We start from the raw sequence: 52,625 nt of genomic DNA, 5'->3' as shown, positions 1-52,625 counted from the left end.
AAATACTTTCCTTTCTTATTTTTATATTTACCCGCGGTTCGTTCAGCGCAAAACGCCTGGAGATCTATTTATAAGGAAACGCTGGTTGGAAATTGACCTGAAGGCTTGCTTTCTCTAGAATCCCCGGTCTCTTAAAACGGGGGCCATTCCGGCCCGTTGTGGACGAACCAGGTAACACGACAATGAAACGTACTTTCCAACCAAGCACTATCAAACGCGCTCGTACCCACGGTTTCCGTGCTCGCATGGCTACCAAGAACGGTCGTGCCGTACTGTCGCGTCGTCGCGCCAAAGGTCGTGCGCGTCTGGCAGTTTGATAAGCCGGCACTGGAGGTGAGTCAGGACTTCAGTCGGGAAAAGCGTCTGCTTACTCCCCGGCATTTCAAGGCAGTCTTTGACTCCCCTACCGGCAAGGTTCCGGGGAAAAATCTCCTGCTCCTTGCGCGCAACAACGATCTTGATCACCCCCGTCTCGGGTTGGTTATCGGGAAAAAGAGCGTAAAGCTCTCCGTCGAGCGCAATCGCCTCAAACGTCTGATGCGCGAATCGTTTCGTCTGAACCAGGATTCACTGGTCGGCTGGGACATTGTTATCGTCGCGCGCAAAGGTTTGGGTGACGTAGAAAACCCCGAATTGATTCAGCATTTCGGAAAACTCTGGAAACGCCTGGCTCGCAGTTCGCCGGTACCAGCAGTCAAAACCGAAACTGTAGGGGTAGACAGTCCAGATGCGTAAACTGGCACTCGTTCCGATCCAGTTTTATCGCTATGCCATTAGTCCCCTGATGGCCAGTCACTGTCGTTTCTACCCCAGTTGTTCCTGCTACGCGTTAGAAGCCATCGAAAATCATGGCCTTCTTCGCGGTGGCTGGCTGACCTTTCGTCGTTTAGGTCGCTGTCATCCGTGGAATCCCGGTGGTTATGACCCGGTTCCACCTATCCCTACCTCCCGTTCTTCTTCGATGGCCGAGTAATCATGGATATCAAACGCACGATCCTGATCGTCGCCCTGGCAATCGTGTCCTACGTTATGGTTCTTAAATGGAACCAGGACTATGGCCAGGCTGCCCTGCCGACTCAGAATGTTGCCACCAATACGACTGCATCGGGCCTGCCGGATACGGCATCTGGCTCCAACGCTTCCGCCAGTGACGACATTCCACGTGCTGCTAGCGACACCAGCGCACCTGCCGAAACACCGGTGGCTGTGAGCAAGGACCTCATCCAGATCAAAACGGATGTACTGGACCTGGCTATCGACCCACAAGGTGGTGATGTTGCCCAGTTGACCCTGCCGCTGTATCCGCGTCGTCAGGATCACCCGGAAATTCCGTTCCAGCTGTTCGATAACGGCGGCGAACGTACTTATCTGGCACAAAGCGGTCTGATCGGCACCAACGGTCCGGATGCAAATCCGGCCGGTCGTCCGGTTTATTCCTCGGAGAAGAAGGTTTATCAGCTGGCTGACGGTCAGGACCAATTGGTCGTGGACCTGAAGTTCAGCAAGGACGGCGTCAACTACATCAAGCGTTTCACCCTGAAACGCGGCCTGTATGACGTAACCGTTTCCTACCTGATCGACAACCAGAGCGCCCAGCCCTGGACCGGTGCGATGTTCGCCCAGTTGAAGCGTGACGCCAGCGCCGATCCTTCGTCGACCACGGCGACCGGCACCGCGACTTACCTGGGCGCCGCCCTGTGGACAAGTTCGGAGCCGTACAAGAAAGTGTCCATGAAGGACATGGACAAGGCGCCGGTGAAAGAAACCGTCACTGGCGGTTGGGTTGCCTGGTTGCAGCACTACTTCGTGACCGCATGGATTCCGGCCAAGGGCGAAAACAACGTCGTCCAGACCCGAAAAGACAGCAAAGGCAACTACATCATCGGCTACACCGGCCCATCGATGAGTGTTGCCCCGGGCGCCAAGGCCGAGACCAGCGCTGTTCTGTACGCCGGCCCGAAAAGCCAGGCCGTGCTGAAAGAGTTGTCCCCAGGTCTGGAACTGACCGTCGACTACGGCATTCTGTGGTTCATTGCCCAGCCAATCTTCTGGTTGCTGCAACATATCCACGCGCTGGTCGGTAACTGGGGCTGGTCGATCATCTTTCTGACCATGCTGATCAAGGGGATTTTCTTCCCGCTCTCGGCCGCCAGCTACAAATCCATGGCGCGCATGCGTGCAGTGGCACCGAAACTGGCCGCGCTGAAAGAGCAACATGGCGATGACCGGCAGAAAATGTCGCAAGCCATGATGGAGCTGTACAAGAAAGAAAAGATCAATCCGCTGGGTGGTTGCTTGCCAATCCTCGTGCAGATGCCGGTTTTCCTCTCGCTGTACTGGGTTCTGCTGGAAAGCGTTGAAATGCGCCAGGCGCCGTTCATGCTGTGGATTACTGACCTGTCGATCAAGGATCCGTTCTTCATTCTGCCGATCATCATGGGTGCAACCATGTTCATCCAGCAGCAGTTGAACCCGACTCCTCCGGATCCGATGCAGGCGAAGGTCATGAAAATGATGCCAATCATCTTCACCTTCTTCTTCCTGTGGTTCCCGGCGGGTCTGGTGCTGTACTGGGTAGTGAACAACGTATTGTCGATCGCCCAACAGTGGTACATCACTCGTAAGATCGAAGCGGCTGCCAAAGCAGCTGCCTGATTTACACTGTGGATAACCACTCAAGACGCCCCCTAGTGGGGCGTTTTGCTATCTGTCACTTTTGTCTGGATACCGGTTTATGAGCGTTCCTCGTGAAACCATCGCCGCCGTCGCCACCGCTCAAGGTCGTGGCGGTGTAGGCATCGTGCGTATCTCCGGGCCGTTGGCCAGCGTTGCGGCCAAGGCTTTCAGTGGTCGTGATCTCAAACCGCGATTTGCCCACTACGGTCCCTTTTTCGGTGAACACGACGAGGTACTGGACCAGGGCATCGCGCTGTATTTTCCGGGGCCAAACTCGTTTACCGGGGAAGATGTGCTGGAACTCCAGGGACATGGTGGCCCGATTGTTCTGGATATGTTGCTCAAGCGCTGCCTGGAACTGGGTTGCCGGCTTGCCCGGCCGGGGGAATTCAGCGAGCGTGCGTTCCTCAACGACAAGCTTGACCTGGCCCAGGCCGAGGCCATTGCCGACCTGATTGAAGCCAGTTCTGCCCAGGCTGCGCGAAATGCGTTGCGCTCCCTGCAAGGTGCTTTCTCGTCACGTGTGCATAACCTCACCGAGCAACTGATCGGCCTGCGCATCTACGTCGAAGCGGCCATCGATTTCCCGGAAGAGGAAATCGACTTCCTCGCCGATGGCCATGTCCTGAGCATGCTCGACAAAGTGCGCGACGAGTTATCCACTGTCATGCGTGAAGCCGGGCAGGGTGCCTTGCTGCGAGACGGCATGACAGTGGTCATTGCCGGTCGTCCGAATGCCGGTAAATCCAGCCTGCTCAATGCACTGGCCGGGCGCGAAGCAGCGATCGTGACTGAAATTGCCGGCACCACCCGGGACGTACTTCGTGAACATATCCACATCGATGGCATGCCGCTGCATGTGGTGGATACCGCCGGTCTGCGCGATACCGATGACCATGTGGAAAAAATCGGCGTGGAACGTGCCTTGAAAGCCATCGGTGAAGCGGATCGGGTACTGCTGGTGGTCGATGCCACCGCGCCGGAAGCCATCGATCCGTTCGCACTGTGGCCGGAATTTCTCGAAACCCGTCCCGATCCCGCGAAAGTTACCCTGATCCGCAACAAGGCCGACCTTACGGGCGAAGCCATTGCCATGGAGATCAGCGACGACGGCCACGTCACCATCAGCCTGAGCGCCAGGTCCGGAGGTGTCGGTCTGGAGCTGCTGCGTGATCACCTCAAGGCCTGCATGGGCTACGAGCAAACGTCCGAAAGCAGCTTCAGTGCTCGCCGGCGACACCTGGAAGCGCTACGTCATGCCAGTGCTGCCCTTGAGCATGGTCGTGCCCAGTTGACCCTGGCCGGTGCTGGCGAGTTGTTGGCCGAAGATCTGCGCCAGGCTCAGCAGTCGCTGGGAGAAATCACCGGCGCCTTCAGCTCTGACGATCTGTTGGGGCGAATTTTCTCCAGCTTCTGTATCGGCAAGTAGCCCTCCTGGTATTCACAGACAGGCCGTTCGTGCCTGTCTGCTCTCTCTTTTTCTGAATAAACCCTCCAGTGCCGAGCGGACTTTGCCTGCTTGAGCGGAATTCTCGTGCCTGAATTTCGGGCAAACGACACTTTTCTGTGGATTAAGCCCTGTGAATAACCGCCGCTAAGGTCAGTTGATAACAGGGCCTGAAAACTGAACATAACCGCCTCTGTGGATAACCACCCCTTTCATCCACAGGCTTACACCGGTTATCCAAGGGCCTCATTGGCACATGAACACAGGGTTTTGAATCGCTGTACATATTGAAAATAAAGGCCTGTAGAGATCTATCCACAGAAAGGCAGGTGCATAGAAATAAACATAAAAACAAAGATTTAATAAATTTCTCTCTTTTTAATTTCTATAACTCCGACTTTTCCACAGCTGGTTAAATTTTGTGCAAAGGGTTCTTTAGGAAGGGCGAAGTCCCTATACTTGTCGACCAGGTCCGAAAACCTGAGCTCAAACTATTCCTGAATTACCTACTTAAGCAGGCACGAGGTGCGTGGTGGATTTCCCTTCCCGTTTTGAAGTGATCGTCATCGGCGGCGGTCATGCCGGTACCGAGGCAGCACTGGCCTCAGCACGTATGGGGGTGAAAACCCTTTTGCTGACGCATAACGTGGAAACCCTCGGTGCCATGAGTTGCAACCCGGCCATTGGCGGGATCGGCAAAAGCCACCTGGTCAAGGAAATCGACGCCCTCGGCGGCGCGATGGCCATGGCTACCGATAAAGGCGGCATCCAGTTTCGTGTGTTGAACAGCCGCAAAGGCCCGGCCGTGCGTGCAACCCGTGCACAGGCCGACCGGGTTCTGTACAAGGCCGCTGTCCGCGAAATCCTGGAAAACCAGCCGAACCTGTGGATATTTCAACAGGCCGCTGATGACCTGATCGTCGAGCAGGAACAAGTGCGCGGCGTAGTGACCCAGATGGGCCTGCGTTTCCTCGCCGACTCGGTGGTTTTGACCACAGGCACCTTCCTCGGTGGACTTATCCACATTGGTTTGCAGAATTTCTCCGGCGGCCGTGCCGGTGATCCTCCGTCGATTGCCCTGGCTCACCGTCTACGTGAATTGCCTTTGCGGGTCGGTCGCCTGAAGACAGGTACGCCGCCGCGTATCGACGCCCGTTCTGTGGATTTCTCGGTGATGACCGAGCAGGCCGGCGATACGCCGATCCCGGTGATGTCGTTCATGGGTTCCAAAGAGCAGCATCCACGGCAGATCAGTTGCTGGATTACTCATACCAACGCCCGTACCCACGAGATCATTGCGGCGAACCTCGACCGTTCGCCGATGTATTCCGATGCAGGCGAGATCGAAGGCATCGGTCCGCGTTACTGCCCGTCGATCGAAGACAAGATTCATCGCTTTGCCGACAAGGAAAGCCACCAGGTCTTCATCGAACCGGAAGGTTTGACCACGAACGAGCTGTACCCGAACGGGATATCCACATCCTTGCCGTTCGATGTGCAATTGCAGATCGTGCAATCGATCCGCGGCATGGAAAACGCACACATCGTGCGCCCGGGCTACGCCATCGAGTACGACTACTTCGATCCGCGCGACCTGAAGTACAGCCTGGAAACCAAAGTGATCGGCGGCCTGTTCTTCGCCGGGCAAATCAACGGCACGACCGGTTACGAAGAAGCCGGCGCCCAGGGTTTGCTCGCCGGAACCAACGCGGCACTGCGCGCGCAGGGCAAAGATGCCTGGTGCCCGCGTCGCGACGAGGCCTATATCGGCGTGTTGGTCGACGACCTGATTACCCTCGGCACCCAAGAGCCGTACCGGATGTTCACCTCCCGCGCCGAATACCGTTTGATCCTGCGCGAAGACAACGCCGACCTGCGCTTGACCGAAAAAGGTCGCGAACTGGGCCTGGTGGATGACGTGCGTTGGGCGGCTTTCTGCAAAAAACGCGAAAGCATCGAACTGGAAGAGCAGCGTCTGAAAAGCACCTGGGTTCGCCCGGGCACCGAACAGGGCGATGCGATTGCCGAAAAATTCGGCACGCCGCTGACCCACGAATACAACCTGCTGAATCTCTTGAGCCGTCCGGAAATCGACTACGCTGGTCTGATCGCCGTGACCGGAGGTGGCGCAGAAGATCCACAAGTCGCCGAACAGGTCGAAATCAAGACCAAGTACGCCGGCTACATCGATCGTCAACAGGATGAAATCGCCCGCCTGCGCGCCAGCGAAGACACCAAATTACCTGTGGATATCGATTACACGAATATTTCCGGTCTCTCCAAAGAGATCCAGAGCAAGCTCGGTGCGATCCGCCCTGAAACCTTGGGCCAGGCCTCGCGTATCCCGGGCGTAACGCCGGCAGCCATTTCGCTGTTGATGATTCATTTGAAAAAACGCGGCGCGGGCCGTCAGTTGGAGCAAAGCGCTTGAGTTCGTTGGTCACTTCGCAACATGCAGAAGAGTTATCCACAGGTGCCCGCCAGCTTGGCGTCACGCTGACAGAAACCCAGCACGCGCAACTGCTGGATTATCTGGCCCTGTTGATCAAATGGAACAAGGCTTACAACCTCACCGCCGTGCGTGATCCGGACGAAATGGTCTCCCGTCATCTGCTCGACAGTCTGAGCGTGATGTCATTCATCGAAAACGGACGCTGGCTCGACGTTGGCAGTGGCGGCGGCATGCCCGGCATTCCGCTGGCTATCCTGTTTCCCGAGTCCCAGGTGACGTGCCTGGACAGCAACGGCAAGAAAACCCGCTTCCTGACCCAGGTCAAACTCGAACTCAAACTGGATAACCTGCAAGTTATCCACAGTCGCGTCGAAGCGTTCCAGCCTGCCCAGCCCTTCAACGGGATCATTTCCCGGGCGTTCAGCAGCATGGAAAACTTCAGCAACTGGACTCGCCACCTCGGCGATAGCGAAACACGCTGGCTGGCAATGAAGGGCGTTCATCCGGCCGATGAGCTGGTAGCATTGCCGGCAGACTTCCACCTCGATAGCGAACACGCCCTGGCCGTACCTGGTTGCCAAGGCCAACGCCATCTGCTGATACTGCGCCGCACGGCATGATTGGGAACACAAGCAAGAATGGCTAAGGTATTCGCGATAGCGAACCAAAAAGGTGGCGTGGGCAAAACCACCACCTGCATCAACCTCGCAGCATCCCTGGTCGCGACCAAGCGCCGGGTGCTGTTGATCGACCTCGATCCACAGGGCAACGCCACCATGGGTAGCGGTGTGGATAAACATGGCCTGGAAAACTCGGTCTACGACCTGTTGATCGGTGAGTGCGACCTGGCCCAGGCCATGCACTTCTCCGAACACGGTGGTTACCAGTTGTTGCCGGCCAACCGCGACCTGACCGCGGCCGAAGTGGTGCTGCTGGAAATGCAGATGAAGGAAAGCCGTCTGCGCAGCGCGCTGGCGCCGATCCGGGAAAACTACGATTACATCCTGATCGACTGCCCGCCGTCGCTGTCGATGCTGACCTTGAACGCACTGGTTGCCGCCGATGGGGTCATTATCCCCATGCAGTGCGAGTACTTTGCACTCGAAGGCTTGAGCGACCTTGTGGATAACATCAAGCGTATCGCTGAACTGCTCAATCCGAACCTCAAGGTCGAAGGCCTGCTGCGGACGATGTACGACCCGCGCCTGAGTCTGATGAACGATGTCTCGGCGCAGCTCAAGGAACACTTCGGCGAACAGCTCTACGACACCGTCATTCCGCGCAACATCCGTCTGGCCGAAGCGCCAAGCTACGGCATGCCGGCGCTGGCGTACGACAAAGCGTCGCGAGGTGCCGTTGCCTATCTGGCATTGGCGGGCGAAATGGTTCGTCGTCAACGCAAAAACTCACGCATCGCCGCCGCTCAGGCAACTTAAGGAATCCCCATGGCCGTCAAGAAACGAGGTCTCGGACGTGGACTGGATGCTCTGTTGAGTGGTCCGACTGTCAGCTCGCTGGAAGAACAAGCGGCGCAAGCCGATCAGCGTGAGCTGCAACACCTTCCCCTGGATCTGCTCCAGCGCGGCAAATACCAGCCGCGTCGTGACATGGACCCGCAGGCGCTGGAAGAACTGGCGCAGTCGATCAGGGCCCAGGGCGTCATGCAGCCCATCGTGGTTCGCCCGATCGGCAGCGGTCGTTTTGAAATCATTGCTGGCGAACGTCGCTGGCGTGCCAGCCAGCAGGCCGGGCAGGAAACCATCCCGGCGATGGTTCGCGATGTACCCGATGAAACCGCGATCGCCATCGCCCTGATCGAGAACATCCAGCGCGAAGACCTGAACCCGATTGAAGAGGCGGTGGCCCTGCAGCGTTTGCAGCAGGAGTTCCAGCTGACCCAGCAACAGGTGGCCGAGGCCGTGGGCAAGTCCCGGGTGACCGTGGCTAACCTGCTGCGCCTGATTTCCTTGCCGGAAGTCATCAAGACCATGCTGTCCCACGGCGACCTGGAAATGGGTCATGCTCGTGCTTTGCTCGGTTTACCGGAAAATCAACAGGTTGAAGGGGCGCGACATGTTGTCGCACGCGGGCTGACCGTGCGCCAGACTGAGGCACTGGTTCGCCAGTGGTTGAGTGGCAAACCGGAGCCTGTGGAACCCCAAAAACCGGACCCGGATATCGCCCGCCTCGAACAGCGCCTGGCCGAGCGCCTAGGCTCTGCGGTGCAGATCCGCCACGGCAAGAAGGGTAAGGGGCAGTTGGTGATTGGCTACAACTCCCTGGATGAGCTTCAAGGCGTACTTGCACATATACGCTGAAACATTTCCTCATGTAGCGCGCAGTCGGAAATCACTACCTGACAGTTGAATAGGGGCAGAAGCGCCCCTATACTCTGCGCGCATTTTGTCGGCACAAATTATGCCAAGTTATTGAATTCTGGCAGCCGACCATTGGAGAGTAAAAGTGATGGAAACCCGCACGCCAAACCGCTTGCCCTTCCATCGCCTGGCAGTTTTTCCGGTGTTAATGGCTCAATTTGTCGTTTTGCTCATTGCTGCTTTGGCGCTCTGGCAATGGCGGGGAGTCGTTGCCGGGTACTCGGGACTTTGCGGAGGCCTGATAGCCTTGCTGCCCAATGTTTATTTCGCTCACAGGGCATTTCGGTTTTCCGGCGCCCGAGCAGCCCAGTCCATCGTCCGGTCTTTTTATGCCGGCGAGGCAGGCAAACTGATTTTGACGGCAGTGCTGTTTGCACTGGTGTTTGCAGGTGTGAAGCCATTGGCGCCGATTGCAGTATTCGGCGTCTTCGTGCTGACTCAGTCAGTCAGCTGGTTCGCTCCCCTGCTGATGAGAACAAGACTTTCGAGACCTTAGGGCGTTTGAGGCAACCATGGCAGAAACAACCGCTTCGGGCTATATCCAGCACCACTTGCAGAACCTGACCTTCGGTCAGCACCCTACCGGCGGCTGGGGCTTTGCCCACACCGCAGCAGAAGCCAAGGAAATGGGCTTCTGGGCTTTCCACGTCGATACACTCGGCTGGTCGGTCGCATTGGGTCTGATCTTCGTTCTTCTTTTCCGCATGGCGGCAAAGAAAGCGACCTCGGGTCAGCCTGGTGCTTTGCAGAACTTCGTTGAAGTACTGGTCGAATTCGTCGATGGCAGCGTGAAAGACAGCTTCCATGGCCGTAGCCCGGTGATTGCACCGCTGGCACTGACCATCTTCGTCTGGGTGTTCCTGATGAACGCCGTCGACCTGGTACCGGTCGACTGGATTCCTCAACTGGCCATCCTGATCTCCGGCGATGCGCATATCCCGTTCCGTGCCGTGTCGACTACCGACCCGAACGCGACCCTGGGCATGGCGTTCTCGGTTTTCGCACTGATCATCTTCTACAGCATCAAGGTCAAGGGCCTCGGCGGTTTCATCGGCGAGCTGACCCTGCACCCTTTCGGCAGCAAGAACATCTTCGTTCAGGCCCTGCTGATCCCGGTGAACTTCCTGCTGGAATTCGTGACCCTGATCGCCAAGCCGATCTCTCTGGCTCTGCGTCTGTTCGGCAACATGTATGCCGGCGAACTGGTCTTCATTCTGATTGCTGTGATGTTCGGCAGCGGTCTGCTCTGGCTCAGCGGCCTGGGCGTCGTTCTGCAGTGGGCGTGGGCTGTGTTCCACATCCTGATCATCACCCTGCAGGCGTTCATCTTCATGATGTTGACCATCGTCTACCTGTCGATGGCGCACGAAGAAAACCATTAAGACCAGTCTCGACTAGTCTGATGTCCTTCCCCGTCAAACGGGAAGGGGCTCTTCACGGGGCCTCTGAAACGATTTGTTTTACCGCTTTAAATTAAAAAACCTAAACCATACGACGTAAAAGTCGGGAGGAAAGATGGAAACTGTAGTTGGTCTAACCGCTATCGCTGTTGCACTGTTGATCGGCCTGGGCGCACTGGGTACCGCAATTGGTTTCGGCCTGCTGGGCGGCAAGTTTCTGGAAGGCGCAGCGCGTCAGCCAGAAATGGTTCCAATGCTGCAAGTTAAAATGTTCATCGTTGCCGGTCTGCTCGACGCCGTAACCATGATCGGTGTTGGTATCGCTCTGTTCTTCACCTTTGCGAACCCGTTCGTTGGTCAGATCGCTGGCTAATTACTCGGATCTTCCGGGTAATTTGGTGTGATGGACAACGTAACTGCGAGGTGTTGGCGTGAACATTAATGCGACCCTGATTGGCCAGTCCGTTGCGTTCCTGATTTTTGTACTGTTCTGCATGAAGTTCGTATGGCCTCCGGTCATCACGGCTCTGCACGAACGTCAAAAGAAGATCGCTGATGGTCTGGACGCTGCCAGCCGAGCAGCTCGCGACCTGGAGTTGGCCCAAGAAAAAGCGGGTCAGCAACTGCGCGAAGCGAAAGCTCAGGCAGCTGAAATCATCGAGCAAGCCAAGAAACGCGGTACCCAGATTGTCGACGAAGCCCGTGAACAGGCTCGCGTCGAAGCTGACCGTGTGAAGGCTCAGGCTCAGGCCGAGATCGAACAGGAACTGAACAGCGTCAAAGACGCGCTGCGCGCCCAAGTGGGTAGCCTGGCCGTTGGCGGTGCTTCGAAGATCCTGGGCAAAGCAATCGATCAAAACGCGCACGCAGAGCTGGTTAACCAACTGGCTGCTGAAATCTAAGCGAGGGCGATCATGGCAGAACTGACCACGTTGGCCCGACCTTACGCTAAGGCGGCCTTCGAGCACGCTCAGGCCCACCAGCAACTGGCCAATTGGTCAGCCATGCTCGGCCTGGCAGCAGCGGTGTCGCAAGACGACACCATGCAGCGCGTGCTCAAGGCCCCGCGACTGACGAGCGCAGAAAAGGCCGCCACGTTCATTGACGTGTGCGGCGACAAGTTTGATGTAAAGGCACAGAACTTCATTCACGTCGTTGCCGAAAACGACCGTCTCCCGCTGTTGCCGGAGATCGCCGCTCTGTTCGACCTGTACAAGGCCGAACAAGAGAAATCGGTAGACGTTGAAGTGACCAGTGCCTTCGCATTGAACCAAGAACAGCAAGACAAACTCGCCAAGGTTCTCAGTGCACGACTCAACCGGGAAGTGCGCCTGCAAGTCGAGGAAGATTCATCCCTTATTGGGGGTGTTGTCATCCGCGCCGGCGACCTGGTTATCGATGGCTCGATTCGCGGAAAAATCGCGAAACTTGCCGAAGCATTGAAATCTTGAGTTTGAAGGGGCAGCAGAGCAATGCAGCAACTCAATCCTTCCGAAATAAGTGAAATTATCAAGGGCCGCATCGACAAGCTCGATGTGACCTCCCAAGCCCGTAACGAAGGCACTGTCGTCAGCGTATCTGACGGCATCGTGCGGATTCACGGTCTGGCCGACGTAATGTACGGCGAGATGATCGAGTTTCCGGGCGGCGTCTTCGGCATGGCCCTCAACCTTGAGCAAGACTCTGTAGGTGCCGTTGTATTGGGCGCATACCAGACTCTGGCTGAAGGCATGAGCGCCAAGTGCACTGGCCGCATCCTGGAAGTTCCGGTTGGTAAGGAACTGCTGGGTCGCGTAGTCGACGCACTGGGTAACCCAGTTGACGGCAAAGGTCCGCTGAACAACACCGAGACCGACGCGGTCGAGAAAGTTGCTCCAGGCGTGATCTGGCGTAAGTCGGTAGACCAGCCTGTACAGACTGGCTACAAGGCTGTCGATGCCATGATCCCTGTCGGCCGTGGCCAGCGTGAGCTGATCATCGGTGACCGTCAGATCGGTAAAACCGCTCTGGCGATCGACGCGATCATCAACCAGAAAGACAGCGGCATTTTCTGCGTCTACGTAGCGATCGGTCAGAAACAATCGACCATCGCCAACGTTGTTCGCAAGCTGGAAGAAAACGGTGCACTGGCTAACACCATCATCGTAGCTGCGAGCGCTTCGGAATCTGCAGCACTGCAGTTCCTGGCTCCGTACTCCGGTTGCACCATGGGCGAATACTTCCGCGACCGCGGTGAAGACGCGCTGATCGTTTATGACGATCTGTCCAAGCAAGCAGTGGCTTACCGCCAGATTTCCCTGCTGCTGCGCCGTCCACCAGGCCGTGAAGCTTACCCAGGCGACGTGTTCTATCTCCACTCCCGTCTGCTGGAGCGCGCATCCCGCGTTTCGGAAGAGTACGTAGAGAAGTTCACCAACGGCGCAGTGACCGGCAAAACCGGTTCCCTGACCGCACTGCCGATCATCGAAACCCAGGCTGGCGACGTTTCCGCGTTCGTTCCGACCAACGTGATTTCCATCACCGACGGTCAGATCTTCCTGGAATCGGCCATGTTCAACTCGGGCATCCGCCCTGCAGTGAACGCCGGTGTTTCGGTATCCCGTGTAGGTGGTGCCGCTCAGACCAAGATCATCAAGAAGCTGTCCGGTGGTATCCGTACCGCTCTGGCTCAGTACCGTGAACTGGCGGCATTCGCCCAGTTCGCTTCTGACCTGGACGAAGCGACCCGTAAGCAACTTGAGCATGGTCAGCGCGTTACCGAGCTGATGAAGCAGAAGCAATACGCGCCAATGTCGATCGCCGACATGTCGCTGTCGCTGTATGCCGCTGAGCGTGGGTTCCTGACCGACGTTGAAATCGCCAAGATCGGCAGCTTCGAACAAGCGCTGATTGCTTACTTCAACCGCGATCACGCCGACTTGATGGCGAAGATCAACGTGAAGGGTGACTTCAATGACGAAATCGATGGCGGCCTGAAAGCCGGTATCGAGAAGTTCAAGGCCACCCAAACCTGGTAAGCCGCAGCGGGAGCCTAGCGGCTCCCGCTTGCTAACCTGATAGGTGTTACATGGCAGGCGCAAAAGAGATTCGCAGTAAGATTGCGAGCATCAAAAGCACGCAAAAGATTACCAGCGCCATGGAAAAAGTGGCGGTCAGCAAAATGCGCAAGGCACAAATGCGCATGGCTGCTAGCCGTCCTTATGCGGAGCGCATCCGCCAGGTTATTGGCCATCTGGCCAACGCTAACCCGGAATATCGCCACCCGTTCATGATCGACCGTGAAGTAAAGCGTGTCGGTTATGTCGTAGTGAGCAGTGACCGTGGTCTGTGTGGTGGCTTGAACACCAACCTGTTCAAGGCTTTGGTCAAGGACATGGCGGTAAACCGCGAAAACGGCGTCGAGATCGATCTGTGTGTAGTTGGTAGCAAGGGTGCGGCTTTCTTCCGCAACTTCGGCGGTAACGTCGTTGCAGCTATCAGCCACCTGGGTGAAGAGCCGTCGATCAATGATCTGATCGGCAGCGTCAAGGTGATGCTGGATGCCTACCTGGACGGCCGTATTGACCGCCTGTCCGTGGTATCCAACAAGTTCATCAACACCATGACGCAACAGCCTACCGTGGAGCAGTTGATTCCACTGGTGGCAACCCCGGATCAAGAACTCAAGCACCACTGGGACTATCTCTACGAACCGGATGCCAAGGAGCTGCTCGACGGCTTGATGGTCCGTTACGTGGAGTCGCAGGTCTACCAGGCGGTGGTCGAGAACAACGCGGCTGAACAAGCTGCGCGGATGATCGCGATGAAGAACGCTACCGACAACGCCGGTGATTTGATCAGCGATTTGCAGCTGGTCTACAACAAGGCGCGTCAGGCTGCGATCACCCAAGAGATCTCGGAAATCGTCGGCGGCGCTGCCGCGGTTTAACGGTTCAAATATTCAGAGGATCCAGCTATGAGTAGCGGACGTATCGTTCAAATCATCGGCGCCGTTATCGACGTGGAATTCCCACGCGACAGCGTACCGAGCATCTACGACGCCTTGAAAGTTCAAGGCGCCGAAACCACTCTGGAAGTTCAGCAGCAGCTGGGCGACGGCGTGGTTCGTACCATTGCGATGGGCTCCACCGAAGGCTTGAAGCGCGGTCTGGACGTCAACAACACTGGCGCAGCCATCTCCGTACCGGTCGGTAAAGCGACCCTGGGCCGGATCATGGACGTACTGGGCAACCCGATCGACGAAGCTGGCCCGATCGGCGAAGAAGAGCGCTGGGGCATTCACCGTCCTGCGCCAACCTTCGCTGAACAAGCCGGTGGCAACGAGCTGCTGGAAACAGGCATCAAGGTTATCGACCTGGTTTGCCCGTTCGCCAAGGGCGGTAAAGTCGGTCTGTTCGGTGGTGCCGGTGTAGGCAAGACCGTAAACATGATGGAACTGATCCGTAACATCGCCATCGAGCACAGCGGTTATTCCGTGTTCGCCGGTGTGGGTGAGCGTACTCGTGAGGGTAACGACTTCTACCACGAGATGAAGGACTCCAACGTTCTGGACAAAGTGGCACTGGTTTACGGTCAGATGAACGAGCCGCCGGGAAACCGTCTGCGCGTAGCACTGACCGGCCTGACCATGGCCGAGAAGTTCCGTGACGAAGGTAACGACGTTCTGCTGTTCGTCGACAACATCTATCGTTACACCCTGGCCGGTACTGAAGTATCCGCACTGCTGGGCCGTATGCCTTCGGCAGTAGGTTACCAGCCGACCCTGGCTGAAGAGATGGGCGTGCTGCAAGAGCGCATCACTTCGACCAAGCAAGGTTCGATTACTTCGATCCAGGCGGTATACGTACCAGCGGACGACTTGACCGACCCGTCGCCAGCGACCACCTTCGCCCACTTGGACGCCACCGTCGTTCTGTCCCGTGACATCGCTTCCCTGGGTATCTACCCGGCGGTAGACCCACTGGACTCGACTTCGCGTCAGCTGGACCCGAACGTGATCGGCAACGACCACTACGAAACCGCTCGCGGTGTTCAGTACGTGCTGCAGCGTTACAAAGAACTGAAGGACATCATTGCGATCCTGGGTATGGACGAGCTGTCGGAAGCCGACAAGCAGTTGGTAAACCGTGCTCGTAAGATCCAGCGCTTCTTGTCGCAGCCGTTCTTCGTGGCTGAAGTCTTCACCGGTGCATCGGGTAAATACGTTTCCCTGAAAGACACCATTGCTGGCTTCAAAGGCATCCTCAACGGTGACTACGACCACCTGCCAGAACAAGCGTTCTACATGGTTGGCGGCATCGAAGAAGCGATCGAGAAAGCCAAGAAACTGTAATCCCGGCGCCCGGCAACGGGCGCTAATTTAGGTTGAGGCAATCAGATGGCTATGACAGTCCATTGCGATATCGTCAGCGCGGAAGGGGAAATCTTTTCCGGTCTGGTCGAGATGGTGATTGCGCACGGTGCACTGGGTGATCTTGGTATCGCCTTGGGTCACGCGCCGCTGATCACTAATCTGAAGCCAGGTCCGATCCGCCTGGTCAAGCAGGGCGGGGAAGAGGAGGTGTATTACATCTCCGGTGGTTTCCTCGAGGTTCAGCCGAACATGGTCAAGGTACTTGCCGACACCGTGCAACGTGCTGCCGATCTGGATGAAGCCTCCGCTCAGGAAGCCGTTAAGGCTGCCGAGAAGGCCTTGCATGAACGTGGCGCTGAATTCGATTACGGTTCTGCTGCCGCACGTCTGGCCGAGGCTGCAGCTCAGCTGCGCACCGTCCAGCAGATCCGCAAGAAGTTCGGCCACTAAGGTTGCGCTTGTTGTGCGATTGATTAAAAAGGGTAGCCTCGGCTACCCTTTTTTCTTTTCCGATTTTTACAACCTGGTCGCAGCCGCTGACCACCCAGGATTGGTAGCCAGTCATGTCACTTGAAATCGTTATTCTCGCTGCTGGCCAAGGCACGCGTATGCGTTCAGCTTTGCCGAAAGTTTTGCACCCGATTGCCGGCAACTCCATGCTCGGCCATGTTATCCACAGCGCCCGGCAACTTGATCCACAGCGCATCCACGTGGTGATCGGCCACGGTGCCGATGCCGTGCGCGAACGCCTGGCGGCTGATGATCTGAACTTCGTCCTGCAGGATAAGCAGCTGGGTACCGGTCACGCCGTTGCTCAAGCCGTGCCGTTCATTCAGTCCGACACCGTTCTGGTGCTTTATGGCGATGTGCCGTTGATCGAAGTCGATACCCTGCAACGTCTGCTCAAGCAGGTGGGGCCAGAGCAATTGGGCTTGCTGACTGTCGAGCTGGATGACCCGACCGGTTACGGCCGCATTGTTCGTGATGAGCAGCGCAAGGTCACGGCCATTGTCGAGCAGAAAGATGCCAATGAAGCCGAGCGCAAAATCACCGAAGGCAATACCGGCATTCTGGCGCTGCCTTTTGCCCGTCTTGGCGACTGGATGAGCCGTCTCTCCAATAACAACGCCCAGGGCGAGTACTACCTGACCGACATCATTGCCATGGCCGTGAGCGATGGTCTGGTAGTGGCCACCGAGCAACCGCACGACGCCATGGAAGTGCAGGGCGCCAACGATCGCAAGCAGCTTTCCGAACTGGAACGGCATTATCAATTGCGCGCCGGTCGTCGTTTGATGGCTCAAGGTGTGACGCTGCGCGACCCGGCGCGTTTCGATATCCGCGGTGAAATCACGGTCGGCCGCGATGTGCTGATCGACATCAACGTAATTCTCGAAGGCAAGGTGGTCATCGAAGACGATGTGGTGATCGGCCCGAACTGCGTGATCAAGGACAGCACCCTGCGCAAAGGCGTGGTCATCAAGGCCAACAGCCATATCGAAGGTGCCATCCTGGGTGAAGGCAGCGACGCCGGCCCGTTCGCTCGTCTGCGTCCAGGCACCGTGCTGGAAGCCCGCGCGCATGTGGGTAACTTCGTCGAATTGAAAAACGCGCACCTGGGCGAAGGCGCCAAGGCCGGTCACCTGACTTATCTGGGCGATGCCGAAGTGGGCGCGCGCACCAATATTGGTGCCGGCACCATTACCTGCAACTACGACGGCGTCAACAAGTGGAAAACCGTGTTGGGCGAAGACGTGTTCATTGGCTCCAACAACTCGTTGGTGGCGCCTGTGGAAATCCTCGACGGCGCGACCACAGCGGCTGGCTCGACCATTACTTCGACTGTGGATAAATCCCAGCTGGCCATCGGGCGTGCTCGCCAGAAGAACATCGATGGCTGGAAGCGGCCGGAGAAGGTCAAGAAGGGCTGAGTTATCCACAACCCTCCTTGTAGGAGCGAGCTTGCTCGCGATGATTTCAAGAGCGGCGCATTTTTCCAGAAAGAATGCTTTATCGTTCACGCCCATCGCGAGCAAGCTCGCTCCTACAAGTTATCCACAGGTCTTTTCATCACTCCGCGCTTGACGAAATTTCGCCGATAGGTTTTGATTGCTTCCGTTATCTTTCGAATCGAAACTTATCAACTCATGTCAAAGCGCAATACACCTCAGCGTCGCCACAACATCCTCGCCTTGCTCACTGAGCAGGGCGAAGTCAGTGTGGATGAGTTGGCCAAGCGCTTCGAAACGTCGGAAGTTACGATTCGCAAGGATCTGGCGGCACTTGAAAGCAATGGTCTGTTGCTGCGCCGTTACGGCGGGGCGATCACCATGCCTCAGGAACTGGTGGCCGACCTTGGTCAGCCGGTTTCCAAGTACAAACAAGCCATCGCCCGTGCCGCCGTAGCGCGGATTCGCGAGCATGCGCGCATCATTATCGACAGTGGCAGTACCACCGCCTCCATGATCCCGGAACTCGGCCAACAACCTGGCTTGGTGGTGATGACCAACTCGCTGCATGTTGCCAATGCCTTGAGCGAACTTGAGCACGAACCGGTGCTGTTGATGACCGGTGGCACCTGGGACCCGCACTCCGAGTCCTTCCAGGGGCAGGTTGCCGAGCAGGTACTACGCTCCTATGACTTCGACCAGCTGTTTATCGGTGCCGATGGCATCGATCTGGTTCGCGGTACAACCACCTTCAACGAACTGCTTGGACTGAGCCGGGTCATGGCCGAAGTCGCCCGTGAAGTCGTCGTGATGGTGGAGGCCGACAAGATCGGCCGCAAGATTCCCAACCTGGAGCTGCCCTGGAGCAGCGTCCATACCCTTATTACCGATGAACGCCTGCCGCTTGAGGCTCGCGATCAGATTCAGGCCCGCGGCATCAATTTGATATGCGCGGCTGTCAGTCAGGAGAAATAGCATGTGTGGAATTGTCGGCGCAGTCGCAGAACGTAACATCACCGCCATCCTCGTCGAAGGCCTGAAACGCCTCGAATACCGTGGGTATGACAGCGCTGGCGTGGCGGTCTACACCAACGATGAAAAACTCGAGCGTCTACGTCGTCCGGGCAAGGTCAGTGAGCTGGAGCAGGCATTGACCACCGAGCCGCTGGTCGGTCGCCTGGGCATCGCCCACACCCGCTGGGCTACCCACGGCGCACCGTGCGAGCGCAATGCCCACCCGCATTTCTCCGGTGACCTGGCGGTGGTGCACAACGGCATCATCGAAAACCACGAAGCCCTGCGCGAACAACTAAAGGCCCTGGGTTATGTGTTCACCTCGGACACCGATACCGAAGTCATCGCCCACCTGCTGAACCACAAACTCAAGGATCTGAGCGACCTGACCGTGGCCCTCAAGGCAACTGTCAAAGAACTGCACGGTGCTTACGGCCTGGCAGTGATCAGCGCCAAGCAACCTGATCGTCTGGTCGCGGCCCGCAGCGGCAGTCCGCTGGTGATCGGCCTGGGCCTTGGGGAAAACTTCCTGGCCTCCGACCAGTTGGCCCTGCGTCAGGTCACTGACCGCTTCATGTACCTGGAAGAAGGCGATATCGCCGAAATCCGCCGCGACAGCGTGCAGATCTGGGACGTTGACGGCAAGGCTGTCGAGCGCGAAGCCGTGCAATATCGCGACGGTGCCGAAGCCGCTGAAAAGGGCGAGTTCCGCCACTTCATGCTCAAGGAAATCCACGAGCAACCGTCCGTGGTGCAGCGCACCCTGGAAGGTCGCCTGAGCCAGAACCAGGTGCTGGTACAAGCATTCGGTCCGCAGGCGGCCGAGCTGTTTGCCAAAGTGCGCAATGTACAGATCGTCGCGTGCGGCACCAGTTACCACGCCGGCATGGTCGCGCGTTACTGGCTCGAAGAGCTGGCCGGCATTCCTTGCCAGGTCGAAGTCGCCAGCGAATTCCGCTACCGCAAGGTGGTGGTGCAGCCCGACACCTTGTTCGTGACCATTTCCCAGTCCGGCGAAACCGCCGACACCCTGGCCGCTCTGCGCAACGCCAAGGAACTGGGCTTCCTCGCCAGCCTGGCGATCTGCAACGTCGGCATCAGCTCGCTGGTGCGTGAGTCCGACCTGACCCTGTTGACCCAGGCCGGCCGCGAAATCGGCGTGGCCTCGACCAAAGCCTTCACCACGCAATTGGTCGGCCTGTTGTTGCTGACGCTTTCTCTGGGCCAGGTTCGTGGCACCTTGGCCAAAGACGTAGAAGCGACCTTGGTCGAAGAACTGCGTCGTTTGCCAACCCGCCTGGGCGAGGCGCTGGCCATGGACAGCACTGTGGAAAAAATCTCCGAGCTGTTCGCCGAGAAAAACCACACGCTGTTCCTCGGTCGCGGCGCGCAGTTCCCGGTAGCGATGGAAGGCGCACTCAAGCTCAAGGAAATCTCCTACATCCACGCCGAAGCCTACCCGGCCGGCGAGCTGAAACACGGCCCGTTGGCGCTTGTGGATAACGACATGCCCGTGGTGACCGTGGCGCCGAACAACGAGCTGCTGGAGAAGTTGAAGTCCAACCTCCAGGAAGTCCGCGCCCGCGGTGGCCAGTTGATCGTCTTCGCTGACGAGAAGGCCGGCATGACCAACGGTGAAGGCACCCACGTGGTGCACATGCCGCACATCCACGACATCCTGTCGCCGATCCTCTACACCATCCCGCTGCAGCTGCTGTCGTACTACGTCGCCGTGCTCAAAGGCACCGACGTCGACCAGCCGCGCAACCTGGCGAAGTCGGTTACTGTGGAATAAGTTATCCACAACGAAAAAACCCCTTTTCAGGGGTTTTTTCGTTTCTAGGAGAGCGTAATTCGCCGTTGCCGCCGCGTGTCGAGCAAATACACCATCAAACAGGCATACAAAGTCACCAGAATGAACAGCCCCATGCGGATGGCGAAGGCGGTGTAGACGTCCTTGCCCGCTGCGCTGTCCTGTACCGATTGGCCGAGCAGAATGATCAGGGTTGCCAGGCTGTTGAGCCAGAAACTTGGTGGTTGTCGGGTTTGGGCCAGGCCGTAGAGTTTTCTGGCCACCAGCAAACCGAACAGCAGCATCCACAGAAAAAACATCCACAGATTCACGAACAGGCTCAGCGCGCACCAGAAAAGGATCGCCATCAGGCCGCCGAGCAGGGTCGAGCCGAGCAGTTCCTGGCCGGCGTTGCGGGCGCTGGTTGCGCAGCTCTGTTGGCCAAGGCTGACGGCTTTCATGATGATCGGCAGATAGCTGGCCGGGTCGATCATGGCCAGCAGGAACGTCGGCAGCACCACCAGCGTGGCCCGTAGCGCCAGCCAGCTGCTTTCGGTGGGCGTAAGGTTCGGGCCGGGCTTGGCCGGTGGGGCGCTGGCGGGGTCGGGAAACAGCCAATGGCTGATGGTCAGCGTCGTGACGGCCAGGAACAGTCCCTTGACCAGAGCCACGATCACCTCGAGCGCCAGGGCGAATTCAGCGGTTCCGGCGGAACTGATCAAGGTCAGGCCCACCACCAGGAAAGTCGCCACCAGCGGGTTGCCACCACGCAGGCCGTAACCGAAAGCCATGAACAGGCACAGTCCGACCAGCAACACGCCACTGAACGGGTAGTAACGCAGCAGGGGGATCAGGAGCAGGCCGGTCCCGGTGGTCAACATCAGGATCAGGATCAGACCCAGGCTGGCCTTGAACGGCAACGGACGGTTCATCGCCGCCAGCATCATCAGAGCCAGCATCGGTGCGAGGAACGGAATGGGCAGGGCCAGACCGAAGCTCGCCGCCAGGCACAGCGCCGTACCGAAGCCCAGGCGCAATGCGCGCTGAACCCGGGCCGGGCGCTCAATACGCATAGGACATCCAGCTCATCAGGCGCAGAAACACGCGCCCTAGAATATTCAGCGGGTTGCCCTCGCTCGGGAAGGCCATGACTTCGGCCTGTCCGCCGGAGCGGATGCCTTGTGGACCGGTCAACTCACCGGGTTCGAACTCGATGATGACCGGGAAGCGCTGGGCCGGGCGGAGCCAGTCGCGACTGTTCTCCACCTTCGGCAGGCTGCCCGGCTGGGTGGTCTGGCCGATATCGACGCCGTAGCCGACGCTGCGCACATGGCCTTTGTAGATTTTCCCTGGCAGGGCATCGAGGACAATGGACACCGGCGTCCCGGGCTGGACACTGCCGAGGTTGTTTTCGGTCATGTCGGCGCTGATCCACACGTCGTGGATGGCGATCAGGGTCATCACCGGTGCACCGGCGGAGGCGAACTGGCCGACATCGGTGCGCAAATCGGTGATCAGGCCGGCCGAGCGCGCGTGGACTTTGGTATTGCTCAAGTCCAGCTCGGCTTTTTCGAGGTTGCTGGCGGCGCTGAGCAACTGGGCGTTTTCGTCTTCGTTACCGCCTTGTTGTTCCCGCGCCCGTTGCACTTCGGCCTTGGCCGCAGCGACCTGACTGATGGACTCTTCCAGGGTGGCGCGGGAGATCTCGAGGCGGCGCAGCGAGATGGTGCCCGGGTCTTCGCGATACAGGCGTTCAAGCCGCTGGCTATCCTGGCGAGCCTTGAGCTCATTGGCCTGGGATGCGCGCAGGGACGCTAACTTGGAGTCGACGCCAGCCGTGTTGGCGCCCACCTGGCGACGGGTCGACTCAAGGTCGGCGCGGGCGCGATCGACGGCAATCTGGTACTGCTCCGGATTGACTTCAAACAGCAATTCGCCAGCCTTGACGTCCTGGTTGTTGCGTACGTGCACCTTGGTCACCCGGCCGGATACCTCGGCCGCCACCGGCACAATGAAGGCCTGCACCCGTGCCTGTTGCGTGTAGGGCGTGTAACGGTCGGCCATCAGGTACCAGACCAGGCTCAGGATGATCAGCAGTACTACCCAGTTGATGGCTTTTCTGGCCGGGTCGGCGGCGGGTGCCGAGGTGTTCTCGGCGGCCGGTTGTGGGCTGTCAGTCATGGGCATTTTCCTTCGGTTCGTCGAGCAGGTCGCCCCAATCGGTCCGTTGTTGCATCTGTTGGCGGGTGGCCGGGTCGATCATCGGCTGGTCGCTGTACCAGCCACCGCCCAGCGCCTTGTACAAGGCGATCAGGCTGTTGACGGCAGTGCCACGGTTGACCAGGTAGATATCCTGCTGGGCAAACAAGGCGCGCTGTGCATCCAGCACACGCTGGAAATCCGAATAGCCTTCGCGGTACTGGGCATTGGCCAGGGTCACCGAACGTTCGGCGGCCACCGATGCATCGCTGAGGATCCGGTCACGCTCCAGCGCCTTGATCAAACCGGTCGCGGCATCGTCAGCCTCGCGTGCAGCCTGGCGTACGCTGTCCTGGTAGATAACGATCAACTGCTGCAAGCGCGCATCCTGCACGCGGACGTTGTTGGTGATCCGGCCATGGTCGAAGATGTCCCAGCGCAGGCTGGGGCCGGCCACCATGTCGAGGGTATTGGATGCACCGTTGAGCGAGCTGGCAGACCAGACGATGCTGCCCAGCAGGCTGATGGAGGGGTACAAGTCGGTCTCGGCCACACCGATCAACGCCGACTGCGCCGCCACTTGCAGTTCGGCCGCACGAACATCGGGACGCCGCACCAGCAGATTTGCAGGTACATCCTGCAGCACAGCCGTATCGAGCAATGGCACCACCCCGGTGTTGCGATCCAGGTCAGGGATGGAGCCGGGTGGCTGGCCGATCAGGGTGGACAATGCATTTCGCAAGCTCGCCACCTGGCTCTCGAAATCCGGGATGGTACTCAGGGTCCCCAGGTACTGGGTCTTGGCCTGTTGCAGGTCGAGTTCAGCCTCGGCCCCGCTTTTGAACAGGCGCTCGGTGATCTCGTAGCTGCGTTTTTGCAAGGCGGCGTTACTGCGGGCGATGGCCAGGCGTGCTTCGGCGGTGCGCAAGGCGTAGTAGTTTTGCGCAAGTTGCGCGTGCAAGAGCACCAGGGCATTTTCATAGTTGGCCTGGGCGGCAAACCAGGACGCGTCGGCCGACTCGATGGCACGGCTGAAACGCCCCCAGAAATCCAGCTCCCAGCCGATATCGAAGCCGACACTGTGTTGCCAGAAATGCGTGTCCTGTGGGTTGGCACCGCCCGATTGTCGACGCTTCAGGTACAGGCTATCGGCGCTGGCCTGCTGCAATTGCGGGTAGCGTCCACTCAGGGCGATGCCCAATTGCGCTCTCGACTCCATGACCCGCAGGCCAGCGACGTGCAGGTCGGGGTTGTGGGCATCGGCTTCGGCCATCAAGTGGTCCAGCACCGGGTCGTTAAACACGCGCCACCATTGGCGGCTGTCAGGTTGCGCGTGTTGTTGGCCGGCGAGCTCCAGGGCCGGGCTGTTCCAGTGATCGACCCAAGGCTGGGCCGGCGACTGGAAATCCGGGCCCAGTTGCACGCAGCCCCCCAGAAAGGCGGTCCCACAGAGCAGCAGCCGGCTGATGCGAGCAGGACGTGGCATCAAGCGCAAACTCCTCAGAGGGGACGCTGATCGTTCATGGTCCCGATTTGCGGTGTCTCGTTCAACGCCTCGATCTCTGGTGTTTCGTTCAGTAGTTCGGCAGACGGTTGGTCCTGGACCCATTGCCAGAAGAGCTGGTAGCCCACCGCCAGCGCAACCGGGCCGATGAACAAACCAATGAAACCACCACTGACCATGCCGCCCAGGGCGCCAATCAGAATCACCGGCATGGGGACATCGACGCCGCGGCCAAGCATCAAGGGTTTGAGGACGTTGTCGGCCATCCCGGCGATAAGGCTATAGATGCCAAACACAACAGTGGCCAGGCTCGTCCCTTCGGTGGCGAAGACATAAGCGATCACCGGAAGGGTCACCAGCAGCACCGGCAATTGCATGATCCCCATCAGCAGCGCAACCATCGCCAGCAGCCCGGCACCGGGAACGCCCATGAGCACGAAACCCACGCCGACCAGCAACATCTGAATGAACGCGATGCCTACCACGCCCTGGGCTACCGCACGGATGGTTGCGGTGCAGAGCTCGGTGATGCGTGGGCCACGCTCCGGTCCGGAAAGACGCGAGGCGATGGCCAGGGCGCTTCTTTCGCCGTTTTCGCCATAGGCCATGAACACGCCGGCAATGATCAGGGCGCCGATGAACAACAGAAAACCCACACCAACGTCGGCCATTTTGCCCAACAAGGTCAGGCCGATGGACTTGATGTAGGGCATCAGCTTCATGAACACGCTGCTCATGTTGGTGGCGGCCTGCATCCAGTAGTCGTAGAGCGGCTGGCCAATAAGCGGCAGGGACGCGATTTTTTCGCTGGGTAGCGGAATATGCAGCGTATCGGACTTGAGGATCGCCAGGGTGCCCTGGATCGATTCACTGATCGAGGTGCCCAGCAGGTAGATCGGCACCATCAGCAAGGCCAGGGCGACCACCACGATCAGAGTGGCGGCACGACCGTCCTTGTTGACCAGCTTGCGCTTGATCAGCGCATGCAGGGGGTACAGGGTGATCGCCAGAATCAGTGCCCAGAGCATGAGGTTGAGGAAGGGGTGGAAGATCTGGAAGCAGAACAGTACCAGCACCGTGATGAGCCCGGCGCGTATCAGTACATCGAGCAAACCACCGGACAGTGCTCTAGCGGAAATGTTAGTGCGCAACATTGTCGAACTCCTTGCGGTGTCACACAGGTTAGCCGGGCCGTTGAAGTTCAACTCTTCCCTACGGTGAATCTTGAAAGCAGGATCGATAAACCGTCATCCATGCGTTAACAACTAACGCCTTCTTTCATGTAGGGAAAATTCAACGAGGTACCTACTAAATCTCAATAGGTAACAGGGTGGCTTGTAGTATAGGAGCAGACGAATATTCCGCCTGATTACTCAGGCTGCAATTCTGCCGCTGTGGATATAGTCCGCTGACGAACCCATGCCGCAAGCGAGTGGGGCGTGGAGCCAAAGGCGCTTTTTCCCGGTCTGGCATTAGCCGCTTCAGCGGGCGGGGCCGGATCATTGCGGACAGTCGCACCCGTCGCAAGAAAATAACCCTCATTAATTATCAATAATCCCCGGTCCGCTCTTTGGGGGGCCACGCTTCGTTTTTACGGTGGAGGCGCTAGAGTGCAGTAGCCCGTTGATTTAGTTGTTGGGCAGCCGCGCTTAACATCCCGGCCTTCGGTTGCGATTTATCTATCTGAAATGAGGACATGCCCATGGACCGCTTCCAGGAAATGCAGGTCTTCGCTGCCGTCGCCCAGGAACAGGGTTTTTCGGCGGCGGCACGGCGTTTGGGTCTGTCGGCGGCCAGTGTCACCCGAGCAGTGGCGGCGCTGGAGCAACGTATTGGCACACAACTGCTCACGCGTACGACGCGCAGCGTGTATTTGAGTGAGGCCGGTCAGCGATATCTGGAGGACTGTCGGAGAATTCTCGCCGAGGTGCAGGAAGCGGAGGACTCGGCAGCGGGCAGCCATATCCATCCTCGTGGGCAACTGACCATCACCGCACCGGTCTTGTTTGGCGAACTGTTTGTCACGCCGCTGATGGTGAGCTACCTGACGCAGTTCCCCGAGGTCTGCATCAACGCGCTGCTGGTGGACCGGGTGGTGAGCGTGGTCGAGGAGGGCGTCGATGTGGCCATCCGTATCGGCGAGCTACCCGACAGCAATCAGCATGCAATCCGCGTGGGTGAGGTGCGGCGGGTGATCTGCGCCTCGCCTCAGTTTCTGGCCAGCCATGGTCGGCCCAGACATCCACAGGAACTGGCTCAGGCGCCGATCATTGCGACATCGGCCATTGGCCAGCTCAGGAGTTGGCCATTCATTGAAGACGGCGAAACCCTGAGTGTGCGGGCTGAACCGCGACTGGTGGTGACGGCGAATCAGGCGGCCATCACGGCAGCCAGTCTGGGGTTGGGATTCACGCGGGTGCTGTCTTATCAAGTGGCGAGCAAGGTGGCCGCCGGTGAGTTGGAGATTGTTCTGGCTGACTTCGAACTGCCGCCATTACCCATCCACGTGCTCTATCAAGGCGGGCGCAAAGCCCCGGCCCGGGTGCGCAGTTTTGTGGATTTCGCGGTCAAGATCCTGCGCGAGCATCCGGCGCTCGAGCGTTGATTTATTTCACCCAGTGAAATAATGGATTGCGTTTGCTGGTGATTCTGTTGTTTTGCTTGTGAGTGGAAGATACGACCCACCGGCGCTGATCTTCCTGAGCAGCACCACAGACCCGAGGTGTCGACCATGCAAGCGATCAAACTCTACAACTTCCCACGTTCCGGCCACGCGCATCGTGTCGAGTTGATGCTGTCCCTGCTGAAATTGCCGACCGAATTGATCTTCGTTGACCTTGCCAAGGGCGAACACAAGCAACCGGCGTTCCTGGCGCTCAATGCATTCGGTCAGGTGCCGGTGATTGATGACGAGGGTGTGGTATTGGCCGATTCCAACGCGATTCTGGTGTACCTGGCGCAAAAGTACGGCAACGGCCGTTGGTTGCCGGCTGATCCGGTGGGGGCGGCCAAAGTCCAGCGCTGGTTGTCGGTGGCTGCTGGCCCGATTGCCTTCGGTCCGGCCCGGGCCAGATTGATCACTGTATTTGGTGCGCCTTACAACGCTGAAGAAGTGATTGCCTACGCCCATACCGTGCTCAAAGTGATCGATCACGAACTGGCCGATACAGCGTATCTGGTCGGCACCGAACCGACGATTGCCGACGTCGCCGCCTACAGCTACATCGCCCATGCGCCGGAGGGCAATGTGTCGCTGGACGAGTACCCCAATATTCGCGCGTGGCTGGCCCGTATCGAAGCCTTGCCAGGTTTTGTCGGCATGCCGCGTACCGTCGCTGGCCTGCAAAAAACTGCCTGATGCTCGCGGCCCGGTGTTGCCGGGCCGCCCCGACCTGCGCCAGTGGCGCAAGGGAGAAGCCGTATGGACCGTTCACCCTGGCATTCCGGCGAGAAACAATTGCAGGCGCATGTAGGCGTTGCCGAACGAATGGAAGTTTTCGGTCGTAAGGTGATTCGCAGCGAGATGCCGGACCAGCACCGCACCTTCTATCAGCAATTGCCGTTCATGTTGTACGGAGCGGTAGATGCCGACGGTCATCCCTGGGCCAGCATCCTTGAAGGCCAGCCCGGATTCGCACACTCGCCAGCACCTGGCTTGTTGCAGTTCAGCAGCCTGCCTGCCTTTGATGATCCCGCTCAGTTGATTGATGGCGCGGCCATCGGCCTGTTGGGTATCGAGTTGCATACCCGTCGTCGCAACCGCATCAATGGACATGTGCGCGCCATGACGACCGGCGGTTTCGCGGTGACGGTGGATCAGTCCTTCGGCAATTGCCCGCAGTATATTCAGTTGCGCCAGTTTCGTTCGGTGCCGCTGGCCGACCCTTCGACGCGAGTCGCGCAACATTTCAACGAACTGGATGAAGCGGCCAAGGCCATGATCGCCGAGGCGGACACGTTCTTCGTTGCCAGTTATGTGGAGGTCGACGGCGAGCGCTCGGTGGATGTATCGCACCGTGGCGGTCAGACCGGTTTCGTACACGTGGAAGGCAATCGCCTGACCATTCCGGACTTCGCCGGCAATCTGCATTTCAACACCTTGGGTAACCTGCTGCTCAATCCCCGGGCCGGGTTGTTGTTCATCGATTTCAATACCGGTGATTTGCTGCAGCTCAGCGGGCGTACCGAAATCATCCTTGAGGGCCCGCAGGTCGAGGCGTTCCAGGGAGCCGAGCGCCTGTGGACAATCGATGTCGAACACGTCGTACGTCGCCCCGCCGCCCTGGCGTTACGCTGGCGCTTCGACGGCGTATCACCCACCAGTTTGCTCACCGGCAGCTGGGAGCAGGCTGCGGCGCGTTTGCAGGCCAAAGCCCTGGGCGATCAATGGCGGCCGTTGCGGGTGACGCGCATTGAAGAACAAAGCCACAGCATTCGCTCGATTTACCTGGAGCCCGCCGACGGAGCCGGATTACCGCTTTTCCAGGCCGGGCAGCATTTGCCCCTGCGCTTGAACATTGACGGTGAAGTGCACATCCGCACGTACAGTTTATCGAGCGCCCCGTCCGATGATTTTTTCCGCATCAGCGTAAAGCGCGACGGGCGGGTCTCTACCCATTTGCATGAGCGGATTCGGGTCGGCGACCTGTTGGAGGCGCGGGCGCCGCAAGGGCATTTCACCGTGGCGTCCCATGAGCGTCGGCCATTGGTGTTGCTGGCGGCCGGGGTAGGCATCACGCCGCTGTTGTCGATGCTGCGCGAGGTGGTTTACCAGGGATTGCGCACCCGCCGTATCCGCCCGACGTGGTTTATCCAGAGTTCGCGCACGCTGGCCGACCAGCCGTTTCGCCGCGAACTGGATCGCTTGCTCGAAGACGCCGGTGACGCGGTGCGGGTGGTGCGTCTGCTCAGCCAACCGGAAGCCGAGGCGGTGCAAGGCGCGGACTTCGACCTCAGTGGACGGATCGACGTCGCGCTGCTCAAGGAGCTGCTGACAGTCGAGGACTACGATCAGCCGGACTTTGTCGTCTGTGGCCCCGGAAGTTTTACCCAGGCGCTGTACGACGGCTTGCGCGAGCTGGACATCCGCGACTCGCGGATTCACGCCGAAACCTTTGGCCCGTCCACCTTGCGCCGACGTCCGGACCCCGACGCGGTGGTCATTGAGCAACCACCTGCCGCCACCACGTCGGTGCCCGTGGTGTTCCAGCGCTCGGCCAAGGAAGCGCGCTGGCAGCCGGAGGGCGGCAGTTTGCTGGAGTTGGCGGAAAGCCGTGGCCTGCGCCCGGAATTCAGTTGTCGCGGCGGCTCCTGTGGTACCTGCAAGACGCGCCTGGTCAGCGGTCAGGTGCATTACCCACTGCCGCCAGCGGAGGTTCCGGATGACGGACAGGTGTTGATTTGCTGTGCGATTCCGGCGCAGGGGGCGCAGCCGTTGGTGCTCGATATCTGAAGGAAGATTACCGCTGAACATTGCCCGCAGGTCGATGGCTGAGTAGGGTAGGGGCAGAACGAAAAAGGGCCGCAGAGGCTAAGGCCATTCGGTCAAGCCCCTGACCTTGTGGGAGCGGGCTTGCTCGCGAACGCGTCGTGTCAGTCAATATCAACATTGCTGACACACTGCCTTCGCGAGCAAGCCCGCTCCCACAAGGTTTGCGGCCCTTTCTGCATTTCAGGAACAGGCGTTTCAATGGTTTTTATCACTCGCTCGATCGCCTTGCTGCTGGCGCTGGTGCTGACCGCCGGATGCGAAAGGCACGACGCACCGCCGCTGGATCAGCAACTCTACGTCTGGCAGCGGCAGTGGACGCCGGCCCACGACGCTGCCCTCAGGGACAGCCGCGCTGACTTTTCAACGTTGCGGGTGTTGGCCTTGCAGGCTTTCCCCAATGCCGGTTGGAGCCGTGCCCGTATTGATCCGGTATTGCTCAGGCACGATGGCCGGCCGGTGATTGCGGTGGTGCGCCTGGACGGGCAGCTCAAGGCACTCGATCAGGAAGAGGTCGCCGCGCAGATCCGCCAGGTCATCAGCGATTGGCAGGGGCAAGGGTTGAACCTCGCCGGCGTAGAAATCGACCACGATGCCGGTAATGCCCGGCTACCGGCGTACCGCAAATTTCTCGCGCATTTGCGTGAAGCATTGCCGACTTCGCTGCCGCTGAGCATCACGGCGTTGCCGTCCTGGCTCGACAGTCGCGAACTGCCAGCGTTGTTATCCACAGTCGACAGCAGCGTGTTGCAGGTGCACGCGGTGAGCGATCCGCGTCGTGGCTTGTTTGATGCCGATCAGGCCCGGCAATGGGCGAAGGCCTGGAGCCGCGTCACGACAAAACCTTTCTATCTGGCGCTGCCGGCTTATGGCGTGGCGTTGCTGCCGTCGACGGACGGCGCACCGGTTGTGGAAAGCGAAGTGACGCTGGAGCGCGAAGGCCTGCGTCGGGAATTACTCGCCGATCCGCATTCGCTGCGCACCCTCGGCACCGAACTGCGTGCCGATCCACCCGAGCATCTGGCGGGCTTGATCTGGTTTCGCCTGCCACTGGCCAACGACCGCCGGGCCTGGAGCTTGACCACCTTGCGCGCCGTGGCGCGTGCCGATGTCCTCGACAGTCGGTTGACGCTGCAACTCTCGGCCGACAATGGCCTCTATGACATCGGCATCAGCAACCAGGGCAACCTCGACAGCGCCTGGCCCGAACGCCTGACACTCGCGGTCAGCGGCTGTGAAGGGGCCGATGCCTTGGCCGGTTACGCGTTGCAACAGCGTCCCGATCTGCTTACCTTCACCCGCCTGCGCGATGGCCGAATTCCGGCCGGCGGACAGCGTGCCATCGGTTGGGCTCGCTGCGCACACATTGATCAAGGAGGTTCGAATGTTCACCCGTAACTGGCCGCGTCATTTGCTTTGCCTGAGCCTCAGCCTGCCGCTGGGCTCGGCGCTGGCCTGCGGCCCGGACTTCCCCATGCGCCTGCTGGATAACCGTGGCCAGTCGCTGGCGGAACTGCCCGAAGGCAACTTCAGCTTTGAAATCAGCCGCCTCGGCCACGCCATCAACGGCTTGAAGAACGTCACCTCTGGCGCCGACTATAGCGATCAACCTGACGCAGTAGCGCTACGGGATCAGGCCGAGCAGGCGGGACTTTCTGCTGAGCAACAAGTGCTGGTGAAACACCTGCGCAGCCTGACGGATGCCCGTCAGGTTGAAACCGAAGGCGCGCAACTGCCGCCCGAGCTCAGGTGGTACCTGGCCGGCGCTGTGGCATTTGGCGCGGGTGATAATGCCTTGGCCGCCGGGTATTTCAAGAAAGTGCTGGCCTTGCCCGCCGAGCAACGGGCTTCGCGCAGCACCTGGGCGGCTTACTCGCTGGGGCGCGCGTTGTTCGCCATGAGTGCCGAAGCCAATGCGGCGCCGGATCTGCTTGAACAATCGGCCAAGGCCTTCGAGCAAACCCGGCAGATGAGCATCGACGGCTTCAGCGATCCGCTGGAACTGGGCGTCGCGAGCCTCGGCGAAGAAGCCCGGGTCGTGCGTGCTGCCGGCGACTGGAATCGTGCTATCGAACTGTACGCCACGCAGAATCTGCACGGTTCCGCGGTGGGCTATTCCTCGTTGAAGCTGTTGATGGCGGACCTGATGACGCTGCCGGAGGATCAAGTGGCCGAGTTGCTCAAGGGCCAGCCCGTGCAGCAGTTGGTGACCGCGTCCTTGATCAGCCGCTTGGGCTGGTCGTTTGGCGAGCAACCACCGAACGAACAGAAAATGATCAAGCTGTTGCAAAACAGCACGCGCGGCAGTCTCGAAAACGCCGACCGCCTGGCGGCAATGAATTATCAACAGGGCGATTACGCCAGCGCCAAGGCGTTCCTCGAGCATGCCGGCGATGGCGGGTTGGCCTGGTGGCTGCGGGCAAAACTGGCGGTGCGCGACGGCGACAAAACCGCGGCCGCCGCAGCCTATGCCAAGGCGGCCCAGGCCTTCCCGCAGAATGAATCCTGGGGCGAGCGACGGACCCCGGACTACGATTATGAAACGCTCCAGCCCAAATGCCGGGTCGAGGGTGAAAGTGCGATCCTCGCCCTGCAACGCGGGGATTACCTGCAAGCCTTCGATCAGCTGTATCGCAGCCAAAGCATTTACTGGTTCGACGCCGCCACCGTTGCCGAACGCGTGTTGACCCTCGAAGAACTCAAGCACTACGTCGACACACAAGTGCCGGCCCCGCAACCGCTCAGCCAGCAGGAACGCGACAATTACGTGCCCTTACCCGTAGCGGCGAGCCTGCGCAATCTGCTGGGGCGGCGTTTGTTGCGCGAAGGCCATTACGAGCAAGCGCCGGCGTACTTCGATAATGACGGCTTGCGGCACAAGGCCAGGTTGTACGGCGAGCAACGCCAGGCGGCAGATTCAGCCTGGTGGCCGACCCGTCGCGCCGCTGCACTGTTCAATGCCGCCTGGACGGCGCGTGAGTGGGGCATGGATATTCTGGGCTACGAAATGGCGCCGGATTACGCCACGTTCGGCGGCAATTACATCCTTGAAAACGCCGAACTCAAGGTCGGTCCATTGATGGCCGAGGACGAAGTGAAGCGTCAGCAGGCCAGCGCCGCCCAGCCCGATCAGCGTTATCACTATCGCTTCGTGGCCACGGCGCTGGCGAGCAGGGCAGCGGATAACCTGCCTCATACCAGTCAGGCGTTTGCGGCGGTGCTGTGCGAGGCCTCGGGGTGGAACAGCAGCCTCGAGGAGCAAAGCGCGATTTATCAGCGTTATGTCAAAGAAGGGCCTTACGTGGAGTGGGCCGCCGATTTCGGCCACCAGTGCCCGTACCCCGATTTCGAGAACGCCGACAAGCGCTACGTGACTCAAGTCACCGACGCAGCGCGTTCGGCCTTGCGCCCGTACAAGACGCCGTTGCAGGTCGGTAGTGTACTGGCGTTCGCGGCAGCCGCGCTGTTGCTGTTCAAGCGTCGCCGCCGCAAGGCGCCGTGAGGTTCAAGCCTGTTGCACAAAGGTCAGCCGCACGGCGAAACCGATCAACAGGCTGCCGAACAACCATTGTTGCAGGCGCTGGGCTGAAGGGCTGCGTTGCAGCCAGCGGCCGAGTGCCGCGCCGATCAGGGCGTAAGCGCTGTCGAACAGCAGACCGACACCGACCAGCACCACACCCAAGGTCGCAAATTGTCCGAGCACCGGCCCGGCCTGTGGGTTGATGAATTGCGGCAGCAGCACCGAGCAGAACAACAGTGCCTTGGGGTTGAGCAGGTTGGTCAGCAATCCGCGCCGGATGGCGATGCTCCAGCGCGTTTTTTCGCCGGTTGTGTCGGCGCTTCCGAGGTTCGGCAGCATCGTCGTCCGCAGGCACTGAATGCCGATCCACAGCAGGTACGCGGCGCCTGCCAGGCGCACCACATCGAAGGTCCAGGGCGCCGCCTTGAACAGCGCCGCCAGCCCCAGCGCCGCCAATCCCACATGACAACCCCGGGCGATGCCCAAACCCACGGCGGTGGCCAGCGCGGCGCCTTTGCCCTGGCGGGCACCTGTCTGCAACAGCAGGATCATGTCAGGCCCCGGCAACAGATAGACCACCGCCAGCGCCATGAAAAACATCCAGAGTCCGTCCACGTTGCACCCCCATTCGTTGTCGATTCGGTAGTGCCAGTCTAGGGCCGGAGGGCAGGGCAGGTGCTTGCGTTTTCAGCTTCTATCGGGGGCTTTATTGGCATAATCTGCCACTTCTTTTCGAGTTAACTATCGGAATCTGCCAAACCATGAAACTTGACGCCTACGACCGCAAGATTCTCGCCGCACTGCAACGGGATGGCCGCCTGAGCAATGTGCAACTGGCAGACGAGATCGGCCTGTCGGCATCACCGTGCTTGCGCCGGGTACGGATGCTTGAAGAGGCGGGGGTGATTCGCGGCTACCAGGCCAATCTGGATCGCGACGAAGTGGGGTTGGGGCTGACGGTGTTTGTCGGGGTCAAGGTCGAGCGCCATAACGACGAACAGGCCGAAGCCTTTCGCCTGGCGGTGACGGCATTGCCCGAAGTGATTTCGGCGTTCCTGGTATCAGGGGAGTCGGATTTTCTGCTGCAGGTGGTGGTGCCGGATTTGCGTGCCTATGACCGGTTTCTCACCGGGCGTTTGTTGAAACTGCCGGGTGTGAGCGACATCCGCAGCAATTTTGCGATTCATACGGTGAAGGCGCCGGGGGCGTTGCCGTTGGAGCATTTGCCGCTTTAGACCGCATGCACCGCTATCGCGAGCAGGCTCGCTCCCACAAGTACAGTGCAATCCTTGTGGGAGCGAGCCTGCTCGCGAATGCTATGGATCAGTCACTGCAACGCTTCAAGCCTTACATCTGAGTCGCCATCCCCTCCACATTCATCGCCGCCTGGCGCAACGCCTCGGAGCGGGTCGGGTGTGGGTGGCAGGTCAAGGCGATGTCTTCGGCCGAGGCGCTGAATTCCATGGCCACGCAATACTCGCCAATCATTTCACTGACACTCGGGCCAACCAGATGCACGCCGAGGATTTCGTCCGTGCGCTCATCGGCCAGCACTTTGGCAAAGCCTTCGGTCTCGTGGTTGATCTTCGCCCGGCTGTTGGCGGTGAACGGAAACTTGCCCACCTTGTACGCACGGCCTTCGGCCTTGAGCTGCTCCTCGGTCTTGCCGACGCTGGCCAGCTCCGGCCTGGTGTAGACCACGCTGGGAATCAGGTTGTAGTTGACCTCACCAGCCTTGCCGACGATCTGTTCGACACAGGCCATGGCTTCGTCCTCGGCCTTGTGCGCGAGCATGGGGCCGGAGGTCACGTCACCAATCACCCAGACTCCGGCGGCTTCGGTGCGATGCCCCTTGTTGGCGAGCATGCCGCGCTTGTCCGTGGCGAGGCCGACGTTCTCCAGGCCCAGGCCCTGTGTATAAGGTCGGCGCCCGATGGCCACCAATACGTAATCCGCTTCCAGCAACTCGGCAGTGCCGCCTGCGGCAGGCTCGATGCTGAGCTGTACACCGGTGGCGGAGGTGGTGGCGCTGGTCACTTTCGAACTCAGCTTGAAGCTCAAGCCTTGTTTGCTCAGGGAGCGTTGCAGGGTTTTACCGGCTTCGATGTCCACGCCGGGGCAGATCCGGTCAAGGAACTCGACCACCGTCACCTGTGCCCCCAGGCGTCGCCATACCGATCCCAGCTCCAGGCCGATCACACCGGCGCCGATCACCACCAGATGTTTGGGCACCTCGGTCAGTGACAGGGCGCCGGTGGAGTCGAGGATGCGCTTGTTATCGATGTCCACGCCGGGCAGGGGAGTGGGTTCGGAACCGGTGGCGATGATGATGTCCCTGGCGCTCAGTTCGGTCTTGCCGCCGGCGCTGTCGGTCACCGTGACTTTGCCCGGCCCGTCGATGTGGCCCCAGCCCTTGATCCAGTCGACTTTGTTCTTGCGGAAAAGAAACTCGATGCCCTTGGTCAGCCCGGTAACGCTTTCATCCTTTTGCTTCATCATCTGGGCGAGGTTGAGGCTGGGCTTGACGTCGATCCCCAGGTTGGCGAACTCCGCGCCCATGGCCGCGTCGTACAGTTCGGAGGCATGCAGCAATGCCTTGGATGGCATGCAGCCGACATTCAGGCAGGTGCCGCCGAGTGTGGCGCGCCCTTCCACGCAGGCCGCCTTCAGACCCAGTTGTCCGGCGCGGATCGCCGCGTTGTAACCGCCGGGGCCACCGCCGAGTATCACGACGTCATAAGTGCTCATGGATGTACTCCTGGATCGAAAGGGGAAGGGATGGGTAAAAGTAGTTCCTGGATAAAATTACGAACGTAATATGTGCGTTCTGCAGCATTTCGGTCAAGGTTTCAGCCAAGCGACAGCTTGGGCATCTTTAGATAGCGCGCTTGAATACGGAAATTTCACCATTTCCGTTATATCGTAACGAATTGCCATGTTAGCGAAGACACTCTGGGGTGGTATGCAAGTCGATCTCGATGTTGATGAAACGCCGCTGGCCGAGTTGCCGCGCTTTCAGCAGGCGTTCATTCAAGGGCGGCGTTTGCGCCAGTTCGCCATCGGTGCGGGCGTACTCGCCACCGTGGGTGCGTTGCTGGCGTTTTTTGCCGGGCTGTTCGCCTCGAAAATGTTGTGGTCCGCGTTGTTGCTGAATTTGAGCGCTGCGTTTGTGGTGCTCATGGCGGGTTTGCAATCGGCCGGGTGGGTTGCCCAATGGCGTGCCCGTGCCATGAATCCCGTGGCGCCGGCGGTGGTTGTCGAGGAATCTGCCGAGCCTTTGGGCTGGTATGAACGTTTGCTGGACCGGATCAGTCGGCAATCGCACAACCTGCTCGGGCAAATTGGCGCGCCGACGCTGTGGCTTGGCGGTTGGGCGTTGTTGGCGGTGTTGGGTGTCGAACAGGCCTGGGACCTTTCGTTACCCCCCGCAGGGTTGGGGCTGGCGGCCACTGTCGGGGCGGCGTGCTCATTGCTGTTGGCCTTCGGCCTGTTGGTGATGGAGCGTCATCTGGCGCAAGAAAACACCGCGCAATGGCCTGAGGCCGCCGCGTTGGCGCAATTGACCCGTGTGCCGATCATCAGCCTGCTACTCGCTGCGTTTTGTCTGTTGTTTGCCGATGAGTCGTCGATATGGCCCGTACGCCTGGCGGTGTTGTCCGGACTCCTGCCGGGGTTGGTGGCGGCAGAGCAGTTGCTGCGTGCGGTGTTGTCATTGTTCAGTCCCCGCCGCGAACGCCTTGAGCCGGAGTTACTGGCGCGCAGCTTTGTCGCCGACATGCTGCGCTGGCCACCACAGCCGTTGCTGGCGTTGCAGCACGAATTACACAGCCGCTTCGGTATAGATCTGCGGCAGATCTGGGCCTTCACTTACATGCGTCGGGCGTTCATGCCGGTTTTGGGGGTGGTTACGCTGGTTGGCTGGTCGCTGACAGGCATTCACGAAATTGCGCTGCAAGGGCGCGGTATCTATGAACGATTCGGCAAGCCGGTGGAAGTGTTTGGCCCGGGTTTGCATCTAGGCCTGCCTTGGCCATTAGGCCGGGTATTGAGCGTCGAGAATGGCGTGGTTCACGAGTTGGCCACCAGTGTTGGCGAAACTACGACCCCTGCTCAGGCAGACCCTGCCGAAGGCCCGGCCCCTGCAATTGCCAATCGCCTCTGGGACGCCAGTCATGTGAACGATAAATCCCAGGTGATCGCCAGCAGCCGAGCCGACAAGCAGAGCTTTCAGATCGTCAACATGGATGTGCGCTTCGTCTATCGCATTGGTCTGAGCGATGAGGCGGCATTGGCCGCGACCTATAACAGTGCCGATGTGCCGATGTTGATTCGCAGCACGGCCAGCCGAATCCTGGTTCACGATTTTGCCTCGCGCACTCTCGACGGTTTATTGGGTGAGGACAGGGTAGGGCTGGCGGAAGAAATCGGCCGCGCCGTTCAGGCGGACCTGAAAAAACTCGACAGCGGTGTGGAAATTCTCGCCACGGTGGTCGAGGCGATTCACCCGCCGGCCGGTGCCGCCAACGCCTATCACGGCGTGCAAGCGGCGCAGATTGGGGCGCAAGCCTTGATTGCCCGTGAGCGCGGTGCCGCCGCCGAAGCCACTCACCAGGCGCAGTTGCAGGCCAGCATCGCCCGCGATCAGGCGACGGCCAGCGCCCGTGAAATCAATGCTGGCGCCCAGGCTGCGGACCTGAAATTCAACGCCGAGCAGAAAGCCTATGCCAGCGCTGGCCAGGCCTTCGTGCTGGAGCAGTATTTCAGTCAGTTGTCCCAGGGTTTGGCCAACGCCAGATTGCTGGTGCTCGATCATCGTCTGGGCGGCAGCAGCAATGCGCCGATCATCGACCTCCGTACTTTCACGCTGCCGGTTGATCCTGCGCCGTCGCGTAAAACCGTTCAGCCAGGAGCTGCCAATTGAGCCAGTCCCATACGCACGATCACGCTGACCACAGTGGCCACGATCACGGCCATGGCGGGCACCACCATCACGGCCATCACCATCATCACCACGGCGATCCGCAGGAGGCCGGTCCATTCCCGTGGCGCCGCATGGGCTGGGCGGCATTGCTGGTGGCGTTTGCCGTCGCCGCCGCGAGCCTGGTGCAGGTGCGTTCGGGGGAGGCTACGGTGATCACGCGCTTCGGCAATCCTTCACGGGTCTTGCTGGAGCCGGGGCTGGGCTGGCGCTGGCCGGCACCGTTCGAGGCGGCGATCCCGGTGGATCTGCGGCTGCGCACCACGTCCAGCGGTTTGCAGGATGTCGGCACCCGGGACGGTTTGCGCATCATCGTCCAGGCCTACGTGGCGTGGCAGGTGCAGGGCGATCCGGGCAATGTGCAACGCTTCATGCGTGCAGTGCAGAACCAGCCTGATGAGGCTGCGCGGCAGATTCGTACCTTTGTCGGCTCCGCGCTGGAGACCACCGCCAGCAGTTTTGATCTGTCGAACCTGGTCAATACCGATTCCAGCCAGGTACGCATCGCCGATTTCGAAGCGCAACTGCGCAAGCAAATCGATCAGCAGTTGCTCAGCACTTATGGCGTGCGCGTGTTGCAGGTCGGCATCGAACGACTGACGCTGCCTTCGGTAACGCTCACCGCGACCGTCGACCGGATGCGCGCCGAGCGTGAAACCATTGCCACCGAACGTACGGCCATCGGCAAGCGTGAAGCCGCACAAATTCGTTCTGCCGCCGAACGTGATGCGCGAATTGTGCAGGCTGATGCCACAGTGAAAGCGGCAGATATCGAAGCGCAATCACGCGTCGAAGCGGCGCAGATTTATGGTCGCGCCTATGCGGCGTCGCCGCAGCTTTACAACCTGCTGCGTTCGCTCGACACCTTGGGCACTGTGGTGACCCCGGGCACCAAGCTGATTCTGCGTACCGATGCCGCACCGTTCCGGGTGCTGGTTGACGGTCCGCCGAGCCTCGACAACAAGCCTGGATCGCAGCCATGAGTTTGGTTCCACGTGGAACAAATGAGTTGAGCAGCCCCTGGATTCAGGCCGGGCGTCTGGCGTTTATTGCGCTGTATGCGGTGACGGTGTTGGCGGCATTGGCGTGGGCGTTTTCCAATGTGCGGCAGATCGATCCACAAAATCGCGCCGTGGTTTTGCATTTTGGCGCGCTGGATCGCATTCAGAGTGCCGGGCTGCTTCTGGCTTGGCCGCAACCCTTCGAGCAGGTGATTTTGTTGCCGGCGGCGGATCGGGTGATCGAGCGTCGAGTGGAAAGCCTGTTGCGTAGTGATGCCGCGACGCAGGCTGATCGCGTGGCAAGTGTTGCCACGCCCATCAGCGATGCCCTCGCAGGCTCCGGTTATCTGTTAACGGGTGACGCCGGCGTGGTGCAACTCGATGTGCGGGTTTTCTACAAGGTCACCGAGCCCTATGCGTTTGTGCTTCAGGGCGAACATGTGTTGCCGGCTCTGGATCGGCTGGTGACCCGCAGCGCGCTAGCGCTCACGGCCGCACGTGATCTGGACACCATTCTGGTCGCTCGTCCGGAACTGATCGGCGCCGATAGCCTGGCGGCGGAGCGGCGTGAGCGCTTGCGTGGTGATCTGGTGCAGGGCATCAATCAACGGCTGGCCGAACTCACAGCAACAGGGCAAGGCTTGGGCATCGAAGTGGCGCGGGTCGATGTGCAATCTAGTTTGCCGAGTCCTGCAGTTAACGCATTCAACGCGGTACTGACCGCCAGCCAGCAAGCCGACAAGGCCGTTGCCAATGCCCGCACCGAAGCCGAGAAGTTGACGCAAACCGCCAACGAGCAAGCCGACCGTACGCTGCAAGTGGCCCATGCCCAGGCGAGTGAACGGTTGGCCAAAGCGTCTGCCGATACGGCCACCGTGTTGAGCCTGGCCAAGGCCGAGCAGCAAGGTATCGACCCACAGATGTTGCTGCGCATTTATCGTGAGCGCATGCCGAAAATTTTCGGCCAGGCAGGTTCGGTCACTACGGTCGATCCCAAAGACGATTCACGCCTGATCATTCAGGGAGCTGCACAATGACCGCTCAAACCGCCGCTGCACCGAGCCTGTTGTCTTCGGCTGAACAGCGCCGCGCCGCGCGCCAGTTGACCCTGGCCATGCTCGCATTGGGCTTGCTTGCGCTGGGCCTGATCTGGCGTTGGCTGGCGCCGGAGCAGGCCGGTGTCAGTCAGTTGCTGCTGGGATTGGCTTCGTTACTGGTTGCTGTACCGGTCATGCGCTCGGCCTGGTACAGCCTGCGTTATCCAAGCCTGCACGGCATCACTGATCAATTGATTGCCCTGGCCATGCTGGGTGCCTGGGCCACCGGGGATCTGCTGACGGCAGCCCTGTTGCCGATCATCATGATCTTCGGCCACGTGCTGGAGGAGCGCAGCGTGATCGGCTCCCAGGAGGCGATTCACGCCCTCGGCAAACTGACCCGCAGCCACGCACGCAAGATTCAGGCGGACGGCTCCATCATCGAAGTCGACAACGGCACGCTCAAGGCGGGCGATCGGGTCGAGGTGCGCGCCGGGGACCGGGTACCGGCGGATGGCCGTGTGTTATTCGGCCAGGCCAGTCTGGACACCGCCTCCATAACCGGCGAATCGATACCGATGGAGGCCGGTGTCGGCATGTCGGTGTTCGGTGGTGCGATCAACCTCGATGGTCTGCTGCGAATCGAAGTGACCCGCACCGGCCATGAGTCGACCCTCGGCAAAGTGATTGCCCTGATGCAAAACGCCGAGCGTTCGAAGCCGCCCATTACCCGCTTGCTGGAGCGCTACGCCGGCAGCTACATGGTGCTGGTGTTGCTGCTGGCGGCCGTGACCTGGTTCATCACCAACAACGCCCAGGCGATGCTCGCGGTGTTGGTGGCGGCCTGTCCTTGTGCGCTGGTGTTGTCGGCGCCGGCCACGGCAATTGCGGGTGTGGCGGTGGCGGCACGCCACGGGATTCTGATCCGCAGTTCCGCATTCCTCGAAGAGTTGGCGGACCTGACCTCGCTGGTGGTCGACAAGACCGGGACGCTGACCTTCGGCACCTTGCGTCTGCAATCCATCGACAGCCCGCTGGAGGATCGCAGCCATGTGCTGACGCTGGCGGCGAGCCTCGGCTCGGCCAGCAGTCATCCGGTCAGCCGCGCCCTCGCGGGGTTGGTGGCCCAGGAAGATTTTCTGCTGCTGACCGACATTAATGAGCGCCAGGGCCTTGGTGTGGTGGCGATGACCGGGCAGGGCGAAGCGGCGCTCGGCCGGCCGGAGTTGTTTGCGCAACTGGGCATCAGTACAACGGCGGTTCCCGATCACGATGGTCCGATTGCCGGGCTGGCGCTCAATGGGGAGTTTCTTGCCTGGCTGTTGCTGGCCGACAGTGTCAAACCCGAGGCGCAATTTGCCTTGGGTGAGTTGCGTGAACTGGGTCTGGGTCGTCAGTTGTTGCTCACGGGAGACCGCCATAGCGTTGCGCAAACGCTCGCCCGGGATGTCGGAATTAGCGAAGTCGAAGCGCAAGCCCTGCCCGAAGACAAACTCAATCGCGTGCTCAAGGAAATCGACAGCGGCTTTCGGCCGATGGTGGTCGGCGATGGCATCAATGATTCACTGGCCCTCAAGGTGGGTGTGGTCGGTGTAGCCATGGGGGCGGGCGGTGCAGACATCGCCTTGGCATCGGCTGACATCGTGCTTATTGGCAGTGACCTGCGTCGCCTCGGCACCTGCGTACGCCTGAGTCGCCAGTGCCGCCAGACATTGCAGGTCAATGTGATCATCGGGCTGGGCTGGACCCTGGCCATCGTGGCCTTCGCCGCGTTCGGCTGGCTCGGCGCTGCCGGGGCGATGATTGCGGCGTTGCTGCATAACTTCAGCACGTTGTTGGTGCTGGGCAATGCCGGTCGATTGCTGCGATTTCAGGAGCCCTTACTCAAACTCAAGGCCGAAGTCTGAAAGCGAATGCTCTAAACCGGGTGATTACGCGTCTTCAAATTTTTAGAACTGTGGGCGTGGTGTGTAGTCATTGGAAGTGAGGGCACATCATTTTGTGCGTTCGCGGCGGTCGGTTCTGGCGTCGCGAATCATTGAAAACGGCGATTAATTCGATAGCCAGCTATTTTTCAAGGATGGTCTACCCTCTGATCAGACGTCTGAAACAAGGGGGATTCTCCATGCTCGCGCAACTTCCACCGGCCTTACAGAATCTGCAGTTACCGCTTCGCCTGAGACTCTGGGACGGCCATGAATTCAATCTGGGGCCGACGCCCAGCGTCACGATTGTGGTCAAGGACCCACAAATGGTCTCCCAGTTTACCCATCCAAGCCTGGATGCCCTCGGCGCTGCTTTTGTCGAAGGCAAACTGGAGCTCGAAGGCTCCATCAGCGATGTGATCCGCGTCTGTGATCAATGGAGCCAGGCGTTGCTGGACGAAGACGATGACAATCAGCCTGTTCGTAGCATTCACGACAAAGATACAGACGCCAAGGCGATCTCCTACCACTACGACCTTTCCAACGCGTTCTATCAGCTGTGGCTCGACAGCGACATGGCGTATTCCTGCGCGTACTTCGAGACCGGCAGCGAAAGCCTCGAGCAGGCCCAACAAGCCAAGTTCCGTCATTTGTGTCGCAAGCTGCGCCTGCAACCCGGCGAATACCTGCTGGATGTGGGGTGTGGTTGGGGCGGATTAGCGCGTTTTGCTGCGCGAGAGTTTGGCGCGAAAGTGTTCGGTATCACCCTCAGCAAGGAGCAGTTGACCCTGGCCCGGGAGCGCGTAAAGGCGGAGGGCCTGGAAGATCTGGTGGAACTGCAACTGCTCGACTATCGAGATCTGCCGCAGGATGGCCGTTTCGACAAAGTGGTCAGCGTCGGCATGTTTGAGCATGTCGGCCACGCCAATCTTGCCGAGTACTGCAATACCTTGTTCGGCGCGGTGAAAGAGGGTGGACTGGTGATGAACCACGGGATCACCGCCAAGTACACCGATGGCCGTCCGGTGGGGCGCGGTGCCGGTGATTTCATCGGGAAATATGTGTTCCCCAACGGCGAGTTGCCGCACCTGTCGATGATCTCTGCGCAGATCAGTGAGGCCGGGCTGGAAATCGTCGACGTCGAAAGCTTGCGCCTGCACTACGCCCGCACACTTGATCACTGGAGCGAACGCCTCGAAGACAATCTCGAAGCGGCTTCCAAACTGGTACCGGAACAAGCCCTGCGCATCTGGCGGTTGTACCTGGCTGGTTGCGCCTACGCGTTCGCCCGCGGCTGGATCAACCTGCACCAGATTCTCGCCGTGAAGACCCACGCCGATGGCAGTCATGAACTGCCATGGACCCGGGACGATATCTACCTTTAAAGAATCGGCGAAATCAGCCGGGCGACCCGCATGCCGAGCTGCTGCAGGCGGTGGGTCTCCCGGCCTTCTCCTTTGGCGATTTCGTGGGCGTTGGCGAAGTCATCATTGAGCATCTGTTCCACCTCGGCGGCAAAGGCACTGTCGACGGTCAGCAACATTACTTCGAAATTCAGCCGGAACGAACGGTTGTCCAGGTTGGCGCTGCCGATGGCGCTGATTTCTCGGTCGATCAACACCACTTTCTGGTGCAGGAATCCGGGCTCGTAACGGAACACCCGCACACCGGCGCGCACGGCTTCGAAGGCGTAGAGGCTGGAGGCGGCGTAGACGATTCGATGGTCGGGTCGAGACGGCAACAGCAGCCGCACATCCACACCCCGCAGGACCGCCAGGCGCAACGCTGCGAACACGGCTTCATCGGGGATGAAATACGGGCTGGTGATCCAGATCCGTTCCGTCGCCGCATGGATCGCTTCGACAAAGAACAGAGAACAGGTTTCGTAGGCGTCTGCCGGCCCACTGGCAAGCAACTGGCACAGTACGCCGTCTTCCGGATAAACCTCGGGCAGGATCAGTGGCGGCAGGGCATGAGCCACCCAGAACCAGTCTTCAGCGAAAGACTCCTGCATGCACGCCACCACTGGCCCGCGCACTTGCACGTGGGTATCGCGCCAAGGGGCCAGGGGCGGTTTCTCGCCCATGTATTCATCACCGACGTTGTGCCCGCCAACGAAGCCGAGAATACCGTCCACCACCACGATCTTGCGATGGTTGCGGAAGTTCACCTGAAAGCGATTGAACCAGCCACTACGGGGGCCAAAAGCCTTGACCTCGACCCCGCCATCACGCAAGGCCTGCACGTAGCCGTTGGGTAGGGAATGGCTGCCGATTCGGTCATACAACAGATAGATCGCCACGCCTTCGGCGGCTTTTTTCAACAGCAAAGATTGCAGGCGTTGGCCGAGGCGGTCGTCGTGGACGATGAAAAACTGGATCAGCACGGCCTCTTTCGCCTGGCTGATGGCATCGAAAATGGCCTCGAACGTCGACTGGCCGTTGATCAGCAGCCGCGTCTGGTTATTGGCCAGGCAGGGCATGTTTCCGAGCTTGGGCATCGCTCTGAGTGAGGCGTAGGCAGAAGAGGCGCGGGCGGTGAGGGCTTCTTCTACCCAGGGTCGCCAGTTGAGTTCGGAAACAGCCTTGCGCATCTCCTCGTTGGCCTGCCGCCGCGCCTTGATGTAGCCATCAAAGGTGCTGCGGCCGAACATCAGATACGGGATCAGCGTGAGGTATGGGATGAAAAACAGCGACAGGGCCCAGGCGATCGAGCCTTGGGCGGTACGGACGGTCAACACGGCGTGGATGGCCGCGATCATGCCCAGCGTGTGCAGCAGGGCGATGGTATAACCGAAAATATGCGGTCCGAAATAATCCATGGGGGCTGCCTTGCTCCTGAAGATTCAGTGCTTAACAGACCATGTTCCGTGCAGAATGTCGCTAATTAATTGGCCCCTGAACCGAAGCCTGCGGCTGACGTCTAACGGCCACTACTGATCAGGAGTTACTCGATGAACGTTCGTCTGCTGAGTTTGGCCATGGCACTGGGTTTGGCACTTCCTGTGGCGGCTCACGCGCAAATGCTGCAACCGGGATTGTGGGAGCTGACCACGAGCAACATGAAGGTCGATGAGCAGAATATGCCGGACCTGCAATTGATCCTCGGTCAGCTCCAGAGCCAGATGACCCCTGAGCAGCGTGCGCAGCTGGAAAAGCAGGGGATCACCATGGGGGGCAAAGGGATCCGGGCGTGCCTGACGCCTGAGCAGGTCAAGACCGATGACATTCCGCTGACCGATCCGCAGTCGGGCTGCAAGCAGGAAATCACCGACCGCTCAGGCAATCAGTGGAAATTCCGCTTCAGCTGCCCGAGAGCCCAGGGCGCAGGCGTGGCGACATTCCTCAGCGACCGCGAATTCACCACCAAGGTCAACGGGACGTTCAACGCCACCGGCATTCAACAGAAGGGCAGCCTTGAATCCCGCGCTGTCTGGTTGGGGCAGGATTGCGGCACGGTGAAGCCGAGAGCTTAAGAGCTTCGCGAGCAAGCCCGCTTCCACACTGGATCTGTGTCGTTCACAAATCCAGTGTGGGAGCGGGCTTGCTCGCGAAGGCGTCCATCCAGTCTCCCTGGATCCCCGGCTGGCTCAACCACTCACACGCCGCCTCGACAGCCATCCGGCCAAAATCCTCCCCCGTGCGGCTGCGCACACTGACAAACCCCCCGGCCTGTTCTTTTTCGCCGACCACCACCAGGTACGGCACGGTCCGGCTGTGCTGGCGAATCTTGAAACGGATTTTTTCGTTGCGCAGGTCGGCCCTTGCGCGCACACCCCTTTGGCGCAAGGATTCGGTCACCGTTTGTGCATAAGTCGCCTGGCGGTCGTCCATGCTGACGACGACCACATGGGGTGGAAGGCTCCAGTGCTGCAGCTCCTGATGGCTGGACCAGCATGTGCCGTAGATCCGTTGTTGCAACGTGCCGCTGATGTGATCGAGGGCGAACGCCTGCAAGACTTTGGTGGTGGGGACGTGCGGTCCATGGCTCTGGTATTCGGTGTCCCCCAGACGGTACATCGACGCCTCTTCGCGCGGTGGCCGACGGCGGATCGAGTGATTGGTAGCTGCCAGTGACTGCATGCGCGCTTCGATGAGGGGCAGGTCTGCCGGAGTCAGCGGTCGCTCGACGACAAATTCGTAAAAGAAGCCATCACCCAACTCCCTGCCCGCGCGCATTTGTGCATGCGGGTGGAGTTGCTTGACCGCCATGGCCAGCATCAATGCACAGGAGCGGCGCAGGATCTCCAGTCCGTCCGGCTCGCGGGGGGTGACAATGCTGACCCGGGCATCCGCTTCGATCATGTATTCGCAGTCCACCAATACACCATCGACCCGGCCCGCTACGGCCGCGCTGGCCAGTCCGGGGCTGATGCTGGCGGCCAACTCGTGCACGGACAGCGGTTGGTCGAATTCACGCAATGAACCATCGGGCAGAGTGATCTGGATCATGGTCGGCGTACTCAGGTACTGCTAGCGAGCGTTATCGGATAAACCTAGTGCTAATTCCTTGCCGCTGTCATTAAGACCTTTGTCTTACCAGGCAGTTTGTATCGGCGCATTCACCAGCCAGGCATTGCCAATCAGCACGCTGCTCATGGTCAGAACTCGTTTTGCAGGGCTTTGTAGCCGCGCACCAGGTCGACGTTGGTGCGCGCCACGTCTTCGGAAAACTCCGAAGCACTGACGCTTACCGGCGGGAATTGCGAGAGATCGGTGTTGGGGCCGATCCGCATGGTGGAGGGCACGTAGAAGGCTTCAGGCAGGTCACGCCCGTCGACCACCGAGTTGTGTCGTACCACGCAACCGTCACCGACCACGCAGTTGAACAGCACGCTGTTGAAGCCGATGAACACCCGATTACCCACGGTGCAGGGGCCATGCACGATCGAGCGGTGGGCGATGGAACTGAATTCGCCAATGGTCACTGCCGCGCCGGATTTGGAGTGGATCACCACGCCGTCCTGGATGTTCGAGTTGGCGCCGATGGTGATCGGCTGCATGTCGCCCGATTCGTCGACTTCGTCAGCGCGGATCACGGCGTAGGGACCGACGAACACGTTCTCGCCGATCACCACTTTGCCGCAAATGATTGCCGTCTTGTCGACGTAAGCAGACTCGGCAATCAGCGGTAAATCTCCGGATGGATTCTTGCGGATCATGGTTTGCTCAATGCGTTGTACAGGTTATTGAGGTTGTCCCCAGTTGAAACGGGTCTCGGCAACGGCGTCGTGGGCGTGCAGGCTTTCTGCGTGGATCACACGAATGTGGAAGGCATTGATGCCTGTGGAACGTTTCAGGGCCAGATTCAAACGGCGCGCGGCGTCCTCGCAGAACATCAGGTTCTGACCATTGGCCAAGGCGAAGGCCTGTTCGTCGGCGCGTTTTACCGCTGTTTGAACGGCTGTGCCGAGTGCGGCTTCGGCGTCGTTGATGATGGCGATCAGAGGCAGGTTATCCAGGAAATCAGCCAACCGTACGCGCAACTTTGCGCTGCTGCGCTGGCTGTGAGGTGTGGCGACAATGCCGTTCGTGGAGCCCAGCCACGCTAAAACGTCAGCGTGTTGCAGTGACTTGTTGGCGAAATCATCGACGAATTGCTGCTGTATCAACTGTCGAGAAAGGGCCGCGGAGCACGGACAGGTTGAGGAATAAGGCACGTCGATTTTTAGTTCCACGTGGAACATCGTGTTTTTCAAACGCGCTTCGATGCTCACCGGATAGCTTTTCCAGCCTGCCAATGGACTAATCAACGCCCGTCTTTTCAGCAGTACATTGGCGTGAATAGTTAAGTGCGCACTACTGGACAGGCCTTCATGACTCTCAAGAAAACGCTGCAAAACCTGTCGCAATAAAGCCGGTGAAAGGCTTTCCTGCTCCAGCAATTCAAGCGCCAGATAGAGCCGTGACATGTGAATGCCGCGCGCATTGCCATCGTCGAGGCTCACGCCGGCATCAGCCTTTGCATTCAGGCGTTGGCCATCAAACAAAACGGGAAGAGCAATGCCGCACATGCCCACCCACTCCAGTGGCAGGGCTTGGCGTGAGGCCTGCGCGGCGATATCCGGCAGAGTCAGCGCATTCATGAGCAGGTCCATCGTGGGAGTTGATTTGTCATGTTATAGTATAACAATAAAGTCGACGATGCTTTTTTCACGGATGGGTCTTCATTGAAAAACGGGCAGGCCTAACAGCCAGTGATCCGGTTGCAGGTGAACTTCGCGCTGCTGCCACCGGAGCTGGAAAACCGGTTGATCGTGGTCCAGCCGACGCGCTGGTTGTAGCCAACCCAGGTTACCCGGCCGGGCAAGAGGGGATGGTATATTTGTATTGTTACAGTATAACATTGTGTGAGCCCGATACAGCGACCGGGCATCCCTGTGAGGAATATGCAGATGTCCAACCGACTCCCCGTGACCGTTCTCTCCGGCTTTCTTGGCGCCGGAAAAAGTACACTTCTTAATTACATACTACGTAATCGCGATGGTCTGCGGGTTGCAGTCATCGTCAACGATATGAGCGAAATCAACGTCGATGGCACCGAAGTCCAGCGTGATGTCAGCCTTAATCGGGCTGAAGAGCGGTTGGTGGAAATGAGTAACGGGTGTATTTGCTGTACGTTACGTGAAGACTTGCTCGAGGAAGTGAGTCAGCTCGCCAGGGATGGCCGCTTCGACTATCTGCTGATCGAATCCACCGGCATTTCCGAACCGCTGCCGGTGGCGGAAACCTTCACCTTTCGCGATGAAAACGGCCAGAGCCTCAACGACATCGCACGTCTCGACACCATGGTCACGGTGGTCGACGGCATGAACTTCCTGCTCGATTACCAGGCTGCCGAAAGCCTGGCCTCCCGGGGAGAAACACTTGGGGAGGAAGACGAACGTTCGATTACCGATCTGTTGATTGAGCAGGTCGAGTTCGCCGATGTGATTTTGCTCAGCAAGATCGACTTGATCAGCAGCCACCAACGGGAGGAATTGATCGCCATCCTCGAGCGGCTCAACGCCCGGGCGGAAATCATTGCGATGACGATGGGCGAAATCCCCTTGGATAAAATTCTCAACACCGGTCGTTTTGACTTCGAAAAGGCTGCCCAGGCGCCGGGATGGTTGCAGGAGTTGCGCGGGGAACACGTGCCGGAAACCGAAGAATACGGCATTGCTTCCAGCGCTTACCGGGCACGTCGACCGTTCCATCCGCAGCGTTTCTTCGACTTCATCGACGGCCCCTGGGAAAACGGCAAGCTGTTGCGTTCAAAGGGCTTTTTCTGGCTGGCGAGCAAGCACATGGACGCCGGCAACTGGTCCCAGGCCGGTGGATTGATGCGCTATGGTTTTGCCGGACGCTGGTGGCGTTTCGTACCGAAAAACCAATGGCCGCAAGACGAAGAAAGTACCGCCGGGATCATGAAAAACTGGACCGCCGATAGCGGGGATTGTCGCCAGGAACTGGTGTTCATCGGCCAGAACATCGACTTCACGCAACTCATCGCCGAACTGGACACCTGCCTGCTGACCGATGAGGAAATGGCGTTGGGCGTAGAGGGCTGGCGTTTGCTGCCTGATCCATTCGGCCCTTGGTACGAAGAAGTTGCCTGATCCTCTGATGGCGCTTCATGGCTTGAGCCAGGTGCCCTGGCTCTGGGCCTCGCAGTACGGCTGCAAATATGCCGCGTCGGTGGCAACGCCGTAATAGTGAATATCCTGGCGGTAGGGCATATTGGCGACTTGGGCGTTGCTGCAGATGCCAAATGCGCCGCCGGGGCATTGATCGACATACTGCACATCGACTTTCTGCCCCGCCAGGTTCGGCTGGCAGAAACCATCGGCGAAGAGTTTTGGCGGGATGTTGCGGTTCTGCTGGCAAACCTGGACATCAAGCCGCTCGGCCTGGCTGTGAACCACGCAGGCCTGGGCCAGCGCCTCGCCTGAAACGAGTGCCAGGAGCAACGACAAGCCAATCAACCGCATCCACTACCTCCTCAGAAATCATCGACCATGCTGCAGAATATCCCTACTCATGTCATTGCCGGTCCGTTGGGCGCCGGCAAGACCAGCCTGATCAAGCACCTGTTGGCCCAGCGCCCGGCAGGCGAGCGGTGGGCGGTGTTGATCAACGAGTTTGGCCAGATCGGTCTCGACGCTGCGCTGCTGACCCGGGACGCCGATGGTATCGCACTGGGTGAAGTGGCCGGGGGCTGCCTGTGCTGCGTCAACGGTGCACCCTTTCAGATTGGTCTTGGGCGCTTGTTGCGCAAGGCGCAACCGGATCGGCTGTTCATCGAGCCCTCGGGGCTGGGGCATCCGGCGCAGTTGCTCAGGCAATTGAGCGAAGCGCCGTGGCAAGGCGTGTTGGCTGTTCAGCCTTGTGTGGTGGTGCTGGACGCCCAGGCGCTCGCCGCTGGCAAACCGTTGCCGGATGCACAACAGCAAGCCCTGAGTCATGCGGGACTGTTAGTGCTGAACAAGTCCGAAGGTCTCGAGGAAGACAGTCGCCAGCAAGTCGCCGCGCTATTGCCGCCGACGCCTCTGTGCTGGACGCAACAGGCGGTTTTACCCTTGAGGGAGCTGCCGGGGCTGAACGCCAAAGCGCAGGCAGGTGTGGATAACTTCGTTTTGCCCAAGGGATTGGCGCAGCTGCCGGCGGTCTGGAGCGATCCTGCGTTACCCATTTGCTTGAGTCAGCAGCAGGACGGAGGCTGGAGCATCGGATGGCGTTGGCACCCAAGCCAGGTATTTGATGCCGCGCTGGTTGGCCAGTGGCTTGAAAGCCTTGGCTGGAGGCGGGCGAAGCTGGTTATCCACAGTGTCGACGGATGGATATCGGCAAACGCGGTGGATAACTCGGTACTGGACTGGCGGTCCAGCGAATGGCGGCAGGATTCGCGCATCGAGCTGATTTTCAGTGAGTCCCGAGATGCAGAACTGTTGCAGAGTGAACTGGCTGCGTGCCGAGCCGAATCGGCTTAACGGCTCACGGCCGCCACTTGGTATGTTCCTGGCGCCACTGGCTCAGCTCGATCACTTCTGCTCGAGGCTTTACCACATCGACCACCGGTTCGGTTTCGTCGAACGGGACCGGGTAGGGCGCCAGTTCAATCTGTGCGCTGTGCGCGCCGAACTGGGTGATGGTGCCGTTGTGGCGGGTTTCGCCGGTCACGGTGAATTCGAAGTTATACACACGGGCCAGGCGTCGCCGACCACTGGCATCCCTGATGAACGCGATTCTTTTCAACGCCACGTTGCCGTCCAGCAATTCGATCCCGAGCTTGGTGCAATGCTGCTTGACCCGCTCCAGCGCGCGCTCGCGCAAGCCGTGGTTGTGCCATAGCCATGCGCCGGCAGTGGCGAACAGCATCAGCACGAATATATTTCCAAGGGTCAGCATCAACAGGGTGCTCCAACAAGATAGTGTCAGCTTAACTGCGTCGCTGGTCTGTCGTACAGGCTGCGTTTAGTCGCATACTGCGCGGCTAGAATTTCAATCGTTTTACGGAAATCCACCGCATGAAACGTACACCGCATTTGCTCGCTATCCAGTCCCACGTGGTATTCGGTCACGCCGGCAACAGTGCCGCGGTTTTCCCGATGCAACGGGTCGGGGTGAATGTCTGGCCGCTCAACACCGTGCAGTTCTCCAATCACACCCAGTACGGTCAATGGGCCGGTGAAGTGCTGGCGCCGCATCAGATACCTGAGCTGGTCGAGGGTATCGCGGCGATTGGCGAGCTGGGCAACTGCGATGCGGTGCTCTCCGGTTACCTCGGCAGTGCGGCCCAGGGCCGGGCGATCCTGACGGGTGTGGCGCGGATCAAGTCGATGAATCCCAAGGCACTGTACCTGTGTGACCCGGTCATGGGGCATCCGGAGAAAGGCTGCAGTGTTCCGGCGGAAGTCAGTGATTTTCTGCTGGAGGAGGCCGCCGCCGTAGCGGACTTCATGTGCCCGAACCAGCTGGAACTGGACAGTTTCTCCGGGCGCAAGCCGCAATCGCTGTTCGATTGCCTGGCCATGGCGCGTGCATTGCTGGCGCGCGGCCCGAAAGCGGTGCTGGTCAAGCATCTGGACTACCCAGGCAAGTCGGCAGAGGTCTTCGAAATGCTGCTGGTGACGGCCGAAGGCAGCTGGCATTTGCAGCGCCCGTTGCTGGCGTTCCCGCGTCAGCCGGTGGGCGTTGGCGATCTGACGTCCGGGCTGTTCCTGGCACGTGTGCTGTTGGGTGACAGCCTGGTGGCCGCGTTCGAGTTCGCGGCGTCGGCGGTGCATGAAGTGCTGCTGGAAACCCAGGCCTGTGCCAGCTACGAGTTGGAACTGGTTCGGGCTCAGGACCGGATTGCCCATCCGCGGGTGCGGTTCGAGGCGACCTCGATCAGCCTGTAGTCCATTTACAGTAAAAAGATCGCAGCCTGCGGCAGCTCCTACAACAGGCGGCGATCTTTTGCTTCAGGCGTCGCCCTTGATCTCCTGATAACGCTTTTCCAGTTCCTGGCGAATCTGCCGGCGCTGCTGGG

Annotated in this window: 49 protein-coding genes and 1 pseudogene (1 of these 50 only partly in view); 36 read left to right on the top strand and 14 right to left on the bottom strand. The window is 59.6% G+C overall.

From position 1 onward, the window contains the following. The first annotated feature begins 182 nt into the window (after positions 1-182). From rpmH to glmS, 21 genes are all read left to right on the top strand, one after another. On the top strand, positions 183-317 hold the full coding sequence (rpmH, locus tag PPUTUW4_RS28575) for a 50S ribosomal protein L34 (protein ID WP_003213577.1): 135 nt from the start codon (positions 183-185) through the stop codon (positions 315-317). A 16-nt stretch (positions 318-333) separates the two neighbouring features. Next, entirely contained in the window at positions 334-735 is a 402-nt protein-coding gene (gene rnpA, locus PPUTUW4_RS27575; RefSeq protein ID WP_015097448.1) for a ribonuclease P protein component, read from the top strand. Then, a complete protein-coding gene (gene yidD, locus PPUTUW4_RS28570) occupies positions 728-973 on the top strand; it encodes a membrane protein insertion efficiency factor YidD (RefSeq protein ID WP_010207715.1) in 246 nt (81 codons plus the stop codon). The genes rnpA and yidD overlap by 8 nt, the downstream gene beginning before the upstream one ends. 2 nt (positions 974-975) lie before the next feature. Next, entirely contained in the window at positions 976-2,655 is a 1,680-nt protein-coding gene (gene yidC / locus PPUTUW4_RS27570) for a membrane protein insertase YidC (protein WP_015097447.1), read from the top strand. A gap of 79 nt (positions 2,656-2,734) precedes the next feature. Next, positions 2,735-4,105 (top strand): tRNA uridine-5-carboxymethylaminomethyl(34) synthesis GTPase MnmE, encoded by a 1,371-nt coding sequence (gene mnmE / locus PPUTUW4_RS27565; protein WP_015097446.1) that lies wholly within the window; start codon positions 2,735-2,737, stop codon positions 4,103-4,105. 550 nt (positions 4,106-4,655) lie between these two features. Next, a complete protein-coding gene (gene mnmG, locus PPUTUW4_RS27560; RefSeq protein WP_015097445.1) occupies positions 4,656-6,554 on the top strand; it encodes a tRNA uridine-5-carboxymethylaminomethyl(34) synthesis enzyme MnmG in 1,899 nt (632 codons plus the stop codon). After that, on the top strand, positions 6,551-7,195 hold the full coding sequence (rsmG, locus tag PPUTUW4_RS27555) for a 16S rRNA (guanine(527)-N(7))-methyltransferase RsmG (protein WP_015097444.1): 645 nt from the start codon (positions 6,551-6,553) through the stop codon (positions 7,193-7,195). Before mnmG ends, rsmG begins: the two co-directional genes overlap by 4 nt. 18 nt (positions 7,196-7,213) lie before the next feature. Beyond that, positions 7,214-8,011 (top strand): ParA family protein, encoded by a 798-nt coding sequence (locus PPUTUW4_RS27550; protein WP_007969897.1) that lies wholly within the window; start codon positions 7,214-7,216, stop codon positions 8,009-8,011. 9 nt (positions 8,012-8,020) lie between these two features. After that, positions 8,021-8,893, top strand: coding sequence for a ParB/RepB/Spo0J family partition protein (locus tag PPUTUW4_RS27545; RefSeq protein ID WP_007969899.1), 873 nt, complete (start codon positions 8,021-8,023; stop codon positions 8,891-8,893). A 148-nt stretch (positions 8,894-9,041) separates the two neighbouring features. Further along, the gene (locus PPUTUW4_RS27540; protein ID WP_007969901.1) at positions 9,042-9,449 is read left to right on the top strand and encodes a F0F1 ATP synthase subunit I; all 408 of its coding nucleotides are present in this window, start codon (positions 9,042-9,044) and stop codon (positions 9,447-9,449) included. Positions 9,450-9,465: 16 nt separating this feature from the next. Beyond that, positions 9,466-10,335, top strand: coding sequence for a F0F1 ATP synthase subunit A (atpB, locus tag PPUTUW4_RS27535; RefSeq protein ID WP_015097443.1), 870 nt, complete (start codon positions 9,466-9,468; stop codon positions 10,333-10,335). Between the two features lie 133 nt (positions 10,336-10,468). Beyond that, positions 10,469-10,726 (top strand): F0F1 ATP synthase subunit C, encoded by a 258-nt coding sequence (atpE, locus tag PPUTUW4_RS27530; RefSeq protein WP_003097235.1) that lies wholly within the window; start codon positions 10,469-10,471, stop codon positions 10,724-10,726. Between the two features lie 58 nt (positions 10,727-10,784). Continuing rightward, the gene (locus tag PPUTUW4_RS27525) at positions 10,785-11,255 is read left to right on the top strand and encodes a F0F1 ATP synthase subunit B (RefSeq protein WP_007969903.1); all 471 of its coding nucleotides are present in this window, start codon (positions 10,785-10,787) and stop codon (positions 11,253-11,255) included. Between the two features lie 12 nt (positions 11,256-11,267). Further along, positions 11,268-11,804 carry a F0F1 ATP synthase subunit delta gene (locus PPUTUW4_RS27520; RefSeq protein WP_007969904.1) on the top strand — a complete coding sequence of 179 codons (537 nt, stop codon included), beginning with the start codon at positions 11,268-11,270 and terminating at the stop codon, positions 11,802-11,804. 21 nt (positions 11,805-11,825) lie between these two features. Next, positions 11,826-13,370, top strand: a complete 1,545-nt coding sequence (gene atpA / locus PPUTUW4_RS27515) for a F0F1 ATP synthase subunit alpha (RefSeq protein WP_007969905.1) — start codon at positions 11,826-11,828, stop codon at positions 13,368-13,370. 50 nt (positions 13,371-13,420) lie between these two features. Then, the gene (atpG, locus tag PPUTUW4_RS27510) at positions 13,421-14,281 is read left to right on the top strand and encodes a F0F1 ATP synthase subunit gamma (protein WP_007934344.1); all 861 of its coding nucleotides are present in this window, start codon (positions 13,421-13,423) and stop codon (positions 14,279-14,281) included. Between the two features lie 27 nt (positions 14,282-14,308). Further along, complete coding sequence (gene atpD, locus PPUTUW4_RS27505; RefSeq protein ID WP_007969907.1) at positions 14,309-15,685, top strand: F0F1 ATP synthase subunit beta; 1,377 nt, start codon at positions 14,309-14,311, stop codon at positions 15,683-15,685. 45 nt (positions 15,686-15,730) lie between these two features. Then, positions 15,731-16,156 (top strand): F0F1 ATP synthase subunit epsilon, encoded by a 426-nt coding sequence (locus PPUTUW4_RS27500; protein ID WP_007969909.1) that lies wholly within the window; start codon positions 15,731-15,733, stop codon positions 16,154-16,156. Positions 16,157-16,269: 113 nt separating this feature from the next. Continuing rightward, positions 16,270-17,637 (top strand): bifunctional UDP-N-acetylglucosamine diphosphorylase/glucosamine-1-phosphate N-acetyltransferase GlmU, encoded by a 1,368-nt coding sequence (glmU, locus tag PPUTUW4_RS27495; protein ID WP_015097442.1) that lies wholly within the window; start codon positions 16,270-16,272, stop codon positions 17,635-17,637. 216 nt (positions 17,638-17,853) lie between these two features. After that, complete coding sequence (locus PPUTUW4_RS27490; RefSeq protein WP_007969913.1) at positions 17,854-18,630, top strand: DeoR family transcriptional regulator; 777 nt, start codon at positions 17,854-17,856, stop codon at positions 18,628-18,630. A 1-nt stretch (position 18,631) separates the two neighbouring features. Beyond that, the gene (gene glmS, locus PPUTUW4_RS27485) at positions 18,632-20,464 is read left to right on the top strand and encodes a glutamine--fructose-6-phosphate transaminase (isomerizing) (protein ID WP_015097441.1); all 1,833 of its coding nucleotides are present in this window, start codon (positions 18,632-18,634) and stop codon (positions 20,462-20,464) included. Positions 20,465-20,508: 44 nt separating this feature from the next. Here the strand turns inward: glmS and PPUTUW4_RS27480 are convergent, their stop codons facing one another. Genes PPUTUW4_RS27480 through PPUTUW4_RS27465 form a run of 4 tightly spaced genes read right to left on the bottom strand, consistent with a single transcriptional unit; the run spans position 20,509 to position 25,318 of the window. Continuing rightward, a complete protein-coding gene (locus tag PPUTUW4_RS27480; protein ID WP_015097440.1) occupies positions 20,509-21,534 on the bottom strand; it encodes a DUF2955 domain-containing protein in 1,026 nt (341 codons plus the stop codon). Continuing rightward, positions 21,524-22,642, bottom strand: coding sequence for an HlyD family secretion protein (locus PPUTUW4_RS27475; protein ID WP_015097439.1), 1,119 nt, complete (start codon positions 22,640-22,642; stop codon positions 21,524-21,526). Before PPUTUW4_RS27475 ends, PPUTUW4_RS27480 begins: the two co-directional genes overlap by 11 nt. Then, positions 22,635-24,146, bottom strand: coding sequence for a TolC family protein (locus tag PPUTUW4_RS27470; protein ID WP_015097438.1), 1,512 nt, complete (start codon positions 24,144-24,146; stop codon positions 22,635-22,637). Before PPUTUW4_RS27470 ends, PPUTUW4_RS27475 begins: the two co-directional genes overlap by 8 nt. 14 nt (positions 24,147-24,160) lie before the next feature. After that, positions 24,161-25,318 carry an AI-2E family transporter gene (locus PPUTUW4_RS27465; protein ID WP_015097437.1) on the bottom strand — a complete coding sequence of 386 codons (1,158 nt, stop codon included), beginning with the start codon at positions 25,316-25,318 and terminating at the stop codon, positions 24,161-24,163. Positions 25,319-25,866: 548 nt separating this feature from the next. Here PPUTUW4_RS27465 and PPUTUW4_RS27460 point away from each other — a divergent pair. The 5 genes from PPUTUW4_RS27460 (at position 25,867) to PPUTUW4_RS27440 (ending at position 33,154) form a co-directional block, all read left to right on the top strand. Continuing rightward, positions 25,867-26,769, top strand: coding sequence for a LysR family transcriptional regulator (locus PPUTUW4_RS27460; RefSeq protein ID WP_015097436.1), 903 nt, complete (start codon positions 25,867-25,869; stop codon positions 26,767-26,769). A 126-nt stretch (positions 26,770-26,895) separates the two neighbouring features. Continuing rightward, entirely contained in the window at positions 26,896-27,522 is a 627-nt protein-coding gene (locus PPUTUW4_RS27455; protein ID WP_015097435.1) for a glutathione S-transferase, read from the top strand. Between the two features lie 63 nt (positions 27,523-27,585). After that, on the top strand, positions 27,586-29,616 hold the full coding sequence (locus tag PPUTUW4_RS27450; RefSeq protein ID WP_015097434.1) for a pyridoxamine 5'-phosphate oxidase family protein: 2,031 nt from the start codon (positions 27,586-27,588) through the stop codon (positions 29,614-29,616). A 237-nt stretch (positions 29,617-29,853) separates the two neighbouring features. Beyond that, positions 29,854-31,050, top strand: coding sequence for a DUF3142 domain-containing protein (locus PPUTUW4_RS27445; protein ID WP_015097433.1), 1,197 nt, complete (start codon positions 29,854-29,856; stop codon positions 31,048-31,050). Then, positions 31,037-33,154, top strand: a complete 2,118-nt coding sequence (locus PPUTUW4_RS27440) for a hypothetical protein (RefSeq protein ID WP_015097432.1) — start codon at positions 31,037-31,039, stop codon at positions 33,152-33,154. Before PPUTUW4_RS27445 ends, PPUTUW4_RS27440 begins: the two co-directional genes overlap by 14 nt. A 3-nt stretch (positions 33,155-33,157) precedes the next feature. Here the strand turns inward: PPUTUW4_RS27440 and PPUTUW4_RS27435 are convergent, their stop codons facing one another. After that, a complete protein-coding gene (locus PPUTUW4_RS27435) occupies positions 33,158-33,787 on the bottom strand; it encodes a LysE family translocator (protein ID WP_086780464.1) in 630 nt (209 codons plus the stop codon). Between the two features lie 146 nt (positions 33,788-33,933). Between PPUTUW4_RS27435 and PPUTUW4_RS27430 the strand changes: the two genes are divergently transcribed. Beyond that, on the top strand, positions 33,934-34,407 hold the full coding sequence (locus PPUTUW4_RS27430) for an Lrp/AsnC family transcriptional regulator (RefSeq protein WP_007969928.1): 474 nt from the start codon (positions 33,934-33,936) through the stop codon (positions 34,405-34,407). A 112-nt stretch (positions 34,408-34,519) separates the two neighbouring features. Here PPUTUW4_RS27430 and lpdA read toward each other — a convergent pair whose 3' ends face one another. Continuing rightward, positions 34,520-35,920: a dihydrolipoyl dehydrogenase gene (gene lpdA, locus PPUTUW4_RS27425; RefSeq protein WP_015097430.1), complete on the bottom strand. Its 1,401-nt coding sequence runs from the start codon at positions 35,918-35,920 to the stop codon at positions 34,520-34,522. A gap of 214 nt (positions 35,921-36,134) precedes the next feature. On the opposite strand from lpdA, the gene PPUTUW4_RS27420 reads away from it, so the two are divergent. The 5 genes from PPUTUW4_RS27420 (at position 36,135) to cfaB (ending at position 43,498) form a co-directional block, all read left to right on the top strand. Further along, on the top strand, positions 36,135-38,093 hold the full coding sequence (locus tag PPUTUW4_RS27420; protein ID WP_015097429.1) for a protease modulator HflK: 1,959 nt from the start codon (positions 36,135-36,137) through the stop codon (positions 38,091-38,093). After that, positions 38,090-39,133, top strand: a complete 1,044-nt coding sequence (locus PPUTUW4_RS27415; protein WP_015097428.1) for a protease modulator HflC — start codon at positions 38,090-38,092, stop codon at positions 39,131-39,133. Before PPUTUW4_RS27420 ends, PPUTUW4_RS27415 begins: the two co-directional genes overlap by 4 nt. Continuing rightward, positions 39,130-40,188 carry a protease modulator HflK gene (locus PPUTUW4_RS27410; RefSeq protein ID WP_015097427.1) on the top strand — a complete coding sequence of 353 codons (1,059 nt, stop codon included), beginning with the start codon at positions 39,130-39,132 and terminating at the stop codon, positions 40,186-40,188. Before PPUTUW4_RS27415 ends, PPUTUW4_RS27410 begins: the two co-directional genes overlap by 4 nt. After that, a complete protein-coding gene (locus tag PPUTUW4_RS27405; RefSeq protein WP_015097426.1) occupies positions 40,185-42,095 on the top strand; it encodes a cation-translocating P-type ATPase in 1,911 nt (636 codons plus the stop codon). The genes PPUTUW4_RS27410 and PPUTUW4_RS27405 overlap by 4 nt, the downstream gene beginning before the upstream one ends. Before the next feature lie 218 nt (positions 42,096-42,313). Continuing rightward, the gene (gene cfaB, locus PPUTUW4_RS27400) at positions 42,314-43,498 is read left to right on the top strand and encodes a C17 cyclopropane fatty acid synthase CfaB (protein WP_015097425.1); all 1,185 of its coding nucleotides are present in this window, start codon (positions 42,314-42,316) and stop codon (positions 43,496-43,498) included. On the opposite strand, the gene cls is transcribed toward cfaB, so the two are convergent. After that, positions 43,495-44,934: a cardiolipin synthase gene (gene cls, locus PPUTUW4_RS27395; RefSeq protein WP_015097424.1), complete on the bottom strand. Its 1,440-nt coding sequence runs from the start codon at positions 44,932-44,934 to the stop codon at positions 43,495-43,497. The genes cfaB and cls overlap by 4 nt on opposite strands. Positions 44,935-45,066: 132 nt before the next feature. Between cls and PPUTUW4_RS27390 the strand changes: the two genes are divergently transcribed. Continuing rightward, positions 45,067-45,588 (top strand): DUF3617 domain-containing protein, encoded by a 522-nt coding sequence (locus PPUTUW4_RS27390; protein ID WP_015097423.1) that lies wholly within the window; start codon positions 45,067-45,069, stop codon positions 45,586-45,588. Positions 45,589-45,631: 43 nt separating this feature from the next. On the opposite strand, the gene PPUTUW4_RS27385 is transcribed toward PPUTUW4_RS27390, so the two are convergent. The 4 genes and pseudogenes from PPUTUW4_RS27385 to PPUTUW4_RS28560 form a co-directional block, all read right to left on the bottom strand. After that, on the bottom strand, positions 45,632-46,564 hold the full coding sequence (locus PPUTUW4_RS27385; protein ID WP_015097422.1) for a His/Gly/Thr/Pro-type tRNA ligase C-terminal domain-containing protein: 933 nt from the start codon (positions 46,562-46,564) through the stop codon (positions 45,632-45,634). 149 nt (positions 46,565-46,713) lie between these two features. Then, on the bottom strand, positions 46,714-47,274 hold the full coding sequence (locus tag PPUTUW4_RS27380; RefSeq protein WP_015097421.1) for a carbonic anhydrase: 561 nt from the start codon (positions 47,272-47,274) through the stop codon (positions 46,714-46,716). A 24-nt stretch (positions 47,275-47,298) separates the two neighbouring features. Then, complete coding sequence (folE2, locus tag PPUTUW4_RS27375; protein ID WP_015097420.1) at positions 47,299-48,198, bottom strand: GTP cyclohydrolase FolE2; 900 nt, start codon at positions 48,196-48,198, stop codon at positions 47,299-47,301. 101 nt (positions 48,199-48,299) lie between these two features. Next, a pseudogene (locus PPUTUW4_RS28560) lies at positions 48,300-48,404 on the bottom strand (glutamine synthetase); the annotation flags it as partial. Between the two features lie 103 nt (positions 48,405-48,507). Here PPUTUW4_RS28560 and zigA point away from each other — a divergent pair. Then, entirely contained in the window at positions 48,508-49,713 is a 1,206-nt protein-coding gene (gene zigA / locus PPUTUW4_RS27370; RefSeq protein ID WP_015097419.1) for a zinc metallochaperone GTPase ZigA, read from the top strand. 15 nt (positions 49,714-49,728) lie between these two features. Here the strand turns inward: zigA and PPUTUW4_RS27365 are convergent, their stop codons facing one another. Continuing rightward, entirely contained in the window at positions 49,729-50,085 is a 357-nt protein-coding gene (locus tag PPUTUW4_RS27365; RefSeq protein ID WP_041474970.1) for a hypothetical protein, read from the bottom strand. A 27-nt stretch (positions 50,086-50,112) separates the two neighbouring features. On the opposite strand from PPUTUW4_RS27365, the gene PPUTUW4_RS27360 reads away from it, so the two are divergent. After that, positions 50,113-51,084, top strand: coding sequence for a CobW-like GTP-binding protein (locus PPUTUW4_RS27360; RefSeq protein ID WP_015097417.1), 972 nt, complete (start codon positions 50,113-50,115; stop codon positions 51,082-51,084). 4 nt (positions 51,085-51,088) lie between these two features. Here PPUTUW4_RS27360 and PPUTUW4_RS27355 read toward each other — a convergent pair whose 3' ends face one another. Beyond that, on the bottom strand, positions 51,089-51,502 hold the full coding sequence (locus tag PPUTUW4_RS27355; protein ID WP_007971681.1) for a DUF3301 domain-containing protein: 414 nt from the start codon (positions 51,500-51,502) through the stop codon (positions 51,089-51,091). Positions 51,503-51,621: 119 nt separating this feature from the next. On the opposite strand from PPUTUW4_RS27355, the gene pdxY reads away from it, so the two are divergent. Beyond that, positions 51,622-52,494, top strand: coding sequence for a pyridoxal kinase PdxY (pdxY, locus tag PPUTUW4_RS27350; RefSeq protein ID WP_015097416.1), 873 nt, complete (start codon positions 51,622-51,624; stop codon positions 52,492-52,494). Between the two features lie 63 nt (positions 52,495-52,557). Here the strand turns inward: pdxY and PPUTUW4_RS27345 are convergent, their stop codons facing one another. Beyond that, a protein-coding gene (locus tag PPUTUW4_RS27345) for an acyl-CoA thioesterase (protein ID WP_007971685.1) crosses the window boundary here: on the bottom strand, positions 52,558-52,625 show its final stretch. Its footprint extends 415 nt past the window's final position; the window shows 68 of its 483 coding nt (coding positions 416-483); the start codon falls outside the window, past its right edge; its stop codon occupies positions 52,558-52,560.

This window comes from Pseudomonas sp. UW4 (assembly GCF_000316175.1).
GTDB lineage: Bacteria > Pseudomonadota > Gammaproteobacteria > Pseudomonadales > Pseudomonadaceae > Aquipseudomonas > Aquipseudomonas laurylsulfatiphila.
Note: the sequence above shows the minus strand (reverse complement) of the source record. Positions and strands in the feature narration are given on the sequence as shown.

Coding starts and splice junctions, on each gene's coding strand:
- rpmH (WP_003213577.1), top strand. CDS start 183: ATGAAACGTACTTTCCAACCAAGCACTATCAAACGCGCTCGTACCCAC.
- yidD (WP_010207715.1), top strand. CDS start 728: ATGCGTAAACTGGCACTCGTTCCGATCCAGTTTTATCGCTATGCCATT.
- yidC (WP_015097447.1), top strand. CDS start 976: ATGGATATCAAACGCACGATCCTGATCGTCGCCCTGGCAATCGTGTCC.
- mnmE (WP_015097446.1), top strand. CDS start 2,735: ATGAGCGTTCCTCGTGAAACCATCGCCGCCGTCGCCACCGCTCAAGGT.
- PPUTUW4_RS27550 (WP_007969897.1), top strand. CDS start 7,214: ATGGCTAAGGTATTCGCGATAGCGAACCAAAAAGGTGGCGTGGGCAAA.
- PPUTUW4_RS27545 (WP_007969899.1), top strand. CDS start 8,021: ATGGCCGTCAAGAAACGAGGTCTCGGACGTGGACTGGATGCTCTGTTG.
- PPUTUW4_RS27540 (WP_007969901.1), top strand. CDS start 9,042: ATGGAAACCCGCACGCCAAACCGCTTGCCCTTCCATCGCCTGGCAGTT.
- atpB (WP_015097443.1), top strand. CDS start 9,466: ATGGCAGAAACAACCGCTTCGGGCTATATCCAGCACCACTTGCAGAAC.
- atpE (WP_003097235.1), top strand. CDS start 10,469: ATGGAAACTGTAGTTGGTCTAACCGCTATCGCTGTTGCACTGTTGATC.
- PPUTUW4_RS27520 (WP_007969904.1), top strand. CDS start 11,268: ATGGCAGAACTGACCACGTTGGCCCGACCTTACGCTAAGGCGGCCTTC.
- atpA (WP_007969905.1), top strand. CDS start 11,826: ATGCAGCAACTCAATCCTTCCGAAATAAGTGAAATTATCAAGGGCCGC.
- atpG (WP_007934344.1), top strand. CDS start 13,421: ATGGCAGGCGCAAAAGAGATTCGCAGTAAGATTGCGAGCATCAAAAGC.
- atpD (WP_007969907.1), top strand. CDS start 14,309: ATGAGTAGCGGACGTATCGTTCAAATCATCGGCGCCGTTATCGACGTG.
- PPUTUW4_RS27500 (WP_007969909.1), top strand. CDS start 15,731: ATGGCTATGACAGTCCATTGCGATATCGTCAGCGCGGAAGGGGAAATC.
- glmU (WP_015097442.1), top strand. CDS start 16,270: ATGTCACTTGAAATCGTTATTCTCGCTGCTGGCCAAGGCACGCGTATG.
- PPUTUW4_RS27490 (WP_007969913.1), top strand. CDS start 17,854: ATGTCAAAGCGCAATACACCTCAGCGTCGCCACAACATCCTCGCCTTG.
- glmS (WP_015097441.1), top strand. CDS start 18,632: ATGTGTGGAATTGTCGGCGCAGTCGCAGAACGTAACATCACCGCCATC.
- PPUTUW4_RS27480 (WP_015097440.1), bottom strand. CDS start 21,534: ATGCGTATTGAGCGCCCGGCCCGGGTTCAGCGCGCATTGCGCCTGGGC.
- PPUTUW4_RS27475 (WP_015097439.1), bottom strand. CDS start 22,642: ATGACTGACAGCCCACAACCGGCCGCCGAGAACACCTCGGCACCCGCC.
- PPUTUW4_RS27470 (WP_015097438.1), bottom strand. CDS start 24,146: ATGCCACGTCCTGCTCGCATCAGCCGGCTGCTGCTCTGTGGGACCGCC.
- PPUTUW4_RS27465 (WP_015097437.1), bottom strand. CDS start 25,318: ATGTTGCGCACTAACATTTCCGCTAGAGCACTGTCCGGTGGTTTGCTC.
- PPUTUW4_RS27460 (WP_015097436.1), top strand. CDS start 25,867: ATGGACCGCTTCCAGGAAATGCAGGTCTTCGCTGCCGTCGCCCAGGAA.
- PPUTUW4_RS27455 (WP_015097435.1), top strand. CDS start 26,896: ATGCAAGCGATCAAACTCTACAACTTCCCACGTTCCGGCCACGCGCAT.
- PPUTUW4_RS27450 (WP_015097434.1), top strand. CDS start 27,586: ATGGACCGTTCACCCTGGCATTCCGGCGAGAAACAATTGCAGGCGCAT.
- PPUTUW4_RS27445 (WP_015097433.1), top strand. CDS start 29,854: ATGGTTTTTATCACTCGCTCGATCGCCTTGCTGCTGGCGCTGGTGCTG.
- PPUTUW4_RS27440 (WP_015097432.1), top strand. CDS start 31,037: ATGTTCACCCGTAACTGGCCGCGTCATTTGCTTTGCCTGAGCCTCAGC.
- PPUTUW4_RS27430 (WP_007969928.1), top strand. CDS start 33,934: ATGAAACTTGACGCCTACGACCGCAAGATTCTCGCCGCACTGCAACGG.
- lpdA (WP_015097430.1), bottom strand. CDS start 35,920: ATGAGCACTTATGACGTCGTGATACTCGGCGGTGGCCCCGGCGGTTAC.
- PPUTUW4_RS27420 (WP_015097429.1), top strand. CDS start 36,135: ATGCAAGTCGATCTCGATGTTGATGAAACGCCGCTGGCCGAGTTGCCG.
- PPUTUW4_RS27410 (WP_015097427.1), top strand. CDS start 39,130: ATGAGTTTGGTTCCACGTGGAACAAATGAGTTGAGCAGCCCCTGGATT.
- PPUTUW4_RS27405 (WP_015097426.1), top strand. CDS start 40,185: ATGACCGCTCAAACCGCCGCTGCACCGAGCCTGTTGTCTTCGGCTGAA.
- cfaB (WP_015097425.1), top strand. CDS start 42,314: ATGCTCGCGCAACTTCCACCGGCCTTACAGAATCTGCAGTTACCGCTT.
- cls (WP_015097424.1), bottom strand. CDS start 44,934: ATGGATTATTTCGGACCGCATATTTTCGGTTATACCATCGCCCTGCTG.
- PPUTUW4_RS27390 (WP_015097423.1), top strand. CDS start 45,067: ATGAACGTTCGTCTGCTGAGTTTGGCCATGGCACTGGGTTTGGCACTT.
- PPUTUW4_RS27385 (WP_015097422.1), bottom strand. CDS start 46,564: ATGATCCAGATCACTCTGCCCGATGGTTCATTGCGTGAATTCGACCAA.
- PPUTUW4_RS27380 (WP_015097421.1), bottom strand. CDS start 47,274: ATGATCCGCAAGAATCCATCCGGAGATTTACCGCTGATTGCCGAGTCT.
- folE2 (WP_015097420.1), bottom strand. CDS start 48,198: ATGAATGCGCTGACTCTGCCGGATATCGCCGCGCAGGCCTCACGCCAA.
- zigA (WP_015097419.1), top strand. CDS start 48,508: ATGTCCAACCGACTCCCCGTGACCGTTCTCTCCGGCTTTCTTGGCGCC.
- PPUTUW4_RS27365 (WP_041474970.1), bottom strand. CDS start 50,085: ATGCGGTTGATTGGCTTGTCGTTGCTCCTGGCACTCGTTTCAGGCGAG.
- PPUTUW4_RS27360 (WP_015097417.1), top strand. CDS start 50,113: ATGCTGCAGAATATCCCTACTCATGTCATTGCCGGTCCGTTGGGCGCC.
- PPUTUW4_RS27355 (WP_007971681.1), bottom strand. CDS start 51,502: ATGCTGACCCTTGGAAATATATTCGTGCTGATGCTGTTCGCCACTGCC.
- pdxY (WP_015097416.1), top strand. CDS start 51,622: ATGAAACGTACACCGCATTTGCTCGCTATCCAGTCCCACGTGGTATTC.